This is a genomic window from Reyranella sp. GW821-FHT14A01 (assembly GCF_058803965.1).
In genome coordinates this window covers 299498-353904 of sequence record NZ_JBXAPM010000006.1, presented here as the reverse complement: position 1 = coordinate 353904, position 54407 = coordinate 299498, and the positions used below count along the sequence as shown (strand labels likewise).

The following is a 54407-nucleotide window of genomic DNA, read 5'->3' as shown; positions in this document are numbered from 1 at the left end:
CCATGCGCATCGGGCTGGGGACGGCCGACAACATCGTGAACTACACCGGCGACGGCACCAGCGGCCTGCATCTATGGGGCGCAGATCTGCAGGCCGGCGACGCTGCGGCCAGCCACATCCCGACGACGAGCGCGACCGTGGCGCGCGCTGCCGATGTCGCGCTGATCACGAATGCCAATGTCCTGACGGACCAGTGCTGGATCGTGAAGGGCCGCACGCCAAGGAAGATGTCGGGCGGTGCGGTCAATGTCGCCTTCCAGGCCGACGACGGCTCCGGGAACAATCGTCGCACCCTGCGCTACGGCACGGATGGCAGGCTGCACGCCATCGCGACCGTGGGCGGCGTCGACCAATGCGACCTCGATCTCGGCGCCGTGGCCAGCGACACGGACTTCGCCGCCGCAGTCCGCTGGGCCAACAACAACTTCGCCGCTTCGCTGAATGGCGGCGCGATCGTCACGGATCTTTCCGGCGAGAACCCGATCGGCCTCACGGCCGCCCGGGCCGGCCGCAGCTCCGCCGGCAACTACTGGAACTCAACCATCCGCACCATCGAGACGCGGCGCACGGCAAGCGATGCCGGGCTGCCGTTGCTCGCGGCCTAGAGGAGGGCACCATGTGGTCACCCGCGATCTACTGCCAGCATCCCGACGAGGAAACGGCCCGCGCCGCCGCCGCGGCCCTGGGTGTCGAGTTCCCACCCTCCGGTCGTATCCCGACCGGGAACCAGAACTACGCCATGCATGCGCCGATGCAGCCGCCCTGGGCGACACCGCCGGTCGTCGACGGCGACGGTGTCGAGGTGACGCCCGGGGTCCCGGAACCGGGCTACTGGTCGATGCTGCGCCTCAACATGGACTGGGCCGGTTACGAAGCGGCCATGGCCGCGATCGAGCTGGCCGGCGTGCGCCGCGAGCTCGACGATCCGCCGGTCGTCTGGGCCTGACGCCGCATGCCGACGAGCCCCGCCCCGTACAGCGTGCAGCCGATCGGGGCGGGGGACCCGTACCTGGCACCCGTCGCGGCGCCGCAGAACTGCCTCTTCCTGTCGTCGCGCACGATCGACCGGGCCACGGTGGTCGCGAGCACCGAAGTCAGCGGCCTCCGCGCTTCATTCCTGGCCGACATCCAGCCGGCGAAGAAGTGGCGGACGACCGGCAAGACCGGCCAGTACCTCAACATCACGATGGAGCAGGCCGAGTCCTGCGACACGGCCACCTTCATCGCGCCGAACTTCGGCCCTTCGACCGTCGTCCGGATCTATGCCGCCGAGACCGCCGACGCCCTGCTGGTGGCGCCGGCGCTCGATACCGGCTGGCAGAGCCCATGGCCGGGCGGGGAGAAGCCCGTCGTTCCCGACTGGCCGGTCTTCACCGGCCTGCTGCGGTGGAGCAACACGGCCGCCTATAAATACTGGCGGATCGAGTTCGCCGACCCCGGCGCGCTGCTGACGTATTACGACCTCGGCCGCTTGCTGCTGGGCCAGGCTTATCAGCCGCGCTTCAACGTCGACGTCAATCCGGCGATCGGCCTGCAGTCGCCGGACGTGCAGAGCCGAACGCCGTTCGCCCGCACCTATACCGATCCGCGCGGCCCGGCCTCGCGCCGCCTGACCCTGCCGCTCTCGGCGGTCAATCACGACGAGCTGGCCGGGTTGTTGTTCGAGCTGCAGCGCTATTGCGGTCTGGCGCGCGACTTCGTCTTCGCGCTCGATCCCGGTGCCCTGCGGAAGGACGCCCACCTCTACACGCTTCAGGCGCTGTTCGCCGACCAGGCGCAGTTCGAGGCGCAGCCCTGGTGGGACGGCGCCAACCAGACCTGGCGGACCTCGCTCACCCTCACCGAACCGATCTGACAGAGAGGCCGAAATGGCGCGTACCTTCGCTGAGGAAACCGTCGAGACCAGCAACACGACGGGGACCGGCTCTTACATGCTCGACGGAGCGGCAGGAGACTATCTGCCGTTCGCCGCGAGCTTTGGCTCGGGCGATAAGCCGGCCTATGTGGTGCGCAACAACAACAACACCAAGTGGGAGATGAATCTCGGCGGCGCCTTCACGCCGGGCTCGCCCGCCACCCTGGCGCGCGGGGTCTGGAAGTCGACGAACAGCAATGCCCCGGTCCCGTGGACGGTCGACGACCTGCCGCTGACCATCTATGTGCAGCCTTCGGCCGAGGTCCACGAAGGTGTCGTCACGGGCTGGCTGGCGGGCTCGCGTCACGCGCTGCTGCGCGCCGGCGCGCGCTGGTGGGACGACACGCTCGGTCTGGCGGTGGGCTGGTTCGACACGCTGGTCACCGGGCCCGCCGCGGACACGCGCATCGGCTACTACGACGCCGTCAAGGATGCCTACTTCCCGGATAGCCGGCGCCCGTCCGTCGCGGTCGGCGCGGCCAACAAGACGGTCGCCGCATCCGATATCGGCGTGTGCTTCTCCTACAACACGACGGCGGCCGCGCGCACCGTGACCCTGCCGGCCGGCAGCACGGTGAAGGACGGATTCACGACGTCCCACGTCGGCCTCGACATCGCCAACGGTCTCATCTTCACGCCTGATGCCGGCGACGGGATCGACGGCGGCGCCGATGGCGTCACGCTCACCGTGCCGGGCAAGGTGCCGGTGTCGATGCGCTGGGATGCGGCGCGCGAGACCTGGGCCAGTTCCTATGTGCCGGCGCAGGCGCCGAACTGGGCCGGTCGGCGCCAGACCGTGGCGGCCGGCCGGGTCGATTCCTCCGGTCTGCCCAACATCCTGCCGGCCTCGAGCGTGTCGCTCAATCTCACCACCGATCTCGGCGGTGTCACGCTGGCCGTTGCCGCCGCCAACGGCTGGCTAGCTGCGAACGGCCGGCCCAACGACCTGGTGGGCTACACCGCCAGCAACTTCACCTGGTCCGGCCTGACGGCCAGCCGCGCCGCCGCGACCCCGAACTTCATCTACGTCGTCGTCAACGCCGACGGCACGCTGACGCCGGGCAAGACCCTGTTGCCTCCGATCTATCAGTGGGGCGGGACGCCCGCCGTCACCGCCGGCCAGTTCACCTTCAACATCGCCGAGATGAAGGGCTATCTCGGCAACGGCGCCTCGGCGCCGCAGACGAATGCGGTGTTCATCGGCGAAGCCGCGACCGATGGCAGCACCGTGATCTCGACCGTCACCTATGCCTTCAACGGGCGGTTCGAATCGGCGTGGACCGCGACGCTCCCCAGTTCGGGCGTGCTCGTCACCGCCTCGCACAGCATCGGCTGCCAGCCGCGCGATGCCGATTACGTCATGGAATGCACGACGATCGACAAGGTCTGGCCGGTCGGCCGCCAGATTCGCGGGTCCAGCGTATTCGGCACCAATGGCTCGCAGAACACGGTCGGCACAACCAATCTTGTGGTTGAAATGATGAACGCCGGCTTCCTGGGCCAAACCTACAATTCGCCCTCCGCCAGCGCCTTCACGCTGGCGAGCTGGAAATACAAGTTCGTCGCCGATCGCGGGTGGTAGGACTCGACGCCTTCGTCGGGGCGAGACGGACCAAGAGAACAAGAACGGGAGGGCGTTGAATGATCGCGATCGCCGACTGGATACTCGAAAGGGTCGACACGCTGGTCCTTTGGCTGGTGCCGCCCTCGATGCTGGGGGCCTTCTTCGGCGATGCCTTCCGCAAGGACCTGCTGACGCCGCGGCAGCGCTTCGCCGCCTTCGCGCTGTCGGTCGCCATCAGCCCGCTGGCCGGCATGGCGGCGTCGAAGGAGTGGGGATGGCATCCCTACACCTGTGGCGTCCTCACCATCCTGGCGGCGGTGCTGGGCACCGACATGATCGCCCTCGTCGTGACCGTGGTGCGCGAGTTCCGTGGCGACCCCTGGGGAACGACCAACAAGACCGCCGATGCGATCAAGAAGATCGCCGACGCGCTGCTCTCCTTCATGCCGTGGCGGGCCAAATGAGCGCCGGCGAGCTCGTCGTCATCCTGCTCGTCGTCGCCTATCTGGCGTGGCGGGTACGCCGGATGAAATCCGGCGTGTGAGCGACAGGAGATCGGCGCGCCGATCTGCGAGAGCGACGTCCGGACGTCGCAACACACTTCAGGAGGACTCCATGCAAGTAACGGAACCACTGCTCCGGCAGATGATGCCGGCTGCTGGCTCGCGACTCGATCTGCACCTGCCGTTCATTGCGCCGGCGATGGCGAAAGGCGGCATCGACACGCCGGAGCGCATCGCCGCCTTCGTGGCGCAGCTGGCGCACGAATCCGGCGAATACCGCTGGATGCAGGAGCTGGCCGATGGCCACGCCTACGAAGGCCGCGCCGACCTCGGCAACGTCCAGCCCGGCGACGGGCCCAAGTACAAGGGCCATGGCCCGATCCAGATCACCGGCCGCGCCAACCATCGCGCCTGTGGCCAGTGGCTGGGCATCGATGCCGAGACGGATCCGCTGCTGCTCACCCAGCCGCGCTACGGCACCGCCGCCGCCGTGTGGTTCTGGACGGTCGGCAACGGCCGCATCGACCTCAACCTGCTGGCCGACCGCGGCTGGTTCGTCACCATGACGCGCGTCATCAACGGCGGCACGAATGGCCTCGAGGACCGGCTGGTCCGCTGGGCGCAGTGCCGCCAGGTGCTGGGCCTGGTGCCGCTCAACGCTGCCGAGGAGCCGCTGCAGATCATGCAGCTGCAGCAGCGCCACGGTCTCGCGGCCGACGGCGTCGCCGGGCCCAGGACCTTCGCCCTGCTGAAGGCGCTGTCGGTGCAGAGGAACCGGGCGTGATCCCGGCCATCGCCCTGGCGGCGGGCAAGTGGGCGATCGGCAACTGGAAGCTCGCCTTGCCGGCCGCCGCCTTCCTCGCTCTGGGCGCCTGGTCGCTCGACCGTTCCATCCGCGTCGTCAATCTCCGCGCCGAGATCGCGCGCGGCGAGGCCGATCGCGCCGCTTCCGTGCTGGCGCAGAAGGAGCGGGACCGCGCGCTGGCGGTCTCGATCGATGCCGAGCTCAGCGAGCAGAACGCGCGTACCGGCGCCGTCGTCACCACCCGAACCGAGGTCATCTATCGTGAGAAGCCTGTCATCCAGAGCCTCGATACTCCTGCTATGCGCGCTGCCGACGACGGGTTGCGCGAGCTCGGCTTTCGTCGCGCCCCGCGACCCGGCGCCGGCCAGCCTCAAGACGCTCCCTGAGCGGCCGCTCCTGGCGCCGGAGAAGCCGAACGATGTCGAGCTTGCCGGCGAGCGCCTGCGCCTGGGCGGCCACATCGTGAAGCTGGAGAACATCATCAAGGGCTGGATCAAATGGGACGAGGGGCGATGAGGATGCGCATGACGGGGTTGCTGCACCGGCTGGCGCTTCCGCTCCTGATGACAGGAGCTGTCGCTATGGGCGCTGCGCCAGGCGCAGCGCATGACCCCTACACCGGCTGGGTGCAGCCCCTGACCGGCAAGAGCTGCTGCAACCAGATGACGCCCGATCGCAGCGCCGGCGACTGCCGGCCGGTGCGAGCGTTCCTGGGCGGCGACGGCGTCTGGTGGGTGAAGCTCGACAGCGGCTGGCATCCGGTGCCGCGCGACCGGATCCTGCGGCAGGCGTCGCCCGACCTCAGCAGCCACGTCTGCGCCAGCCTGACGACCGAAGAGATTCACTGTTTCGTGCCGGGGCCTCAGGGCTCCTGACACGTCCGCCGTCGGGGTCTGGATACGTCCGGAGCCGACATGCCCGTCTTGGGCGTTTCCTCCCAAACTCGCCCGCTGCCCTTCACCGGGTGGCGGGCTTTTTCTCGTTCTGGGTCGCGGCCGGTTGTGCAATGCTCGCTCCAGCGGCGCGATAGACGCCGCCCCACGGAGGAAGCAATGGCCGATGACAAGTCGAAGACGGGAAAGCCAGATCGCGACCGGATCAACACCGGGGAGGCCTATGAGGTCCGCGACTGGGCCAAGAAATTCGGCACAACGCCAGAAAAACTGAAGGCAGCCGTTAAGGCGGTGGGGCCGATGGCCGACAAGGTGAAGGCTCACCTCAAGAAATCTTAGGCGCCCCTCAGCCGAGGTCCCATTTTCCTGCGGCGCGCGCGGGAGTATGATCAGTGCTCACGCATGGTAGCGCCCCGCACGGCCCAGGAGCCGGTCATGTAATCCGCAGCCAGCTTCTCATTGCAGCCAGCCCCGCCCGGTGACCCCGGCGTGGGGCTTTTTGCTGTTTCAGTTGGCGGTGGCGCGCAGCCTCGCAGCGGCATCAAGCAACGCCGTGCCCACTTTCTCCAACATCTGCGCATCGAACCGGAAGTTGAAGCCCGGCCCGGTGCTGCTGGCCGCGAGGCGGAGCGCCACGTGACCCGGATCGTCTGGAGAGGCGCCGATGCTGAAGCCTCCAACAATCATCACCAGCTGATCGTAGTCGGGTTCCTTGGCCATGTGTCCTCCTGTTCATTGCCCGTGAACCGTGAAGGGGAACGGGCCGGCCGGCAAGCCGTTGAGTCGGCCCATGCCCGCCCGCAAGAAACCGCCCCTCGGCCTTGCCCGCAGGCTCCGCAATGACGTCTACGCCATCGCGGGCGAGAATCCGGCGCTGCGGGTGCAGGTTCACGAGTTGGAACTGCGCCATCCACGCTTTCGGAGCGTCAATCTTCGCGCGGCCATAGCGCTGGCGATCGAAAAGGGCTGGATGACGGGCGAGGGCGATCCGGCGAGATCTGTCTGCCTTACGGACAACGGCCGGCGGCTCGGCACGGGGGCACGATGGGGACTCCGGCCAGCGCACGCAAGGTGACCCGTTGTTCAGCCCGGAGACGAACATGTAGTCCGCCTCGACACTCCTTGCAGCCAGCCCCGCCCGGTGACCCCGGGGCGGGCGCTTCTTCGTTTTCGGACGGGGCGCTATGCTCCGCGCGCCATGGCCAAGTCCAAGCCTACCGCAGCTGAGACCCTCGCGCTGCACATCATGCGCGCGCTCCATGCCGCGACCGAAGGCCGGCCGATGGAGTGGCGATCGCTGGCCGGGATCTCCGCTGTCGGCGACACGCAGGAGGCGGTGCAGCTCGCCGTCGATCGCGGCTGGCTGCTGGTCGAGGGCGGGCACAGCATCTGCCTCACCGATGAAGGTCGCCAGCGGGTAGGGTGACCGGTTCGCTGATGACGATGTGCGTGCCACGGCCCGGCGGCCGATGCCGCTCCGCCGGTTCCTCGTCCAGACTGACGGTGTTGCGGCCGCCCAGCCCGTGGCCGCCGCAGGTGTGGCTCAGCGTCATCGCCTTGCGGCAGGCCGGGCAGACGATGGCGCCGATCGGCTTGTCGAGCAGGCGGTCCCAGGGCGGCTCGTCGAAGGCGATCATCTTGATGGCGTAGCCGGCCGGGCAGCCGGTGTCGGACAGCCAGGCGATCTCACCGGCATGGACCAGGTCGCGGAAGGTCTGCGGGCGGCCCGCCGCCGCAACCGCGCCCGGATGTCGCTGCATCATGGCGCGCCAGTGGTCGGGCAGGTTCCAGTCCTCGCGGCCGCGCTTGCGGATCTGCACCACGTGACGCCCGGTGCATTGCTGGCCGCGAGACCACATCGGCAGGATGGTGGTGCAGCGGAAGGTGCTGCGGCCAATCGGTCGGTCGCGGAAGAAGTCGGAGGCGGCGTCGACCGTGCCCCGCCGGCCGCAGCGGCAGCTCACAACCGCCTCGAGGTCGAAGGCGGCGAGATCGCCGAAGGTGCGGAGAGGGTGCGTGTAGGCGGGCATCGTCATCTCCGGTTGGCCGCGTCCCTGTCGCCGCCGCCGGGATTTGTCGCCTGGATTCGTAGCGCGGTTAGCCGTCGGCGACGATGAATCGATTCGCATGACGCCATGATGGTCGCGCGATTCGTCCGCGGCTGGCGCTGCAGGCCATACAAGACCTAGCGAACACCGAGAGAACGTTTGCCCACCAATCTGCCCACCAGATAGCGAGGCTTTTCGTGGTTTATCGTGGGGAATGGTGGGCAAGCGACCAAGGCTGTCCACAACGTGCGCGATGCCAGAGACATCGATCAAACGCTAGCGGGCTTGCAACGAATGGAGGGGCGCGCTGGTGCTGCCGGACAGGATTGAACTGTCGACCTCCCCCTTACCAAGGGGGTGCTCTACCACTGAGCTACGGCAGCGCGCGGCGGGGGTATGCCACACGCTCGGGGGCGGTTCAACCGCTGCCGCCGGCCGAAACGCATGCCGTTCCGCGACTTGCCGGGCTTCGTGACCTCTGCCTACGCTTCGACAACGAAAATGGAGGAACGGATGGACTGGCGCCCGATTTCTGCAGATTCCCACATAACCGAGCCGCCCGGCTGCTACCGCGACCACATAGATCCTGCATATCGCGAGCGCGCGCCGCATGTCGTGCGTCACGACAGCATGGGCGACATCTATGTCGTCGACGGCATGAAGACGCCCGTGCCGATGGGCCTGATCGCGGCCGCCGGCGTCGCGCCCAAGGACATCCGGATCGGGGGCGCCCGGTTCGAGGACCTTCACCGCAGCGGCTGGGATCCCTCGACCCGCCTGCAGGACCAGGACAGGGACGGTATTGCCGCCGAGATCATCTATCCGACGGTGGGGATGCTGATCTGCAACCACCCCGACTTCGATTTCAAGAAGGCCTGTTTCGACGCCTACAATCGCTGGCTCCAGACTTACTGCGCCCACGCGCCCGACCGCCTCGTCGGCATGGGCCAGACGGCGATGCGCACGGTCGGGGAAGGCATTGCCGATTTGGAGCGCATCAAGTCGATGGGCTTTCGCGGCGTCATGATGCCGGGCAATCCCGGAGAGAAGGACTACGACGATCCGACCTACGACCCGTTCTGGGAGGCGGCGGTCGCGCTGGAGCTGCCTCTGTCGTGGCACATCCTCACGACCTCCGGCGACAACTCGTTGTCCAAGCCGCGCGGTCCCAAGATCAACGGCTTCCTGTCGATCATCCGCGGCTGCCAGGACATCATGGGCATGCTGGTTTTCAGCGGCGTGTTTGAACGGCACCCGAAGCTTCGGGTCGTCTGCGTCGAAGCCGATGCCGGTTGGGCGCCGCATTTCATGTACCGCATGGACCATGCCTACAAGCGTCATCGCTACTGGATGAAGGGCAAGGAACTGGCCCGGCTGCCCTCGGAATATTTCCGCGATCACATCACGCTGACGTTCCAGGACGACTGGACGGCCTTCCAGTTCGCCGATCGGTTGGGCCCTCAGCAACTCATGTGGGCCAACGACTTTCCCCACAGCGATTCGACGTGGCCGTGGAGCCAGGACGTGATCGCCGAGCACACCGCCCACCTGACGCCTGAACTCAGGAAACGAATCCTGCGCGACAACGTGGCCGAACTCTACAAGCTGGCCGCGTAGCCGCGCAGGGAAAGATCGGGTTAGCGCGTGTAGACCACCGTCCGATCGGCCGGGACCGGCTTCTCGACGACGCGTTCGCTCTGGATCGAGCAACCGGCCGCCAGGATGCAGGCGACCGCCATCAGGATGAGCTTCACCATCGGACGCTCCTTATCGCGTCGTGTAGACGGTGGTGGTCTGCGCGGGGACCGGCGCGGTGTTGTCATAGACAACGGTCCGCTCGGCCGTGCGGGCCGGAACAGGCTTCTCGACGACTCGCTCCGAGTAGGAGGCGCAGCCCGCAACAAACGCGCAGGCGGCGACGGCGATAATGGCGACTTGCTTCAAGGGGATGCTCCTCTGGTTGCCTTGCGGCACGACAACGACGCATTCGCTTTGTGGTTGCGAGAACATCCAGCCTCCGCCTGAGCCGAAGAAACATCAGTTGCTCTGCAATTCTTTTGCATTGCCCACGCAGTGGACGTTTTGCATATTGCGGACGGCTAAATGGCCATAGGGGAGAGGGGCTTATGCTCAGGAAGTTGTTTGTTCTACTTGCCGCTACGTTCATGATCAGCGCTTGCGACGAGCCCGCGCCGGCCACCGCGCCGCCGCCGCCGCCGCCGGCACCTCAGAGCTTCATGGTCTTCTTCGATTGGGACAGCGCCAAGCTGAACCCACAGGCCACGAACGTCATCGGCCAGGCCGCTGGCGCTTACAAGACGAAGGGTGCCGCTCGCATCACCGCGACCGGCCATACCGACACGTCGGGTACCCCGGCCTACAACATGGCCCTGTCGCTCCGCCGCGCCAACGCGGTCAAGGACGCGCTGGTCCAGCAGGGCGTGCCGGCAACGGCGATCGCCGTCGTCGGCCGTGGCGAGCAGGGTCTGCTGGTGCAGACCGGCCCGAACGTCCGCGAGCCGCAGAACCGCCGCGTCGAGATCGTCATCGCCGGGCAGACGGCCGCCGCTCCGATGGACGACGCCGCCTACTGCCGTGCGCTGGCCGCCGCCTGGCGTAGCTACGACCGCACGGATGCGTCCGGTCCGGCTCCGCAGGCGATCGCCAAGTGCGACGCCGGCGACTACGCGGCGGGCATCCCCGTCCTCGTGAAGATGCTGAACGACGCCAAGGTTCCGCTGCCGCCGCGCACCTAGGACCTGTAGCAATCCAATGAAAAGGCGGCCCTCGTGGCCGCCTTTTTTTGTCCTGTCAGCCCTTGCCGGGCCGGGCCGGCAGGCGCGCCCACTGCCGGGGCTGTAGTTCGTGATACTCGATCCAAGGTCCGGTTTCGGCAAAGCCGGTGTCGAGGGCGCCAACGTCGCTCACCCAGAAACCGAGCGAGCGGCGGTTGGGATCGAACCTCCAGGTGCCGACCACCACCTCGTCGGCGACATGGCCCGCAAGGCCCGGGCAGAACAGCAGGAGCGGGCCTTCATCTTTGGGCGCCGTCGCGATCGGCTGCCACGTCGATGCTCTCAGCGATTCGATTTCCGCTGCCGCCCGCCACCGCAGGTCGTCGGCAAGGGCGCCGGTGTTTTCGCCGGCGGGACCGTGGTGCTCCCGGCACTGGATGCGCAGTTCGTCGACAATGTCCTTCATCTCAACTCCAGCCGCTCGCATTTCTCCGCTGCCTTTTAGCGCAGCTCTCGTTTCCTTGATGTGTCATCCAATATGATGGATATTTTCTCCATCATGAGAGACAATCAAGTCGGGCCCAACATCAACGAGCGGATCGCCACCCGTGTCCGCGCGCTGAGAGCACAGGCCGGCCTCTCGCTGGAGGCGCTGGCGGAAACAAGCGGGGTCAGCCGCTCGATGATTTCCCTGGTCGAGCGCGGCGAAAGCAGTCCGACCGCCGTCATCCTCGAGAAGCTGGCGACGGGGCTCGGCGTGTCCCTGGCGACGCTGTTCGAGGCGTCGGCCGCGCTGCCCCTTCCCGTGTCCCGCCGGGCCAATCAGGTCGAGTGGCGCGATCCGGCGTCGGGATATGTGCGCCGCAACGTGTCGCCGGACGGATTTCCATCGCCCATCCAGATCGTCGAGGTGGCTTTTCCGGCAGGCGCCCGCGTGGCCTACGAGACGGCGGCCCGGCCCGGTGTCACCCACCAGCAGGTCTGGGTCCTGCAGGGCACGATCGAGGTCACCCTGGGCGACGACCGCCATGAGTTGAACGCCGGCGATTGCCTGGCGATGGTCCTCGACCGGCCGATCACCTATCGCAATCCGACGCCGAAGCCTGCGCGCTACTGCGTGGTCATCGTGGCGCCCCGGCCGGGCTGAGCGATGGATCTCACCGACGTCTTCGTGGCCCTGCTGAGCGCGGTGCTGCATGCGGGCTGGAACGCCGCCGTCAAGGCAAGCCGCAGTCCCGCGCAGGTGATGACGGCGCAGATGATCCTGGGCGCCGTGCTCGTGGTCCCGGCGCTCTTCTGGTCCGGCCTGCCTAGCCTGGCATCGTGCGGCTGGATCGCGGCGTCGACCCTGATGAACGTCCTCACCGTGCAGGCCCTGCTGCGTGCTTACGAGCTTGGCGGCTTCGGCCTCGTCTATCCCGTCGTCCGTTCGCTGGCGGTGCTGATGGTCGTGCCGCTGGCGGCCGTCATGACGGGCGAGCGTCTGGGGACGCCGGGGCTTCTCGGCATCCTGGTCATCTCGCTCGCGCTGGTCGTCCTCGCCTGGGATGCCGCGCGGGGGCGGGGGATCACGAGGGCGGCGATGGCGTGGACCCTGGCCGCGGGCGTCGGCACCGCGGCCTACGTGATGTGCGACGCGCAGGGCGTGCGGCTGTCGGGATCGCCCTGGGCCTATGGTTTCGTCGTGTCGATCACCAATGCGCTGGCCATGGCCTGGCGGCAGCGCCGCGCCGGACCGCCTTGGGCGCAGGTGACGGCACATTGGGCACTCGCCTTGCCGATCGCCGTCGCCGCCATGGGATCGTACCTGCTGATCCTCTGGGTCTGGAGCCATGCCCCGATCGCCCCGGCGGCGGCGCTCCGGGACACCAGCGCCATCTTCGCGGTGCTGATCGCCGTCTTCTGGCTCAAGGAGCCCTTCACGCGCACGCGTATCGCCGCCGTCCTGCTGGCCGCGGCGGCCGTGCCCCTGTTGCGATTCGGCTGATCGAGCGGGCTTGTGCGCAAGGCAGCCCGGTGACAGCATCGGCGTTGATCACAGCGTCCCCGTTGTCGACCGAGGAGACTCCCATGGAAGTCGATGGTCTTGTCACGGCGTTGGAGCGGATCGAACACGCCGCTCGTGGTTTCATGCATCCCGTCCACAAGGCCGATGCACCAACAGCGTTGCTGGACGTGCTCTCGGAGTGCGGACGTGCCCTCGGCCATTCCTATTCGATCGATCCCGGCCTGGACGATGCGCGCAACGAGGCCTCACGCCACTGTGCGGTCGTCCAGGAGAACCTGTCGGCCGTCCTGGAAGAGGTCCGCCAGCTCCACCTCACGGTGAGCGGCTTGCTGCCGTCCCTGGTGCGCATCGCCGACCGCGAATGACATGAAAAAAGCCGGGGACTTGCCCCGGCTTCGATCTCCGATCTCGGTCTTTCTCAGCCCCAGTCTCAACCCTCGTCGAGGAAGCTGCGCAGCATGCGCGAGCGGCTCGGGTGCTTCAGCTTGCGCAGCGCCTTGGCCTCGATCTGGCGGATGCGCTCGCGGGTGACCGAGAACTGCTGGCCGACTTCCTCCAGCGTGTGGTCGGTGTTCATGCCAATGCCGAAGCGCATGCGCAGCACGCGCTCCTCGCGCGGCGTGAGCGTCGCCAGGACTCGCGTCGTGCTTTCGCGCAGGTTGCCCTGGATCGCCGCCTCGAGCGGGATCACGGCGTTCTTGTCCTCGATGAAGTCGCCGAGGTGGCTATCCTCCTCGTCGCCGATCGGCGTCTCGAGCGAGATCGGCTCCTTGGCGATCTTCAGCACCTTGCGCACCTTCTCGAGCGGCATGCCGAGCTTCTCGGCCAGCTCCTCGGGCTGCGGCTCGCGGCCGATCTCGTGCAGCATCTGGCGGCTGGTGCGGACCAGCTTGTTGATGGTCTCGATCATGTGCACCGGGATGCGGATGGTGCGCGCCTGGTCGGCGATCGAGCGGGTGATGGCCTGGCGGATCCACCAAGTGGCGTAGGTCGAGAACTTGTAGCCGCGGCGGTACTCGAACTTGTCGACCGCCTTCATCAGGCCGATGTTGCCCTCCTGGATGAGGTCCAGGAACTGCAGGCCGCGGTTCGTGTACTTCTTGGCGATCGAGATCACGAGGCGCAGGTTGGCCTCGATCATCTCCTTCTTCGCCCGCATCATCTCGCGCTCGCCGTCCTGGACGGTCTTGCACATACGGCGGAACTCGAAGATCGGCGCGCCGCAATGATCGGAGATGTCCTTGATCTCGGACCGGATCTTCTCGATCTCGGGAGCGCGCTTCTTGGCGAAATCCTTCCAGCCGCGGCCCGACAGCTTGCCGACCTTCTCGAGCCAGTTGGGATCGATCTCGTGCGTGAAGTAGTTGTCGAGGAAGTCCTGCCGCGAGATGCGGAAGCTCTCCGCCGTGCGCAGCAGCTTGCCCTCGAGCATCATCAGCTTGCGGTTGAGGTCGTAGAGCGAGAGCTTCAGCTGCTCGATGCGGGCGGCGTTGATGTGCACCGTCCGCACCAGCTCGACGATCTTCTTGCGGTGCTTCTCGTAGCTCTTCTCGAACTCGGGGCTGGGCTTCTGGCCACGCGCGAGCGTCGAGAGGCGACGGTTCTGCACCTTCGACATCTCGATATAGACTTTGTAGATCTTGGTGAGGGTGCGCAGCACCTCGGGCTTGAGCTTCTCCTCGAGCGCCGACAGCGAGAGCGCGTTCTCGTCGTCCTCCTCACCGCCTTCCGCCGCCGGAGCCTCGGCGCCCGCTTCGCCGTTCACCGCCGGCGCGGCCGGGCGCACCAGCTTCGGCATCATGGCCGGACGCGGCATCGGCGGAGCAGCCGGCGCCGCCGCGGGAGCCGCGTTCGCGCCCTTGCCTTCGCCGGGGGCGCCGCCGCCCTGGGTCGCTTCGAGGTCGATCACGTCGCGCAGCAGGATGCGGCCCTCGTTGATCGCGTCGCGCCAGTGCAGCAGCGCCGTGATCGTCATCGGGCTCTCGCAGATGCCGCCGATCATCTTGTCCTGGCCGGCCTCGATGCGCTTGGCGATCTCGATCTCGCCCTCGCGGCTCAGCAGCTCGACGCTGCCCATCTCGCGCAGGTACATGCGGACGGGATCGTCCGTGCGGCCGAGCTCCTCGTCCTCGCCGGTCGCCTCGGCCGCAACCACGGCGGTCTTGGCGGGCTCGGCCGGATTGGCCGAAGCGGTATCTTCCTGTTCCTCGGCCTCGACGACATTGACGCCGGCCTCGGACAGCATCGCCATCGTGTCCTCGATCTGCTCGGAGGACACTTCGTCGGGCGGAAGGGCCGCGTTCAGCTCGTCATAGGTGACGTAGCCGCGCTCCTTGCCCTTCTGGACGAGCTTCTTCAGCTCGGCGCCAAGGGTGTCGAGCAGGGGGGCGTCGGGACCCTCCTCGCGGGCGTCGGTGGCTTCGGGTTGCGCTACGGTCGCGGTTTTGGTCGCCATTTACTCAAATCCTTGGGTGCGACAAACAGATAGAACGGCCAAAGGGCCGTTAATTTGGCTGCAAGAAGGGGAGGCGGGAAGGGCGGCCCCGCAAAACTACCCTTCTACTATATGGGGCTTCAGTGCAAGCAGCGATAGGGGCAAGCCTCTGATTCATGGCCGCCCCGCTTTATATGGCATTGGCTTCGAGACTTTCACGCCGCATCCGCTCCAAAATGGCCTGGAGTCGCTGCAAATTCTCCTCGGACATGTCCTCGGCCAGCGCTTCCTCGGCCCGTTTCAACTCCTCCGGGTCCCCCTGGAGATGGCTGAGATGGCGGGCGGCGCGGCGCCACTGGCCGACCCAGCCATCGGCATCGGTCGGATCGTCGCGGAAGGCCTCGCGGGCCTTGGCCTGGGCGGACGCCGCCAGCCGGCCCAAGCCGATTCTCTCCAGATGCTGTTCGATGAGCTGGGCTTCAAGGGAGGGGTCGCCGGCCGCCTCATCCGCGGCGGGATCCACCCCCGACGGGACCAGCGAGAGGGCGTCCAGTAGCCCGCTGCGCAGCCGCGCCAGTTCGGGATGGCCGATCGGCAGGGAGGCCAGGTCTTCGGCCAGGATATGGAGCAGGGCCGGCCGCTCGATCAGGGCCCCCAGCAGGACCCGCTCCTGGCGGGATCCGTCGAGATCGTCGCCGGCGCGTCGAGCCCCGGCTCCGGCCGGAAAGGGGGCGGGTTCGGGGTCGCCGGGGCGGCGGAACGGCTTGCGGGCCCCACCGGGCTGCCAGGCCGGCCCCTCGGGCCGGCGCATCCGGTTCAGCCGGCTGCGCATCTCGGTGCGGTAATAGTCGCGCACGATGGGATCGGCGATCTCGGCCACACGCTGCTCGACACTGCGTTGCAGGCTGGCTCGGCGCTCCGGCGTGTCCGTCGCCTTGCCCTCGGTCTCCAGGTCCCAGACCAGGTCCGACAGCGGCCGGGCGAGGTCGAGCACGCGGCGCATTGCCTCGGTTCCCTTCTTACGGACGAGGCTGTCGGGATCCTCGCCCGCCGGCAAGGTCAGGAACCGCAGGCTCTTGCCCGGGCGCAGCAGGGGCAGGGCGCGCTCGGCGGCCCGCGAGGCGGCGCGACGCCCGGCATTGTCGCCGTCGAAGCAGAGATAGGGCTCGTCGGCCAGCTTCCAGAGTTCGCCCAGCTGGCCCTCGGTAAGGGCGGTGCCGAGCGGCGCGACGGCACCGGTGAAGCCCGCACCGTGCAGGGCGATCACGTCCATATAGCCCTCGGCCACGATGACCGGCTGGTCCTTGGTCACGGCCTGGCGAGCCCGGTCGAGGCAGTAGAGGTTGGCGCCCTTGTGGAAGAGCGGCGTCTCCGGCGAATTCAGGTACTTGGGCTCGCCGGCGCCCATCACACGGCCACCGAAGGCGATGGCCCGGCCGCGGCGGTCGTTGATGACGAACATCACCCGGCCGCGGAAACGATCATAAGGCTCGCGCCGATCCTCGGGCTGGATGGCGAGCCCGGCCTCGACGATCTTCTCCATCGGCACGTTCTCGCGCTTCAGGGCGGCGATCACGCCATCGCGTGAATCCGGCGCGAAGCCTAGGCGGAAATCGTCGATGACGGCATCGGAAAGACCGCGCCCGCGCAGGTAGTCGAGGCCCTGGCGGCCCACGGGGAGGCGAAGCTGTTTCTGGAACCATTGGGCCGCCAGTTCGACGACCTGCTGCAGGGTGGAAGCCCGCTCGACGCGCTCGCGCTCCGCCGGCGTCGCGCGCGGCACCGGCAGGTTGACCTCACGGGCGAGCTTCTCGACCGATTCAGGGAAGGACAGGCCCTCGGTCTTCATGACGAAGCCCACGGCGTCGCCATGCTCGCCGCAGCCGAAGCAATGATAGAAGCCCTTCTTGTCGTTGACCGTGAAGGACGGCGACTTCTCGTTATGGAAGGGGCAGAGACCCGCATACTCGGCGCCCGACCGGCGCTTCAGCGACACCTTCCGGCCGACGATGTCGGACAGGCTGAGGCGCGCACGCAATTCGTCGAGGAAGCCGGGAGGGAACGCCATCCCCTAAGATGGCCCTCGCGTCCGGGCCACGCCATAGGGGATAGCGGGGAAGACTTAGCCGGCGAGGGCTTTCTTCACGGCCGCCGACGCCTTGGCGAAATCCATCTGTCCGGCGTACTTGCCCTTCAGGGCCGCCATGACGCCGCCCATGTCCTTGACCGAGGTGGCGCCGGCGGCGGCGATCGCCTCGCGCACGGCGGCCTCGACGGCGGCTTCGTCCATCTGCTGCGGCAGGAAGCGCTCGATGACGGCGATCTCGGCTTTTTCCTTCTCGGCCAGGTCGGCGCGATTGCCCTTCTCGTAGAGGGCGACCGATTCGTTCCGCTGCTTGATCATGCCCTGCATCATCGACAGGATCTTGTCGTCGGCCACGCCCTCGCGGCTGGTCTCGGTGCGGGCGGCGATATCCACGTCCTTGAGCTTGGCCAGGATGAGGCGAATCGTGCCGAGCGCGGCCTGATCCTTGGCGCGCATGGCGTCTTTCATCGCTTCCGTCAGCTTTTCGCGCAGCATGGCTTGGGTTCCAATGGTTCGCCAAAGGGCTAAGCGGCGGAAACTAATCGTCCTTATCGCTGTTGGCAAAGCAAATAAGTTATTGAAATAGCTTAGAAATTGGCTGCCTTCCCCGCCTTGACCCTATGCGGCGGCTTGGTTACAAACCGCGCGGCTCGCTGATCGCCTCGCCCATCCGGGTCGGGGACGAGGCCGGGCGAGCCCCAGGAACGGGCAATTTCATCATGACTTCACCTAAGACCGCCGGCGCCCATGACGCCGCGCCGCGTTGGGCCACGGCCGCCCTCGTGCTGGCCGACGGGACGGTCTTCTGGGGCAAGGGAGTGGGCGCCGCCGGTCATGCGGTCGGCGAGGTCTGCTTCAATACCTCGATGACCGGGTACCAGGAGATCATCACCGATCCCTCCTATGCCGGCCAGATCATCACCTTCACCTTTCCGCATATCGGCAACGTCGGCACCAATCTCGAGGACATCGAGACGATCACCCCGGCCGCCCGCGGCGTCGTCCTGCGTGGCGACATCACCGAGCCGGCCAACTGGCGATCGGTGAAGCCGCTGAACGACTGGCTGAAGAGCCACAATCTGCCGGGTATCTGCGACGTCGACACGCGCGCCATCACGCGCCGCATCCGCGACGGCGGCCCGCCCAACGGCGTCGTCGTCCATGCGCCCGACGGCAAGTTCGACATTCCGAAGATGCGCCAGATCGCCCAGGACTGGCCGGGTCTCGACGGCATGGACCTGGCCCTCGAGGTCACGACCAAGCAGACCTACAATTGGGACGAGACCAAGTGGGAACTGGGCAAGGGTTACGGCAAGCTCGCCAAGCCCAAGTACCATGTCGTCGCCGTCGACTACGGCGCCAAGCGCAACATCCTGCGCTGCCTCGCCAATACCGGCTGCAAGGTAACGGTCGTGCCGGCGACGGCCACCGCCGAGGACATCCTGCGCCACAAGCCCGACGGCGTGTTCCTGTCCAACGGCCCCGGCGATCCCGCAGCGACGGCGGTCTATGCCGCGCCCGCCATCCAGGGCGTGCTCGACAAGAAGGTGCCGCTGTTCGGCATCTGCCTCGGACATCAGATGCTGGCGCTGACGCTCGGCGGCAAGACCCGCAAGATGGCGCGCGGCCATCGCGGCGCCAACCAGCCGGTCAAGGACCTGACGACCGGCAAGGTCGAGATCACGTCGCAGAACCACGGCTTCTGCGTCATCCCCGAATCGCTGCCCGAGAACACCGAGGTGACGCACGTCTCCTTGTTCGACGGCATCAACGAAGGCCTGCGCTGCACCGACAAGCCGGCCTTCTCGGTCCAGTATCACCCCGAAGCCTCGCCCGGCCCGACCGACAGCCATTATCTCTTCGACCGGTTCGTCGAGATGATCGACAAGAGCAAGGGCAAGTAGAGAAATCATGCCCAAGCGCACAGACATTAAATCCATCCTCGTCATCGGCGCCGGCCCGATCGTCATCGGCCAGGCCTGCGAGTTCGACTATTCCGGCGTCCAGGCCTGCAAGGCGCTGAAGGACGAGGGCTATCGCGTCATCCTGATCAACTCGAACCCGGCCACGATCATGACCGATCCGGGCCTGGTCGACGCCACCTACATCGAGCCGATCACGCCCGACTTCGTGGCGCGCATCATCGAGAAGGAAAAGCCCGACGCCATCCTGCCGACCATGGGCGGCCAGACGGCGCTCAACACGGCGATGTCGCTGCATCGCGACGGCCGTCTCACCAAGTACGGCGTCGAGCTGATCGGCGCCAATGCCGAGGCCATCGACAAGGCCGAGGACCGGCTGCTGTTCCGCGACGCCATGACCAAGATCGGGCTGACGTGCCCGAAGAGCGAGGTCGTGCACAATCGCGAGGAGGCGACCAGCGCGCTCGACCGCGTCGGCCTGCCGGCGATCATCCGCCCGTCCTTCACCCTGGGCGGTACCGGCGGCGGCATCGCCTACAATCGCGACGAATATTTCGACATCGTGCAGGGCGGCGTCGACGCCTCGCCGGTCGGCGAGGTGCTGGTCGAGGAATCCGTGCTCGGCTGGAAAGAGTACGAGATGGAGGTCGTGCGCGACCGCAACGACAACTGCATCATCATCTGCTCGATCGAGAACGTCGATCCGATGGGCGTGCATACCGGCGATTCGGTGACCGTCGCGCCGGCGCTGACGCTCACCGACAAGGAATACCAGATCATGCGTGACGCCTCGATCGCGTGCCTGCGCGAGATCGGCGTCGATACCGGCGGCTCGAACGTGCAGTTCGCCGTCGATCCGGCGACCGGCCGCATGGTCGTGATCGAGATGAACCCGCGCGTCTCGCGCTCCTCGGCGCTGGCCTCGAAGGCCACGGGTTTCCCGATCGCCAAGGTCGCGGCGCGGCTTGCCGTCGGCTACACGCTCGACGAGCTGCTGAACGACATCACCGGCGAGACCCCGGCCTCGTTCGAGCCGACGATCGACTATGTCGTCACCAAGATGCCGCGCTTCGCCTTCGAGAAATTCCCGGGCGCCGAGGCCCTGCTCAACACCTCGATGAAGAGCGTCGGCGAGGCCATGTCGATCGGCCGCACCTTCCAGGAATCGCTGCAGAAGGCGCTGCGTTCGATGGAGACGGGCCTGACCGGCCTGAACGAGATCGAGATCAAGGGCGCGCCCGACAAGTCGGCCATCGCCGGCGCACTGGCGCTGCCGACGCCCGACCGCATCCTGACGATCGCCCAAGCCTTCCGCCATGGGCTGAACGTCGACGAGATCGCCCAGGCCTCGAAGTACGAGCCGTGGTTCCTGCGCCAGATCGAGCAGCTCGTCGCCATCGAGGCGGACGTGCGCAAGAACGGCCTGCCGACGGACGCCAAGGCATTCTTCGACCTGAAGAAGAAGGGCTTCTCCGACGAGCGGCTGGCCGAGCTCACGAAGCAGGGCGCCGCTGACGTCGCAAAGAGGCGCCGGGCGCTCGGCGTGCGGCCGGTCTTCAAGCGCATCGACACCTGCGCCGCCGAGTTCGAATCGCGCACGCCCTATCTCTATTCCTGCTACGAGGGCGACGGCGTTCGGCCGGCCGAGTGCGAGGCCCAGCCGACCAACCGGCGCAAGGTCATCATCCTGGGCGGCGGTCCCAACCGCATCGGCCAGGGCATCGAGTTCGATTATTGCTGCGTCCATGCCGTCTACGCCCTGCGCGATGCCGGCTACGAGACCATCATGGTCAACTGCAATCCCGAGACGGTGTCGACCGACTACGACACGGCCGACCGGCTCTACTTCGAGCCGCTGACCGCCGAGGACGTGATCGAGCTGGTCGAGGTCGAGCGCGCCAAGGGCGAGCTGCTGGGCCTGATCGTGCAGTTCGGCGGCCAGACGCCGCTCAAGCTCGCCAAGCCGCTCGAGGCCGCGGGCATCCCGATCCTGGGCACGTCGCCCGACGCGATCGACCTCGCCGAGGACCGCGAACGCTTCCAGAAGCTGATCCACGAGCTGAAGCTGCGCCAGCCCGACAACGGCACGGCGACGTCGCAGGAGAAGGCGATCGAGATCGCCGAGAAGATCGGCTACCCGGTGGTGATCCGCCCGTCCTACGTGCTGGGTGGGCGCGCCATGCAGATCGTCTACGACCGCGCGGCGATCGAGCGCTACATGCGCGACGCCGTGAAGGTCTCGGGCAGCAACCCGGTGCTGATCGACTCCTACCTGCGCGACGCCATCGAGGTCGATGTCGATGCCCTGGCCGACAAGGACCACAATGTCTTCGTCGCCGGCGTCATGGAGCATATCGAGGAAGCGGGAATCCATTCCGGCGACTCGGCCTGCTCGCTGCCGCCTTATTCGCTGTCGGCCAAGATCCTGGCCGAGATCGAGCGCCAGACCGAGGCGATGGCCAAGGCGCTGGGCGTGGTCGGCCTGATGAACGTGCAGTTCGCCGTGAAGGACGGCGACGTGTACGTCCTCGAGGTCAATCCGCGCGCCAGCCGCACCGTGCCGTTCGTCGCCAAGGCGACCGGCCAGCCGATCGCCAAGTTCGCCGCCCGCCTGATGGCCGGCGAGGGCATGAAGTCGCTCGGCATCAAGAAGTCGAAGGCCAAGCACATCGCGGTCAAGGAGGCGGTATTCCCCTTCGCCCGCTTCCCCGGCGTCGACATCATCCTGGGACCCGAGATGCGCTCGACGGGCGAGGTCATGGGCCTCGACGTCGATTTCGGCCGCGCCTTCGCCAAGTCCCAGCTCGGGGCCGGCAGCAAGGTGCCGGTCGAGGGCGCGGTGTTCGTCTCGGTCAAGGACCCGGACAAGCAGGCGATGGTGAAGCCGGTGAAGCGGCTGGTCGAACTCGGCTTCAAGGTCCTGGCGACCCGCGGTACCTCCGAATTCCTGCGCAAGCACGGGATCGAGGCGCAGCAGGTCAACAAGGTGCTGCAGGGCCGGCCGCACATCGTCGACCTGATGAAGGACGGCAAGGTGCACCTCGTCTTCAACACCGTCGATGGTGCGAGCGCGCTCACGGACAGCTTCACGCTCCGGCGCACCGCCCTGATGCACAAGATCGCCTATTACACGACGGTCGCCGGCGCCAAGGCGTCGGTCGAGGGCATCGCGGCGGTCAAGCAAGGCGGCCTAGACGTCGCGCCCCTGCAATCCTACTTCAAGACCGCTTTCTAGGCTTCCCACCTCCGCTCCTGCCCGCAATGCGCCGGTTTGCACCCGTTTCCGGTCGCGTTGGGCGTTGACGCCGTACGAGTGATCAAGGACGATTTGGCAATGGAACGTATTCCCATGACGGCCGAGGGGCTTCAGCGCCTCGAGGCGGAACTGAAAGTGCTGAAGAGCGTGGAGCGCCCGGCGATCATCAAGGCGATCGCGACGGCGCGCGAGCACGGCGATCTCTCGGAGAACGCCGAATATACATCCGCGCGCGAAAAGCAGAGTTTCATCGAGGGTCGCATTGCCGAGCTCGAGGACATCATCTCGCGCACCGAGGTGATCGACTTCTCGAGGCTCACCGGCAAGGTCATCAAGTTCGGCGCCACCGTGCGCCTGGCCGATGAGGACACCGACGAGAAGGTGAAATACCAGATCGTCGGCCCCTACGAGGCCGACCTCGCCAGGGGCCGGATCTCGATCACCTCGCCGATCGGCCGGGCCCTGATCGGCAAGACCGTCGGCGACACGGTCGAGGTCCAGACCCCGAGCGGCGGCAAGTCCTACGAAGTGGTGGGCGTGCAGTTCAACTAGAGCAGTGTACTCTAGGTTCGAGCGTATCCCGCTTTCCCGGCTGTTGCCGCCTTGCGCAGGCCGAGCCGAGGTTATCCAGGACATCCCAGGCACCGATCCTCGCAATGTCCAGGCCACCACAACCCCGGAATCGCTCCCGGCGCGGGGGAGGGCCTGTCCGTTTCGTTCGTTTCGTCTATTTCGTTTGTTTCGGTTGTGCCTCTTGGCGGTGTCGCCGGGGTGGAGGGTCGGAGAATCCCTTTCGATTCCTTTTCAAATCATGACGCTCCAGCCGCCATCATGGCGCGCGCCCGGCGGATGCCGGTCGACTTCATGATGGCGTACTGGAGGCCGAACAGGCCGATCTTGCTGCCGATCGCCCAGACCGACTTCACGGCGGCCCAGGTCGTGACGTCGAGCGTGAGCGCCAGCGCGATGTTGAGCGCGGCCGAGAAGAACATCAGCCCCGCCCAGACATAGCCGAAGGTGATGGCGAGGTCGGGCACGGTCGCCTGCGCGATCGGCGGCAGGTAGCGGGTCATCCAGCCGCGTTTCAGCATCACCACGCCGACGAGGACGTAGATGATGCTGGGCTTCAGCATGATGAAGAGCGGGTCGTCGGTCACGAATGTCGCGGCGCCCGAGCTGAAGATGATGACGAGGCTCAGCCATTGCAGCGCCTCGACAGGCTGCTTGTGGATGAGCTGCCAGCCGATCTGGGCGACGCCCAGCGCCATGCCGAGCCCGACCGCGAGGAAGAGATTGCCGGTGACGACGTAGACGGCAAGGAAGAGCAGCGTCGATGCCAGGTCGAGCAGCAGGACCTTCGACGCCTGGAAGAGGTTCTTCATGGCTGGCGACCCTCAGTCTTTGTGATAACGCCGTGTATCTAAACGACGCTATCAATACACGGCGTTTCCCGCAAGAGCTCAGACGACGACTTTTATGTACGTGTCCTTCATCACGATCAGCCCTCGGCGGAAGGTGTAGAGGTCGCAGCCCAGCCATTCCTGGCGCTCGCCGGTCTTCAAGGTCGCGGTCCGGTGCCATTCGGTCACCGCCCGGTCGCCGTGGATGAATTCGTTCGTATGGGTCCACTTCACGTCGCCGGCGCTGGCGAACAGGGGCTCGAAGTAGCTGCGGATCGCTGCCTTGCCCTTGAAGCTCTGGCCCCAGTAGTCGGGGCCCTTGGCGTTGCGGAACTCACCGTCCTCGGCGAAGGAGTTGACGATCCCATCGACGTCGCGCCGGGCAAAGGCGTCGGCGACGCGGTGCAGGATCTCGAAGGTGACGTCGGTCATCGGGCCTTGCTCCATTATTACCGCGCGGGCTCTCGCGGTTGGTTACAACCGCTGCCGCCCGCCCCGATTTCGACGGACGCTACGCCTCCGTCGAAATCGGTACTCCGGGAATCTCCTTCGCCGTGCGGAACACCATCATCGACTTCACATGGCTGACGTTAGGCGCCGAGGTGAGGCGGGTCGTCAGGAATTTCTGGTAGTCGTCCCAGGTCTCGGCCACGATCTTGAGCAGGAAGTCGGCCTCGCCGGCCAGCATGTGGCATTCGCGGACCTCGTCCCACTTGGCGATCAGCTCCTCGAACGCCTTGAGGTCGGCTTCGGCCTGGCTGTTCAGTCCCACCAGGGCGAACACCGACACGCTGTAGCCCAACGCCTCGGGGCTCAATTCCGCATGATAACCCTTGATGATGCCGGCCCGTTCCAGGGCGCGCACGCGGCGCAGGCAGGGTGGGGCTGAAATCCCGGCCCGTTCAGCCAGTTCCACGTTCGTCATGCGTCCATTGGACTGCAGGTCGCTAAGAATTCGCCGGTCAATTCGATCGAGCTTGGCCCGAGCCATCCGTATTCCTCTCCGTTGGCCGCGGTCTATGCCAGAACTGTGCCGAGCACGCAATAAAGTTGCGAGATTTCGTCGATTGGCTGTGAACAATTGCGTGTGAAATTCAACATCAACCCGTGCAACTCAGGTGAGGTTTGCATATATGTCGAAGATATGCGGTTGGCGGGATGCGGAGCGGACATGGCAGAAACTCATCGTAGTAAGGTAATGATCCTGGGCTCCGGACCGGCGGGTTACACGGCGGCCATCTACGCCGCGCGGGCCAGCCTGAAGCCCATGCTGGTGCAGGGCATCCAGCCCGGCGGGCAGCTCACGATCACGACCGACGTCGAGAACTATCCGGGTTTCGCGGACGTCATCCAGGGCCCCTGGCTGATGGAGCAGATGCAGAAGCAGGCCGAGCATGTCGGCACGAAGCTGTTCTTCGACACCATCGTCGATGTCGACCTCTCCAAGCGGCCGTTCGTCTGCCTGGGCGATTCCGGTGACCGTTACGAGGCCGATGCTCTCGTCATCGCCACCGGCGCCACGGCGAAATGGCTGGGCCTGCCGACGGAAGAAACCTTCCGCGGCGGCGGCGTGTCGGCCTGTGCGACCTGCGACGGGTTCTTCTTCCGCAACAAGGACGTGGTGGTGGTCGGCGGCGGCAACACGGCGGTCGAGGAGGCACTCTATCTCACGCACCACGCCTCGAAGGTGACGCTGGTCCATCGCCGCGACAGTTTCCGCGCCGAGAAGATCCTGCAGGATCGCCTGTTCAAGAACCCGAAGGTCACGGTCGTGTGGGATCACGTCGTCGACGAGGTCCTCGGCGAGAAGACGCCGGCGCCGATCGTCACGGGCGCGCGCCTGCGCAACGTGAAGACGGGTGCCGTGCACGACATCAAGACCGACGGTTTCTTCGTGGCGATCGGCCACTCGCCCAACACCGAATTGTTCAAGGGCAAGCTCGAGATGGACGGCGAGGGCTACCTGATCACCAGACCGGATTCGACGGCGACCAACATCGAGGGCGTCTACGCGGCCGGCGACGTGCAGGACAAGGTTTTCCGGCAGGCCGTGACGGCCGCGGGCACCGGCTGCATGGCCGCGCTCGAGGCCGAGAAGTGGTTGGCGGCACAGGAGGCACGCCACGCCCAAGCCGCCGACTAGGTGGCAAGCGTGGACAGGGGAGGCAATGAAATGGACTGGGACAAGCTGCGGATTTTCCAGGCCGTGGCGGACGCCGGCAGCTTCACTCATGCGGGCGAATCGCTGAAGCTCAGCCAGTCGGCGATCTCGCGCCAGATCGGCGCGCTCGAGGAACAGCTCGGCGTCATGCTGTTCCATCGCCATGCGCGCGGTCTCATCCTGACGGAGCAGGGGGAACTGCTCTACCGCACGGCGCGCGACATGGCCGCCAAGGTCAACACCGCCGAGGCGCTGCTGCGCGCCAACCAGGACAAGCCGGCGGGGCGGCTCAAGATCCACGCCACGGTGGGCTTCGGTTCGACCTGGCTCACGACCCAGATGCACGAGTTCATCGCGCTCTATCCCGAGATCGACGTGAGCCTCGTCCTGTCCGACAACGAGCTCGATCTCGGCATGCGCGAGGCCGACGTCGCCATCCGCATGGTGATGCCGCGCCAGCCCGGGCTGGTGCAGCGTCACCTGCTGACGGTTCGCAGCCACGTCTATGCCTCGCACGGCTACGTCCAGAAGTACGGCAAGCCCAACACGATCGACGAACTCGACCAGCACCGGCTGATCATCTTCGGCGAGGATGCACGGGCGCCCGTCCAGGACGTGAACTGGCTGCTGCGCGAGGGCAATGCCGACCAGAATCCGCGTCTGGTGGTGCTGCGGGTCAACAACACCTACGGCATCTTCCGCGCCGTCGAATCCGGCCTCGGCATCGCCTCGCTGCCGGACTATCTGGCACGCGAATCGACCAAGCTCGAAATGCTGCTGCCGGATCTCAACGTCCGCACGACCGATGTCTATTTCACATACCCAGAGGAACTGCGGCACTCCAAGCGCATCGCCGTGTTCCGGGATTTCTTGCTGCGGAAGGTCGCGGAGACTCGTTTCTGATCCGTGAGACTTGCAGGATTGCATAGTTAGTGAAAGGCATGCGCATGTCGCATGCCAGTGTCCAAAACTTCACCACTACCAATCCTGCTCGCGAAGCATAGGTTGAGTGCAGGTATTCGACACGAACGGTTTCGGCTGATCGCGTTCGAAACTCGGGATCCTCATGATCCCACGTCTCCCAGACGTGAAGCCTCCCTGTTTGACTCGCCGGGCCCTTGGGCCCGGCGTTTTTTTGTCCAGGCGGAGCATCGCGGGTTAGCCCGCGATGTGCATGTGGGTCGATGTGCCGCTGATCCGCATGTTTTCAGGCGATTGCCTATCAATTGATATGGAGCCGGCCAGCGACCATATGTAGTTTCTGAGTACCCTGGCCCATGTTTTCTGAAATCAGACAAGGAATCCTCCCCCTCGCACTGCGCAACATCAAGCGCTTGGGCGATCTGGAGCGTGCCGGTCTTCTGATCGAATCGCTGTCCAAGCACTGGCGGGACAGCAAGCCTTTCGAGCTGCTGATCATTGCCCCCAATCGCGACGCGAATCTGTTGCGCTCCAACCTGCCGCGCTTCCCCAACATCGAAGTGACGGTGCGCCGGGAGCGCGATTTCTTCCCGGCCTTCAGCCCTTTTTATCTGATGACCGGTTGGTACCGGCAGCAGATCGTGAAGTTGCACGTGCCGGCAATATTGGGATTCGGCGGCTATTTCACCCTGGATTCGGATGTCTGCTGCGTCGGCGACTTCGATTCCCGCAGCTTCGTGCAATATGACCGGGCGCTCTCGCGCTGGGAGCCCAAGCAGCATCACGACTGGTGGCAGAGCGCGTCCGAGGTGATCGGCATACCCTACGATGCCAGGTCGCACGGGCTCTCGGTCACGCCGAACATCCTGCACGGCGACCTGGCCCGGCAGACCCTCGAACAGCTGCGCGGCCCGCGGCTCAGCGCGATGGCGTCGTTGCTGATGTGGAAGGCGCGCAAGCCACTGCAGGTGCCGTGGACGGAATATTCCCTCTACACCAGCGCGGCCGAGATCAACGGCACGCTCTACGATTATCACGCCGAGTGGGACACCTGTTACACGTCGGACGTCCAGCTGTTCTCGGAACAGTCCTGCGTCTGGGGCGCCGACGATTTCGAGCGCCTGGTCCGGCTGCCCAACGGGACCGACCCCGGCGGCAAGTTCATCATCGTGCAAAGCCATGCGCGCATCCCGCTCCAGCAGGTGCGCGACTACTGCCTGAGCTTTGCCGGCTAGGCTTTCCCGCTCAGATCTTTCCGTTGTGCTCGCCGATCTTCGGCGCCTTTTCGTCACCGCCCGCCCGCTTGCCGTCGATGCTGAGCGGAAGGCCGTGGAAGAGGGCGTTCGAGCCGGCATAGGGCTGCATGAACATCGCCAGCGCCGCGACTTGGGCCAGCTCCATCACCTGCGGCACGGAATTGAGCGGCCCGTTGGGCACGCCCAGCGCATCGAGCTTCGCTGCCCAATGGGCGCGCGGATGTTCCTTCATGATGTCGGCGATCATGCCCAGCAGCAGGTCGCGCCGCTCGGCGCGCTGGACGTTGGTCCGGAAGCGCTCCTCGTCGGGCCATTCGGGATGGCCCAGCGCCTCGGCGAATTTGCGCCACAGCCGGTCGTTGCCCGGGCAGATCATCAGCGGCCCGTCGCTGCATTCGAACGCCTGGTAGGGCGTCAGCGACGGATGGCCCGTGCCCTGGCGCGGCGGCATCTTGCCGGTGACCGACCAGCCCGCGACATGGTTGGACGCCCACATCAGCCCGCTCTCGAACAGCGAGGTGTTCACCAGGCTGCCCTGGCCGGTGGCCGTGCGTTTGGCCAGCGCCGCCAGCACGCCGATCGCCGTCCACATGCCGGTCGACAGATCGATGATCGACACGCCGATGCGCGCCTCGGGTCCCGTCGGATCGCCGTTCAATGAGATGAGGCCGGCGACGGCCTGGATGATCGGCTCGTAGCCCGGCCGGTCCTTCCACGGCCCGGCATGGCCGAAGGCGCCGAGATCGGCATAGATCAGGCGCGGGAAGCGCCTGGTGAGCGTCGCCCCGTCGAAGCCGAACATGGCCGGCACGTCGGCGCGCAGATTGTGCACGAAGATGTCGGCCGTCCCGATGCGCTCGATCAGCGCTTCGCGTTGCGCGGCATCGGCGAGATCGCAGGTGATCGACTTCTTGCCGCGGTTCAGGGCGATGAAGCCGGTCGCATCGCCCTCGACGAAGGGAGGGCCCCATTTGCGGGCATCGTCGCCCTCGGGACGCTCGACCTTGATCACCTCGGCGCCGAGGAAAGCCAGGATCTGCCCGCAATAGGGACCGGCCAGGTTCTGCCCGAACTCGATGACCTTGATGCCCGCCAGAGGTCCGGCAGCGGTACTCATCGCAGGTTGCTCCCCAGGATCTCGCGCGCGATCACCATGCGCTGGACCTCGCTGGGGCCTTCGCCGACCCGGCGGATGCGCATCTCGCGATACCAGCGCTCCAGCGGCAGGTCCTTGGTCATGCCCATGCCGCCGTGGATCTGCATGGCGCGGTCGACCACTCGGCCGCCGCCTTCCGACGCGGTCAGCTTGGCGATCGAGGCCTCGATCTTGAAGGGCAGGCCGCGCCGCGCTTTCTCGGCGGCTTCCAGGGTGAAATGGCGCGCGGTGCGGATGTCGATCTCGTTGTCGACCAGCATCCATTGCACGGCCTGGCGATGCGACAGCTTCTCGCCGAAGGTCGAGCGCATCTTGGCCCATTCGATCGCCATCTCGTGCGCGGCGATGGCGACGCCGATGCAGCCCGCGGCATAGGGGATGCGCTGGCGCGTGAGGCGATCGTTGGCGACGGCAAAGCCCTTGTTCACCTCGCCCAGCACCTGGTGATCGGAGACCCAGCAATCCTTGAATTCGAGCTCGGTCGCATAGTGCGAGGAGCGTAGCGTGTGGACGACACGGCGCACATGGAAGCCCGGCGTGTCGCTGTCGATGATGAAGCAGGTGATGCCGGCGCGGCCCTTCGACGAATCGGTGCGGGCGAAGACGATGCCGTACTGCGCGCGGTCGGCATTGGAGATGAAGATCTTGGCGCCGTTCAGCACCCAGCCATTGTCCTTGCGCTCGGCCTTCGTCTGGATGGCGCGCGCCGGATCGCTGCCGCCCGACGGTTCGGTGAGGCCGAAGAACGCCTTCTTCTCGCCGCGCAGGGTCGGATAGAGGTAGCGCTCCTTCTGGTCGTCGTTGGCCTCGAAGATCTGCGCCAGGCCCGCGCCGCCGAAGGTGCCGTAGCAGGGCACGTAAAGACCGGCGCGATGCTGGGCCATCTCGATGGCCAGCAGGACGCGCGTCACGATGTCGATGTCGGGCCCGCCATATTCCTTCGGGATGTCGATGCCGAACAGGCCCATCGCCTTGGTCTTCTCGACCAGCCGCGCATGATCGGCGGGATCGAGTTCGGACGCATCGGGATCGAGCTTGGCTTCGAGCGGGATGATCTCCTCGCGCACAAACCGGCGGACTTGGTCGATCAGCAGTTGCTGTTCTTCGCTGGGCTCGAAATCCATCTCGATCCTCTTAATTCGGGCTCAAACGTCCCAGCGGGGGCGGGTTCTTTTCGTTGTCGGGGGGCAGGGCGCCGTGGTCGGCCTTGTGCACCATCAGCAGTTCGAACCAGCGCGTGCGGTACTGCTGGTTCACTTCGACGCGGAACTGGCAGCCGTCGCCGCGCTCCTTGTGCTCGCGCTGCAGTTCGGAGCGCAGCCCGAACGGCGAGCGGGCGCCGGCCTGGCCGATGAACAGCACGATGCCCTTGGCATCGGCCACCTGATAGACGCCGAGCTGGCCCGGCAGGCGCTGCGCGGTCTCCGCGGTCAGCGGCTGCCAGGGTTTGTCGAGACGCAGCCGCAGGGACATGGCTATTTCCCTTGGAACTTGGCGGTGCGCTTTTCCAGCCGCGCCTTCATGCCTTCCTGCGCGTCCTGGCTCTTCATCGCCGCCTGCACCAGCGCATCGACATCGTCGTGCTTGATGCCGTCGCGGAACTCGAGCTGCTTCACCGTCAGCGCCTTCATGGCCTTGAGCGAGAGCGGCGCGTTGGCGGCCAGTCGGTCGACGACCTTCGACGCCTCGGCCTCGAGCTGGTCGGCCGGCACGCAACGCGCGATCAGGCCCAGCGCATGCAGCTTCGTCGACGGCAAAGGGTCTCCCAGCAGCAACATCTCACGCGTGGTCACCGGTCCCAGCACTTCCATCAGCTTCTTGCCCAGGAACCAGTTGGGCGCGAGGCCAACCTGGGCGAGCGACATGCCGAAGCGCGCCTTCTGGCTCGCCACGACGAGATCGCAATGGAGCGCCAGCTCGTTGCCGCCGGCGATGGCGTCGCCATGGACGACCGCGACCACCGGGAGCGGGCAGAGCTCGACCGCGCGCAGCATCACCTCGATGCCGCTGGCGCTTCCGCCGCCGACCGTGCCGCGTCGCTCGGCCATGTCGAGGCCGGCGCAGAACACGTCGCCCTTGCCGCGGATCACGACCACGCGATCCTCGGCCGCGACCGGTGCCTGCAGCGCCTCGATCATCTCGCGCATCAGCTCGCTGTCGAGTGCGTTGCGCTTCTCCGGCCGGTTCATCCAGATGGTTTTGACCGGGCCGTCCTTCTCGATGATGACCTTGCTCATGGCGCCCCTCACTCCGGCTCGATGCCGGCGGCCTTGATCTCCTTGGTCCACCAGGCCGTCTCGGCCTTCACGTAGGCGGCGAATTCGTCGAGCGGAAGCGGGGCGATCTCCATGCGGCCCTGGGTCATCGCCTTGGCAGTCGCCGGATCCTTCAGCGCTTCGGCGATGGCGTCGGCCAGGACCTTCTGCACGTCCTTGGGCGTTCCGGCCGGCGCGAACACGGCCAGCCAGTAGACCAGCGAATAACCCGGCACCGCTTCGGCGATCGCCGGCAGGTTGGGCGTGACCGTCGTGCGCTTCGGACCGGTGGTCGCGAGGCCGCGCACGCGGCCGGCCTCGATCTGGGTCAGCGCCTGCGGCAGGTCGGGGAACATCACCTGGACCTGGCCCGAAGCCACGTCGCCCAGCGCCTGCGGGCTCGCCTTGTAGGGCACCCGCTCCATCTTCACGCCGGCCAGCTGGTTGAACATCTCGCCCGAGAGGCGCTGCGAGGCGCTGGCCTCGGCGTAGTTCAGCTTGCCGGGATTCTTCCTGGCGTACTCGACCAGCTCGGCGGTGGTCTTGATCGGCAGGTCGTTGTTCACGACCAGCGCATTGACGCCCATCACGCAGCGCATGATCGGCGCGAAATCCTTGTCGATGTCGTAGCTCAGCTTCTTGAACAGGGCGCCGTTGGCTGAATTCGTCGTGTTGGTGCCCATCATCAGCGTGTAGCCGTCGGCCGGCGCGGTCGCGACGGCGGAGGCACCGAGCTGGCCGCTGGCGCCGGGCTTGTTCTCGATGACGATCGGCTGCTTCAGGATGTCCTGCAGCTTGGCGCCGAGGCCGCGCGCCGTCAGGTCCGTCGCGCTGCCGGCCGCGAAGGGCACGACGATCTTGATCGGCTTGTTGGGATAGGCCTGCGCGAAGGCGGCCTTGGACAGCGAGCCTGCGGCCATGGCGGCGGCGCCGGCCAGGGTCGTACGACGGTTGAGTTTCACGTTTCCTCCCAAAGCCTTTCCGGCCGGGTTCCGTTTTAGCGGCCCGGCGCGGCGAGGCAAAGGAGGGCGGGCTACATGAAGAGCTTTTCCGCCTTGCGGTCAGCGTAGAGGCCGGCCACGAACTCGGCATAACCGTTGTAGAGCAGGGTCGGGATGCGCTGCTCGCTGCCCAGCGGCTTCTCGGTGGCCTGGCTCCAGCGCGGATGGGCGACCTGCGGGTTCACGTTGGCCCAGAAGCCGTACTCGCTGGATTGCAGCCCCTCCCAGAAGGTCTTGGGCTTCGTGTCGGTGAACTCGACGCTGACGATCGACTTCACGTTCTTGAACCCGTACTTCCACGGCGCCACGAGGCGCAGCGGGGCGCCGTTCTGCTTGTGGATCGGCTTGCCGTAGAGGCCGGTCGCGATGAAGGCGAGGTCGTTCATCGCCTCGTCCATCGCCAGACCCTCGGTGTAGGGCCACGGGTAGAGCAGGTCGCGCTGCTCGCGCATCACCGAGGGCTTGGACAGGGTCTTCATGACGATGAATTTGGCGCTGCTCAATGGCTTGCAGACCTCGACCAGCGAGCGCACCGGGAAGCCGCTCCACGGCACGATCATCGACCAGGTCTCGACGCAGCGATGGCGGTAGACGCGCTCCTCGAGCTGCACCTTGGCCAGGAGATCGTCGATACCGATCTCGAACGGCTTCTCGACCAGGCCGCTCACCTTGATGGTCCAAGGCCGCACCTCGAGCTTCTGGGCGTCGCGCCAGATGCTCTTGTCGGTGCCGAACTCGTAGAAGTTGTTGTAGGTCGTGGCGAGCTTCTCCGCCGTCATCGGCGTCGGCACGCCGTACTTGTCGTTGCGCTGCGCGGGATAGAGTTTGGCGGAGGGATCGGCCGACTTGTCCTGCGCCATCGCCATGCCGGGCAGGGCAAGCGAGGCCGCACCCAACCCCATGGCACGCAGCATTGAGCGCCGGTTGAGATAGTGGCTCTCCGAAGTCGCCTTCGACTCAGGCAGCTCCCAGCCTTTCGTGCGCTTGATCAGCATCGTCCAACTCCTGTTACGCCGTGACCACAGATGGCCCCGACGCCGGGCGGCCGCAAATCAACCCTGCTCACCGCAGCGTGACGTAGCGTCAGCCTTACGGCTGCGAATTGGTCACGTCGAGCAGGGTCGGCCACATGACGTCGCGCCAGGCATTGTTGCCGACGGCGGTGAAGGTGATCTGTCCACCCTGAATGAGGAAGAAGCGTGGCGTCTCGGCGCCCTGTTCCACACCGACCTGGCTCATCAGGAAGGCGTCGAGCACCCAGCGCAGGTCCGACGGCCAGCTCGCGGGCTTCAGCAGCAGCGCCGGCGTCTTGGTGAACACGATGCGGTAATCGAGCTTCTGGAAAACCGGGGCCTGCTTGAAGAGCGGCTCCCACTGCGTGCGCCAGATCTTGCAGGCTTCCGACGTCTCGTCGCCGGCGAAGATCAGGATGGGCTTGGCATTACCCTGGGCGGCGGCGGCGCGCGCCAATACCGGCGCGGCAGCCAGCGACATGCCGGCCGCGATCACGCTACGTCTCTTCAACATCGAACTACGTCTCCCCCTCGTGGAAGCTCCCACGAGGGTACTATGGAGCAACCCTGGCCGGCCGGAAACCAGGCCTAGGCGGCCTGGCGCCTCTTCGTCTCCTCGACGATGCGCTCGGCCGTCCGCCCGGCCAGCTCCTGCAGATGGTCGAACTCGGTGCGGAAGCTGCCGATGCCCTGGGTGACCGAGCGGATCTCCACGATCATGTCGGCGATCTCGGCCTCCGGCATCAGCGCAGAGACCTCGTCCCAGCCCGACCAGTCAGGCCGCGCGTCGTAGCCCAGGAGCTGGCCGCGCCGGCCGGAGATCAGCCGCTGCAGCCTGGGTGTCGAATCGCTCGGCCCGGCCACCGTGACCCGCAGGATGGGTTCCAGCAGGACCGGCTTGCACTTGGGCATGGCCTCGCTCATGGCGATGCGCGCGGCCATCTTGAACGACATCTCCGAACTGTCGACGGCATGATACTGGCCGTCGAACAGCGTCACTTCGAGATCGACCACGGGCTGGCCGAGCGGGCCTTCCTTCAGGTAGTCGCGCAGGCCTTCCTCGACAGCGGGAATGAAGTTGCGCGGTACGACGCCGCCCACGACCTTGTCGACGAAGCGGAAGCCCGAGCCGCGCGGCAGCGGCTTGATCTCGACCTTGATGTCGGCGAACTGGCCGTGGCCGCCAGTCTGCCGCTTGTAGCGCGCATGCTGCTGCGTGCCGGCCTGGATGGTCTCGCGATAGGCGACGCGCGGTGTCGTCGTTTCGACCGCGACGTTGTAGCGGCCGGCGAGCTTGTCGACGGCGACCTTGAGGTGCATCTCGCCCTGGCCCTTGAGCAGCAGCTCGTGCGTCTCGGCCCGCGCCTCGAAGGAAAGCGATGGGTCTTCCTCGACGATCTTTTGCAGGGCACCCGAGAGCTTCACCTCGTCGTTCCTGTTCTTGGCAGAAAGGGCCAGTCCGAAGACGGGCGGGTCGGCGGCGGGGAAATCCGACGAGGCGGCGATGCCCGCGGAACTGAGCGTCTGTCCCGACGACAATGCGTCGACCTTGGCCAGGGCCACGATCTCGCCGGCCCGGGCCTCGGCGGTCTTGTCGAGCCTCTGTCCAAAGGGCTTCAGGATCGTGCCCACCCTATGGCCGCCGACGGACTGACCTTCGCTCAGCGTGCCGGACCAGACGCGGCAGAGCGAGAGCTTGCCGGTGTGGCTCTGGTGCAGGACCTTGAAGCACTCGGCCATGGACGCGCCATTCGACGCGAGGTCCCGCCGCTTCGCCGTCGCCTCGACGAAGGGCGTGTCGTGGCGCAGCGCCTTCAGGAGGCGGCGCACGCCGTTCTCGCGGTCGCCGGCGCCCAGCAGGACCGGGGCGATCTGGTTGGAGCCGAACTCGTCGTGCAGGTCGCGGTAGATCAGCGACTTCTCCGGCGCGATGTCCTCGATGAGCTGCTCGAGCAGCGTGTCGTCGAACTCCGAAAGCGTCTCCAGCAGGTCGCGCCGCGCCTCGGCCTCGCGCGGCAACACCTCGGCCGGCATCTCGATCAGGTCGGACGCACCGCTGCTCCTGTAGCGGTAGGCGCGCTCGCTCACGAGATCGACATAGCCCACCGTCTCCTCAGCTCCGTCGGTGGCGGCGCGGCGGATCGGCACCTGGCGCAGCACCAGCTTGCGCCGCGACACCGACTGCAGCGCCGACAGCAGGTCGCGCACGCGGACCTCGGCGGAATCGATCTTGTTGACGAAGATGATGAACGGGATGTGCCGGTCCTCGATGAACTTGAGGAGCGGCGTCAGCGCCATCACGCGCTCGGGCGAGGGCTCGCAGACGAGGACGGCGGCATCGCATACCGCGAGCGCCGAGACGGCGTCGTGCTGGAATTCGATCGAGCCCGGCACGTCGAGGAAGGTCCACTGGTCGCCGAGATAGTCGACCGAGGCGACGTTGATTTCGGTGCCCATGCCGCGCTTGCGCGACTCAGGCGCACCGTCGCCGATCGTGGTGCCCGCGCGTGTCGAGCCGCGACGGCCGATGGCGCCCGTGGCGTAGAGAATGCTTTCGAGCAGGCTGGTCTTGCCCGACAGATACGGCCCGCACAGCGCCACGACGCGATGCGCGCCGCTGCCTGGTCTGCCGCCGGTGATGGTCTCCGTCTTGAACTCGGCCATGACAACGTCCTCCTTCTTCGCAAAAGCGTAGAAGCCCCGGACGAAAGTCGCGGAATAGACGTAACGCTTCCGAACGTTCAGCCGGAGCGAAGCCTGTTTGTCATGAAAATGCTTTCACTCCCGCCCAAGCGAGTCAAACGATCGGGCGGGGATGAAATAGGTCAGCAGTGCTTACGAAAGCGCCGCGCAAGCCCGCTGGATGCGGCGGCCGGCTTCTTCCAGCAACTCCGTCGCCGTGGCGTAGGAGATGCGGAAGGCCGGGCCCTGGCCGAACGCCGAACCCTGGACCACCGAGAGGCCCTCGGCCTCGAGCAGGTAGTTCACGAAATCGGTGTCGTCCTTGATCACCTTGCCGTCCGGCGTCTTCTTGCCGATCAGGCCGGCGCACGACGGATAGACGTAGAAGGCGCCCTCGGGACGCGGGCACTTGATGCCGGTGGTCTGGTTCAGCATCGACACGATCAGGTCGCGGCGCTGCTTGAAGATCGCGACGTTCTTCGGAATGAAGTCGGTCGGGCCGTTGAGGCCGGCGACCGCGGCCGCCTGGCTGATCGAGCTGGCGTTCGACGTGCTCTGCGACTGCACCGTGATCATGGCGTCGATCAGCTTCTGCGGGCCGGCCGCATAGCCGATGCGCCAGCCGGTCATGCTGTAGGCCTTCGAGACGCCGTTCATGGTCAGCGTGCGGTCGTACAGTCTCGGCTCGACCTGGGCCGGCGTGAAGAACTCGAAGTCGTCGTAGACGAGCTTCTCGTACATGTCATCGGTCAGGATGTGCACCTGCGGATGCTTCAGCAGCACGTCGCACAGCCCTCGCAGGTCGGCCTTGGTGTAGGCGGCGCCCGTCGGGTTGCTGGGCGAATTCAGGATGATCCACTTGGTCTTCGGCGTGATGGCGCGGTCGAGATCTTCCGGCGACAGTTTGAAGCCGTTCTCTTCCTTGCACTGCACGATGACCGGCGTGCCGTCGCCGAACAGCACCATCTCGGGATACGAAACCCAGTACGGCGCGGGCACGATGACCTCGTCGCCCGGGTTCAGGGTGGCGAGCATCGCGTTGAAGATGATCTGCTTGCCGCCCGAGGTGACGACGGTCTGGCTCGGCTTGTAGTCGAGGCCATGGTCGCGCTTCATCTTGGCGACGATCGCCTGGCGCAGCACCGGCGTGCCCGGCACCGCGGTGTACTTCGTGTCGTTGTTGCGGATCGCCTGGATCGCCGCTTCCTTGATGTGGTCGGGCGTCGGCATGTCCGGCTCGCCGGCCGCCAGGCCGATCACGTCTTTGCCCGCCGCTTTCATCTCCAGGAACTTGCCCTGCGCGGCATTGGTCGGAGACGGCTTGATGCGGCTGAGACGATCGGCGATGAAAGCCATGACGAATATGCCTCCTTCAGGCATTTTGAGAGCGGCGCGAAGCTAGTCGCCACGTGGGGTTTTCGCAAGGCGACGGCGTGTATTTCTCGTCGGGCGGGCCGTATCCCTTCTAGGGCAAGAGGTCGAGATGAGGTTCCTGTTCGCTCCGTTCCAGTTCGTGATATCGCCGGTGTTCATTGCCTTTGTGAACGTGCTGATCCTGTCGCCGATGGTGCTGACGATCATCGACGTCTTGAAGAGCGTGAACCGGCATGTCGACACCCACGAGCCGGTCACGATTGCCTCGACGATCGCCCTGATCATGATCGGCTGGGGGGTTGCCCTCGAGGAACGCGCGGTGATCCGCAAGCGGCTGGGCGTCACCGGCCGGGCGGACGAGGCCTGGCAGGTCCATATCGACGATATGTGCCACGAATACGGGGTCGCCCAGCTCGTCCTCGGCCTGTTCGCCGAAATCGCGGTGGCGATGATCAGCCTGCCCGACCGCATCGTGAACACGGTGGGCTACGAGTACACGCTGCTGTCGATCTCCGTCGTGCTGATCGCCCTGGGGACCCTGATCCAGATCCGGCATGTCTTCGTGCTGGTCGCCACCCTGTGGCGCCGCAAGAACTTCGAGCAGAAACCCGCCTAATCGACGAGGCGAACCGACGCCTCGACGGTCATCTTGGCATCGCCGAAACCGATGCGGCGGCCGCTGACCGGAGCCGCATCGCGGTAGTCGAGCCCGACGGCGACGCGCAGGCTGTCGCCGCGCGGGCTGATGCCGTTGGCGGGATCGAAGCCCACCCATTCGAGGCCCGGCACCCAGGCCTCCGCCCAGGAATGGCTGGTGCGGCCGACATGCAGCTCCGGGTCGTCGTTGCGCAGGTAGCCGCTGACATAGCGCGCCGGGACACCGAGGCGACGGCAGCAGGCGATGAAGATATGGGCCTCGTCCTGCGCCACGCCGGCGCCGCGGGTCAGGGCTTCGATGGCCGTGGTGTCCACGGTCGAGGCCCCGGTCTTGTAGGCCACGCGCTCGGCAATGCGCGCCATCAGTTCGTGCAGGACGGCGACCCGCAGCTTCGCATCGGCGGCACGTTCTGCAAGGCCCGCAATCAGCGGATCGAAGCTCTCATCGTGCCGTGCCAGCCCCGAATTGCGCAGCCAGAACGGGGCCGGCAGGGTCGGCTCCTCGGCATAGCGCAGCCACTGGTCGGCGCCACTGTATTCGTAGAGGCCCTGCACCACGATCTCGACGCTGTCGTGCTGCTGGGCGACCGAGAAGGTCGTGACCTGGTTGCCGTGGCCGTCCTTCCACTCCGACTTCTTGCCGGGCCCGTCGATGCGCCACGACACGATGCGCTGCGCCGCCGCGGGCTTGGGCGTGAGCCGGACGTCGTGGATCGAATGGCCCGACGGCTGGTCGAACTGGAAGCGCGTGGCGTGATGGACGGAGAAGCGCATGATCCTGCTCAATCCAGGAGGAACTGGCGGCCGATTTCGTTCGACAGGGTGCCGATGTCGCCGCGCAATTCACCCAGGAACTTCGCAAGGCCGATGTCGAACACCTGGTCGATGCGCGCATAGCGCAGGCGCGCATGCAGCTCGCCGGCCAGCCGGTCGGCCTCGCCGCGCGTGCCGTAGGCTTCCGCGAGTTCACGCATGTTGAGGTCGACCATCCAGAGGCAGTGATGGACGGAGCGCGGCACGTCGCGCCGCAGCATCATGAGCTCCGCGACCTTCATCGGATGCAGCGAGCTGCGATAGATGCGCCGGTAGGTGCGCACGGCGCCGATGCAGGCCAGCAGCTCGGACCAGGCGAAATAGTCCAGGCCTTCGGCACTGGGATTGCCGTCGGGCCGCAGCAGATGGAACTTCACGTCGAGGATGCGGCCGGTATTGTCGGCACGTTCGAGGAAGGCGCCGAGCTGCAGGAAGTTGTTGGCCTCGTCGCGCAGCAAAGTCACCTGTGCTGCACCGAAGATCATCACTGCCTGCTTCTTCACCGACTCGATCAGGGCGCCGCGATCCAGCGTCTTGCGATTGCCGCGCAGGCGCGCGGTCAGTTCGAGCCACAGCGCGTTCAGGCTTTCCCAGACGTCGACCGTGATGTTGTTGCGCTCCTCGCGGGCGTTGCGCCGCGCCGCGTCGATCGAATTGACGATCGAGGAGGGGTTGTCCTCGTCGAGGACCAGGAAGTCGATCAGGCTGGCGAGCCGATGGCCCTGGGCCTGGGCCTGGGCCTGGCTCTGGCGGAACTCGTCCTCCATGCCGAAGATCGCCGCGGCGCCCGCGGCTTCCTCGCCACGCGACTGAAGGGCCATGCGCTGCGTCGCCTCGATCAGCCGCGCCGTCGACTTGGCGCGCTGCAGGTAGCGACCCATCCAGTAGAGATTCTTGGCGGTGCTGCTCAGCATCGGTGCGCTACCTGCCGTCCGCTTCGTCGGGCGCCAGTACCCAGGTGTCCTTGGTGCCGCCGCCCTGGCTCGAATTGACGACCAGCGATCCCTCCTTGAGGGCGACGCGGGTGAGGCCGCCCGGCACGATGGTGATCTTCTTGCCCGAGAGCACGAACGGCCGCAGGTCGACATGCCGGGGCGCCACGCCCTGGTTCACGAAGGTCGGGCAGGTCGACAGCGCCAAGGTCGGCTGGGCGATGTAGTTGTCCGGCCGCGCCTTCAGCAGCGCCGTGAATTCCTCGATCTCGGCCTTGCTCGAGGTCGGGCCGACCAGCATGCCCTTGCCGCCCGAGCCGTGGACTTCCTTGACCACGATATCGGAGAGATGTTCGAGCACGTACTTGTAGTCGTCGGCCCGGTCGCAGCGCCAGGTCGGCACGTTCTGCAGGATCGGCTCCTCGCCGAGATAGAAGCGCACCATCTCCGGCACGTAGGTATAGGTCGACTTGTCGTCGGCCACGCCGTTGCCCAGGGCGTTGACGATGTTCACGCGGCCGGCGCGCAGGGCGCCCAGGAGGCCCGCGACGCCGAGGAACGAATCGGGCCGCATCGCCAGCGGATCGAGGAAGGCGTCGTCGACCCTGCGGTAGATAACGTCGACCCGCTGCGGCCCGCGCGGCGTGCGCATGAAGACGCGGCTTTCGTCGACGAATAGGTCCGAGCCCTTCACCAGCTCGATGCCCATCTCGTCGGCCAGGAAGGCATGCTCGAAATAGGCGCTGTTGTAGTGGCCGGGCGTCAGCAGCACGACGTTGGGCTCGTGGCCGTCGCTGAAGGAAACGGAGCGCAAGGTCGCCAGCAGCTCTTCCGAATAGTCCGCCACCGGCAGCACGCTCATGGCGGCGAACAGTTCCGGCGCCAGCCGCATCATGACTTCGCGGTTCTCCAGGACATAGGAAACGCCCGACGGCGTGCGCACATTGTCCTCGAGGACGTAGAAATCCTTCTCGCCGACGCGCACGAGATCGATGCCCGCGATATGGGCATGGACGCCGCCCGGCAGCTGCAGTCCCTGCGCCATGGCGACGAACTCGCCGTTCATCAGGATCTGTTCCTCGGGGATGATGCCGGCGCGGCAGATCTCGCGCTGGCCGTAGGCGTCGCTCAGGAAGGCGTTGAGGGCGCGCACACGCTGCGACAGGCCCTTGTGCAGAAACTGCCATTCGTCATAGGCGATGACGCGCGGGATGATGTCGAAGGGGATCGTCGTCTCGGACCCTTCGGCCGCGCCATAGGCGCCGAAGGTGATGCCGTGCCGGCGATAGAAGAGGTCGACCTCGTTCCGCGTCGCCTCCACTTTTTCCGGCGAGGTGCGGGCGAGCCAGTCGGCGACGCCGCGATAGGGCACACGGACCGACCCGTCCGTGCCCGAATTCATCTCATCGAATGCCTTGACCGCCATCCGGCATTTCACCCCCTGTCAAATAACCATATAAGCAATCGACGGGCCAACAAAGTGCCCGCTTTCATCGGGCGGAGGCGCAGCATGAAGCAGGTGCTGATCGATCGGTACGGGAGGCCGTGGGACGTGGCGCGCTGCGCCGAGGTTCCCGACGTGGGCGAGCCGGCGGCCGACGAGGTCGTGTTCGACGTGCTGGCCTTCCCGATCAATCCCGCCGACATGTGGTTCTGCAAGGGAAGCTACCGGCTGAAGCCGCCGCTGCCCGCGACCCCCGGCGCGGAATGCGTCGGCCGGGTCACCGCGGTCGGCTCGGCCGTGAAGCATGTGAAAGCGGGCCACCTGGTCATCAACCTGCAGCGCGAAAACTGGACGCAGAAGCGGCGCGTGAAGGGCGACGACGCCATCCCGCTGCCAGCCGGCATCGACCTGCGCCAGGCCGCGATGGTGCGCATCAACCCGCCGACCGCGCGGCTGATGCTGTCGGACTTCGTCGATCTGCAGGCCGGGGAATGGGTCATCCAGAACGTCGCCAACTCGGCGGTGGGGCGGCTGCTGATCGTGCAGGCCCATCAGCGCGGCCTGCGCACCGTCAATGTCGTGCGCCGGGCCGAACTCGCGGACGAGCTGAAGGCGCTGGGCGCCGATGTCGTGCTGGTCGACGGCGACGATCTCGCGGACCGAGTCGCCGGGGAGACCGGCAAGGCGGCGATCCGGCTCGGTATCGAGGCGATCGGCGGGGCCGCGACCGGACGCATCGTCGACTGCGTCGCGACCGAGGGCACGGTCGTTCATTACGGTTCGATGAGCGGCGAGGATCCCAGGGTGGGCCGCAGCAACTTCATTTATCGCGGCGTCAAGCTGACCGGCTTCATGCTGGGCCGCGGCCTCGCCAAGCGCGACGCCGCCAAGATCCGCGAAATCTATGCCGGGCTTGCAGACCAGGTGATGGCGGGTACGCTGCACGCGCCGGTGGACACGGTCTATCCGATCGAGAAGATCAAGGACGCGCTGGCGCATGCCGACAAAGGCGGGCGCAACGGCAAGATTCTGGTGGCGCCCAACGGCGCGATTTGAACGAGGGAGATGAAGAGATGAGTTCCGACGTCGCGGCAATCGAGAAGGTGCTTCAGGTCTATTTCGACGGGCTCTACGAGGGCGACACGAAGAAGCTGGGCGAGGCGTTCCATCCTGCCTCGCACCTCTACAGTGCCGCTGCCGATGGCAAGGCCGCGGACATGCCGCGCGCCGACTGGTTCAAGATGGTGGAGAGCCGCAAGTCGGCCAAGGAGAGCGGTAGCGAGCGCCGCGATCGTATCGTGTCGATCGACTTCTCGGGCCCGGCGACGGCCTTCGCCAAGGTCGAGTGCCAGATCCCGCCGCGCTACTTCACGGACTATCTGACGCTTCTAAAAGTAGAAGGCCGTTGGCAGGTCATTGCCAAGGCCTTCCACACCGTTACCAAGTAACAAGCAGCGCAGGACGCGAGGAGCTCAGTTCTTCGCGTCGGCTGCGACCTGGACCTTGATCATCTTGTCCGGCGGCGCCGAGACGGCACCCGAACCCGGGGCGCCCTTCTTGATCTTGTCCACGAACTCCATGCCGGACGTGACCTTGCCCCAGACGGTGTACTGGCCGTCGAGGAAGTTCGAGTCCTTGAAGACGATGAAGAACTGGCTGCGGGCGCTGTTCGGGTCGTTGGTGCGGGCCATCGAGACCGCGCCGCGGGTATGCGGCTCCTTGGAGAACTCGGCCTTGAGCGTCTCGCCCATGCCGCCGGTGCCGGTGCCTGTCGGGTCGCCGGTCTGCGCCATGAAGCCGTCGATCACGCGGTGGAAGACCACGCCGTCATACTTGCCCTCGCGCGCCAGCTTCTTGATCTGGGCGACGTGGGTGGGGGCGAGGTCGGGGCGCATCTCGATGACGACGCGGCCGTCCTTCAGGTCGATATAGAGGGTATTTTCCTTATCCATGGCGGAGGCTGCTCCTGCAAACATGAGAATGACGGCAAGGACGGGCGTCAGAATGGCAAGCCGCATGACGGTTTCCTTAGGCGATTCCGCGGTCCTGCCGCGGCCGGCGGGACCTTAAAGGCCGGTCCTCGAAAGACAAGCGGCAACTTCGGGGCGCCCACCGGACCTTTGCTGCACCTGCGCTGTCGTCCACCGAAGGTGCGCGGCTGCGACTGGCCGCCACATACCGAGCGGGGTCGAAAACCCGTTACCACCCACGGCTATATCTGGTACTTACCCGTTTGAAATGCGGGGGATTTTGCGGGTCGGAAAACCCGTCAGGATCTAACCGGCGAGGGGACGGATGCATGGTCTTTAAGCGCGTATTGGGCATTCTCGGACTGGTAGCGGCGATGGTCGGATTCGGCCTCGCAGGCCCGGCTCAGGCGCAGAAGGTCATAGGCGTGCCGCACGATTGGCAGCTGAACTTTCCGCCGCCCTTCACGCCGGTCATGGAGCGGGTGGAATCGCTCCACGACCTGCTGGTCGTGATCATCTTCCTGATCTCGATCTTCGTGCTGGTGCTGCTGATCTACGCAATGTGGCGCTTCCACGCCTCGCGTAACCCGACGCCGACCACGGTAACGCACAATACGCTCCTGGAGATCGCCTGGACGATCATCCCGATCCTGATCCTGGTCGTGATCGCCATCCCGTCGTTCCGCCTGCTCTATTACAGCGACAAGGCGACCGACGCGGCGATGACCATCAAGGTCACCGGCCACCAGTGGTACTGGTCCTATAACTACCCCGACCAGGGCGATTTCACGGTCGAGAGCCGTATCCTGAGCGAGGCCGATCGCGCCAAGCTGAAGCCGCAGGTGCCGCGCCTGCTGGCCGTCGACGAGGAGATGGTGATCCCGGTGAACACCGTGGTCCGCGTCATCGGCACCGCCGAGGGCGGCAGCATGCACGGCTGGACGGTTCCGGGCTTCGGCATCAAGAAGACGGTGATCCCCGGCCGCCTCAACGAGGGCTGGATCAGCGTCAAGGAAGAGGGCCTCTATTTCGGCCAGTGCTCGCAGATCTGCGGCCAGAACCACAGCTTCATGCCGATCGGCATCAAGGTGGTCTCCAAGGCCGACTTCGACAAATGGGTGGCGGACAAGAAGAAGGCCGCCGGGCTTGCGCCCGCGACCGACGTCGCTTCCGTCGCTACTCCCGCTAACCGCTAAGCGCTTCTCCGCAGGAGATTACAATGGCCACCGCGCACGGCGCCGCCCACGACCACTCCGCCCACGGGCATGACGACCATCACACGCCGACCGGCATCCGGCGGTGGCTGTACAGCACGAACCATAAGGACATCGGCACGATGTACCTTATCTTCTCGATCATGGCGGCGCTGATCGGGGCGGGCTTCTCGGTCTACATGCGCCTCGAGCTGATGCAGCCGGGCGTGCAGTACTTCAACGGTGCGGACGGCACCCCCGACGGCCACTTCTGGAACACGATCGTGACGGCGCACGGCCTGATCATGGTGTTCTTCGTGGTCATGCCGGGCCTGATCGGCGGCTTCGGCAACTGGTTCGTGCCTCTGATGATCGGAGCGCCCGACATGGCGTTCCCGCGCATGAACAACATCAGCTTCTGGCTGCTGCCGCCGGCCTTCATCCTGCTGCTGCTGTCCGCCCTGATCGGCGGCGGCGTGGGCACCGGCTGGACGATCTATCCGCCGCTGACGCTCAACCAGGGCGCCGGCATGGATCTGGCGATCTTCTCGCTGCACATCGCGGGCGCCTCGTCGATCCTGGGTGCGATCAACTTCATCACCACCATCCTGAACATGCGCGCGCCGGGCATGACCCTGCACCGCATGCCGCTGTTCGCCTGGTCGATCCTGGTCACCGCGTTCCTGCTGCTGCTGGCGCTGCCGGTCCTCGCGGGCGCCATCACGATGCTGCTGACCGACCGCAACTTCGGCACCTCGTTCTTCAAGGCCGAGGGCGGCGGCGATCCGACGCTGTTCCTGAACCTGTTCTGGTTCTTCGGTCACCCCGAAGTCTACATCATGATCCTGCCGGCCTTCGGCATCGTCAGCCACATCATCTCGACCTTCGCCAAGAAGCCGATCTTCGGCTACCTCGGCATGGCCTATGCGATGGTGGCGATCGGCGTCGTTGGCTTCGTCGTGTGGGCTCACCACATGTACACGGTTGGCATGGACGTCGACACGCGCGCCTACTTCGTGGCCGCCACGATGGTGATCGCCGTCCCGACCGGCGTGAAGATCTTCTCCTGGATCGCCACCATGTGGGGTGGCTCGATCCGCCTCACCATCCCGATGATGTGGGCGATCGGCTTCATCTTCCTGTTCACCGTCGGCGGCGTCACCGGCGTGGTGCTGGCCAATGCCGGCGTCGACTACTCGCTGCACAACACCTACTACGTGATCGCGCACTTCCATTACGTGCTGTCGCTCGGTGCGGTGTTCGGCATGTTCGCCGGCTTCTACTACTGGATCGGCAAGATGTCGGGCCGGCAGTATCCGGAATGGGCCGCCCAGATCCACTTCTGGGTCACCTTCATCGCCGTCAACCTGACGTTCTTCCCGATGCACTTCTCGGGTCTGGCCGGCATGCCGCGCCACTACGTCGACTATCCCGACGCGATGTCGCACTGGAACTACCTGTCCTCGATCGGCGCGTTCCTGTCGTTCGGCGCGACGATCTTCTGGCTGATCTTCGTGGTCTTCGGCACGCTGATGTACGGCCGCAAGGTCGGCGCCAACTACTGGGGCGAGGGCGCCACGACGCTGGAATGGACGGTCGACTCGCCGCCGCCGTTCCACACGTTCGAGGAACTGCCGCACATCTCGCCGACGGCACACCACTAGGAACGGAGCGGAGGCGCCCCAAAAAGGCGCCTTCGCCTTGAAAGGCACATGAGCGACACCGCGCACACTTTCACCGGCAGCATCGAGAGCGTCGCCGCGCCCGCGCGCGTGCGCGACTATATCGACCTGCTGAAGCCGCGCGTGATGTCGCTGGTGGTCTTCACCGGCTGGATCGGCCTGGTGATCGCGCCGGTGCATGTCCACCCGTTCAAGGCGGCGCTTGCCGTGCTGGCGATCGCGCTCGGTTCGGGCGCGGCCGGTGCCATCAACATGTGGTACGAGCGCGACCTCGACGCCCTGATGGCGCGCACGCGCAACCGTCCGCTGCCGGCCGGCCGGGTCGCCCCGGACGATGCGCTGGGCCTCGGCATCCTGCTGTCGATCTTCTCGGTGCTGCTGATGGCGGTGTCGACGAACCTGGTGGCGGCCGCGCTGCTCACGGCGGCGATCCTGTTCTACGTCTTCATCTACACGATCTGGCTGAAGCGCCGCACGCCGCAGAACATCGTGATCGGCGGCGCCGCCGGCGCCTTTCCGCCGATGATCGGCTGGGCCGCCGCGACCGGCGACATCTCCGCCGTCGGCATTGCGCTCTTCCTGCTGGTCTTCCTGTGGACGCCGCCGCACTTCTGGGCGCTCGCGCTTTATCGCAGCGACGACTATCGCCGCGCCGGCGTGCCGATGATGCCGGTGGTCGCGGGTCCGCGCGAGACCAAGCGCCAGATGGTGATCTACACGCTGCTGCTCCTCCCCGTGGCCCTGGCGCCGACCCTGCTCGGCGCCGTCGGCTGGGTCTACGGCTCGGTGGCGCTGGCGCTCAGCCTGGGCTTCATCGGCCACGCGGTCGCCGTCTGGCGTACCGCCGACGACGAAACGTCCTTCGGCGCGGCGCGCAAGATGTTCCGCTACTCGCTGATCTACCTGGCGGCCCTGTTCGCCGCGCTGCCGGTCGATCTGGTCGTGAGCCGGATCGCGGGATGAGCGCGGCCATGGCCCAGGACCGTCGCCCCGGCGATACCGACATGCACCGCCGCCAGCGCGGCAAGAACCTGTTCATCGCAGGCTTCCTCGTGCTGCTGGTGGCGATCTTCTTCGGACTGACGATCGTGCGCATGGGCGGTTACGGATGAGCCCGTCCACACCCGACACCGCGGCCAAGAACAAGAAGCTGGCGCGCCGCCTGTTCCTCACGACGGCCGGTATGGGCGGCTTCGCCTATGCCTCGGCGCCGCTCTACGACCTGTTCTGCCGCACCACCGGCTTCGGCGGCACGCCTATCGTGGCGCAGTCCGGCGACCGGCCGATCCTTGATCGCACGGTCAAGGTGCGCTTCGATTCCAACGTCGATACGTCGTTGCCCTGGAAGTTCCAGCCGCTGCAGCGCGAGGTCACGGTGCGGCTGGGCGAGGAACACCTCGCCTACTACCGCGTGACCAACCTCTCGCAGCGCCCGGCCGTCGGCACCTCGACCTACAACGTCACCCCCGAGACAGCCGGCGGGTGGTTCAACAAGCTCCAGTGCTTCTGCTTCACCGAGCAGTTGCTGCTGCCCGGGCAGTCCGTGGACATGCCCGTGGTCTTCTTCGTCGATCCCGACTTGGACAAGGATCGGCGCTACGACAACATCCGGACCATCACGCTCTCGTACACATTCTTCGAGGCGAAGACGGAACGGGCCAGGACCTTGCTCGGCAGCGTGGCCGGCAACGATATCGGAAAGGGTGGATGAACATGGCCGGCGGTACTCCCAAGCATCCCTATCATCTCGTCGATCCCAGCCCGTGGCCGGCGCTGGGTTCGCTGGCCGCCCTGATCCTGGCGTTCGGCTTCGCGCTCGCGCTGCATCCGAACCTGTTCGGCTCCGGCGTCGAGAGCGTCATGAAGTCGGTGCACTGGTGGGCGCTCGCTCCCGGCCTGCTGCTGGTTCTGGGCGTCATGTACTGGTGGTGGTCCGACGTCATCGCCGAGTCGCGCGTCTACCACACCTCGGTGGTCCAGCTCGGCCTGCGCTACGGCATGATCCTGTTCATCGCCTCGGAAGTGCTGTTCTTCGCGGCCTTCTTCTGGGCGTTCTTCGATGCCGCGCTCTATCCCGGCGCGCCGAACATGCCGGTCCGGGCCGAGGCCACCGGCGGCATCTGGCCGCCCAAGGGCATCAGCATCATCGCGCCGTTCGACCTGCCGCTGATGAACACGCTGATCTTGCTCCTGTCGGGCACCACGGCGACCTGGGCGCATCATTCGATCGTCGAGGGCAACCAGAAGGATGCCGTCCGCGGCCTGCTGTGCACCGTCCTCCTCGGCATGGTGTTCACCTGCATCCAGGCCTACGAATACCTGCACGCGCCCTTCACGTTCAGCCAGGACATCTATACGTCGACCTTCTTCATGGCGACGGGCTTCCACGGCTTCCACGTGCTGGTCGGCACGATCTTCCTGATCGTCTGCCTGATCCGGGCGGCGAAGGGCCAGTTCAAGCCCAGGCAGCATTTCGGCTTCGAGGCCGCCGCCTGGTACTGGCACTTCGTCGACGTGGTCTGGCTGTTCCTGTTCTTCTGCATCTACTGGTGGGGTGCCGGAAAGGCGCCGATCGCCCTGCACTGAGGCCGGGACAGGCACTATCTTTGAACCGCCGGGTGCTCCCCGGCGGTTCGTCTTTGGGAGACAGGCATGTCCGACTGGCCGCGCCAATCGCCGTTCGACGTTGCCCTGCGCGGGGCCTGCCCGCGTTGCGGCAAGGGCCGGCTGTTCTCCGGCCTGCTGAACGTCGTGGATCGTTGCGCGACCTGCGACCTCGACCTGCGCGGCAACGATGCCGGCGACGGCCCGGCCGTCTTCGTCATCCTGGGACTGGGCGCCATCGTCATGATGCTCGTCTTCTGGGTGGAGTTCCGCTACGAGCCGCCGTGGTGGCTGCATGTGGTGATCTGGCTGCCGCTCACCTTTGCATTGGCCGTGTGCATGCTGCGCTTCCTGAAGGCGCTGCTGGTCGCCCAGCAGTTCATCCATCGCACGACTGAACTCGACGAGTAGGAGAGATAGATGATCCGGCTGAGGCCCGCTTTCTGGCCCACGCTCGTCTCGCTGCCGATCCTGGTGCTCTCGCTGGGGCTCGGCCTGTGGCAGATGGAGCGCCGCGAGTGGAAGCTCGACATCCTCCAGCGCATCGTCACCAATCAGGCCGCGCCGCCGATGACGCTCGACGAGCTGCTGAGCGGCACGCCGCTACGCCATGAATACGGGAGGGTGAAGGTCGCCGGCACTTTCGAGCACGGCCATGAGTTCTTCCTGGCCGCGCGCAGCCTGAAGAACAAGGTCGGCCTGCAGGTCATCGTGCCGCTCAAGACCGACGATGGCCGCATCGTCCTGTTCGATCGCGGCTGGGTGCCCGACCGCAATGCCGCGACCCAGGCCGCCGTGCAGCCGTCGGGCAAGGTCGAGCTGACTGGCATCGTGCGCCGCTCGCAGATCCGGGCCCGCTTCGCGCCGGAGAACGTCCCGGAGAAGAACGTCTGGTTCCAGGCCGACGTGCCGCTGATGCGCAAGATGGCGGGCGCGGCGCCGGATCCCAAGCTCGACACCTTCTTCCTCGAGGCCGACGCCACGCCCAATCCCGGCGGCGTGCCGGTCGGCGGCCAGACGCGGCTCGAGATTCCCAACGATCACCTTCAGTACGCCATCACCTGGTTCCTGATCGCGCTGGCGCTGGTCGGCGTCTATCTCGCCTATCACTGGGAGAACGGGCGGCTGGAGATCAACGGACGCCGGAAGGTCGCATGATCGCCAACGATCCCTATGCCGAGCTGGAGCGCCGCTTCGCGCGGCTGAGCGCCGTGGGTCGCGCCTCGGCGATCCTGAACTGGGACCGCTCGACCATGATGCCGGACGGCGCCAGCGAGGATCGCGCTGACCAGCTTGCGACCCTGGGCGTCATCGCCCACGAGATCATCGCCGCCCCCGAGATGCCCGATCTTCTCGCGCGCGCGGAGGAGGGCAGGGCCTCCCTCGATCCCTGGCAGGCCGCCAACCTGCGCGAGATGCGCCGGTCCTGGGTGCACGAGAGCGCGCTGCCGTCCGACCTCGTCGAGGCGCGCACGCGCGCCTGCTCGGCCTGCGAGCTGGCCTGGCGCTCGGCCAAGAAGAATGCCGACTTCAAGTCGCTGCTGCCCACGCTCACCGAAGTCCTGACCATCATGCGCCGCGTCGGCGAGGCCAAGGCCGCCGCTCTCGGCACCTCGCTCTACGACGCGCTGCTCGACGAGTTCGAGCCGGGCGGACGCTCGGCGCGCATCGACATGCTGTTCGACGAGCTGCGCGGCTTCCTGCCCGACCTGCTGGGCCGCGTGCTCGAACGCCAGAGGCGCCAGCCCGATCCGCTGCCGCTCGAAGGGCCGTTCCCGATCGAGGCGCAGCGCCGGCTGGGCGAGGAGCTGATCCGCCGCATCGGCTTCGACTTCCATCACGGCCGCCTCGACGTGTCGGCGCATCCCTTCACCGGCGGCACGTCCGACGATGTGCGCATCACCACGCGCTACGACGAGGCCGACTTCGCCCGCGCCCTGATGGGCGTGCTGCACGAGACCGGCCACGGTCTCTACGAGGCCGGGCTGCCGAAGGAATGGCGCCGCCAGCCGGTCGGCAATGCGTGCGGCATGACCCTGCACGAGAGCCAGTCGCTGCTGATGGAGATGCAGGCCTGCCGCAGCGACGCCTTCGTGGCCTTCGCCGCCCCGCGCATGCGCGCCGCCTTCGGCAAGGACGGGCCGGCCTGGAGCGAGGACAATATTCACCGGCTCTACACGCGTGTGGCGCCGGGCTTCATCCGCGTCGACGCCGACGAGGTCACCTATCCGCTGCACATCATGCTGCGCTACCGGCTGGAGCGGGCGATGCTGGCGGGCGACCTCGCGCTGGCCGATCTGCCGGGCGCCTGGAACGACGGCACGCGGGAATTGCTGGGCATCGTGCCGCCGAACGACTCCCTGGGCTGCCTGCAGGACATCCATTGGCCCGACGGCGGCTGGGGTTATTTCCCGACCTACACCTTGGGCGCGCTGGCCGCGGCCCAGCTCTTTGCCGCCGCCCGCCGCGCCAATCCCGGCCTGATGGAGGCCATCGGGCAGGGCGATTTCGCGCCCCTGCTGGGCTGGTTGCGGGCGAACGTGCACGGCAAGGGCTCGAGCGCAACGACCGACGAGATCCTGACCGGGGCCACCGGGGCGCCGCTGGGCGCCGCCGCCTTCAAAGCGCATCTGGAAAGCCGCTACCTCTAGGCGTAAGAGGGACCCATGCTCGATCTCCGCCCGAACTGCGAGTGCTGCGACAAGGACCTGCCCAACGGTGCGTCCGACGCCCTGATCTGCACCTTCGAGTGCACGTTCTGCGCGGACTGCGCACACACTCGCCTGGGCGGACACTGCCCGAACTGCGGCGGCGATCTGGTCAAGCGTCCGACCCGCCCCGCGAAGGCGTTGGCCAAGTTCCCGGCCTCCACCAAGCGGGTCCGCAAGGACCACGAGGCCTGTCGGCAGGTCGCCTAGCCGGAGGAATCCTTGCGTTATATCAGTACCCGCCACGGCTCGCAGGGAACGCCTGCGCCGCTCGGCTTCGAAGACATCATGCTTGCGGGCCTCGCCCGCGACGGCGGCCTCTATTTGCCGGCCGAATGGCCGCAGTTCAGCAAGGCAGAAATCGCCGCGCTGAAGGGTCTCGGCTACGCCGAGCTCGCCTTCCGCGTCATGAAGCCGTTCGTCGGTGACGCTTTCGACGAGGCCACGTTTCGCCGCCTGATCGGCGAGGCCTATGCCTCGTTCGAGACGCCGGAAGTCGCGCCATTGAAGCCGCTGGGCGATTCTGGCCTGCACCTGCTCGAACTGTTCCACGGCCCGACGCTCGCCTTCAAGGACGTGGCGCTGCAGCTCCTCGGCCGCATGCTCGACCAGACGCTGACGGCGCGCGGCCAGCACGCGACCATCGTCGGCGCCACCTCGGGCGATACCGGCTCGGCCGCCATCGAGGCGGTGCGCGACCGCAAGACCATCGACATCTTCATGCTGTTTCCGCATGGCCGGGTGAGCGAGGTCCAGCGCCGGCAGATGACGACGGTGCTGGCGCCCAACGTCCACAACATCGCGGTGCAGGGCACGTTCGACGACTGCCAGGATCTCGCCAAGGCCTGCTTCAACGATCTCGCGTTCCGTGACCGCCATGCGCTGACGGCCGTGAACTCGATCAACTTCGCCCGCGTGATGGCGCAGATCGTCTATTACTTCTGGGCGGCGCTGAAGCTCGGCGCACCCGAGCACCCCGTGGCGTTCAGCGTGCCCAGCGGCAATTTCGGCAACGTCTATGCGGGCTATGCCGCCAAGCAGATGGGCCTGCCGATCTCGCATTTCGTGGTCGGCGCCAACAGCAACGACATCCTGGCGCGCTTCTTCGAGAGCGGCACGATGACGACCTCCGAGGTCGTGCCGACCCTGAGCCCCAGCATGGACATCCAGATCTCGAGCAACTTCGAGCGCCTGCTGTTCGACCTCTACGACCGCAACGGCGCCACCCTGGCCGATGCCATGACCGCCTTCCGCGCCACCGGCACGCTGAAGGTCGGCGGCAACGTGCTGGCGGGCGTCCGTGAGCTCTTCGACGCCGGCCGGCTCGACGATGCCGGGACCTTGGCCGCGATGGAGGATTGCCTGAAGCGCTTCGGCGAGACGATCGATCCGCACACCGCGGTCGGCTATGCGCTGGCCCAGCAGCACCGCCGCGACACCGCGATCCCGATGGTCGTGCTGGCGACGGCGCATCCCGCCAAGTTCCCCGACGCCGTCGAGAAGGCGACCGGCACGCGGCCGCGCCTGCCGGCCCGTCTCGCCGACCTGCTGGAGCGCGCCGAGCGTGCCGACGGCATGCCGAACGACGTCGCGGCCCTGAAATCCATGATCGAAGAACGCCGGGAGATGGCCGCCGCGCCCGCAACAAGAAGCAAGGTGCGCACGTGAGTGATGTAAAGGTTACGACGCTGGGCAATGGCCTGCGCGTCGCGGTCGATGCGATGCCCGAGGTCGAATCGGCGTCGCTCGGCATCTGGGTCGCCTGTGGCACGCGCCACGAGAGCGCCGAGCTGAACGGCATGGCGCACATGCTGGAGCACATGGCCTTCAAGGGCACGCGCACCCGCAGCGCCCGTGCCATCGCCGAAGAGATCGAGAATGTCGGCGGCAGCCTCAACGCCTATACCGGCCGCGAGATCACCGCCTATCACGCCTCCGTCCTGAAGGAAGACGTGGCGCTGGGCATCGAGATGGTCTCCGACATCCTGCGCAACTCGGTGTTCGATCCCGACGAGCTGCAGCGCGAGCGCGGCGTCATCCTGCAGGAGATCGGCCAGGCGCTCGACACGCCCGACGACATCATCTTCGACCAGTTCCAGGAAACCGCGCTGCCCGGCCAGCCGCTCGGCCGGCCGGTGCTGGGCACCGCGACGACGGTCGAGGCGATCGGCCGCGACGATCTCTTCGCTTACCTTGCGCGCCACTACACGGCTGGCAATATGGTCCTGTCGGCGGCGGGCCGGGTCGAATACGACCAGATCGTCGATCTCGCCGAGAAGCATTTCGGCTCGGTGCCGCGCACGCCGGCCAATGCCGAACTGCCGGTGCCGCTCGCCTATGTCGGCGGCGACGGTCGCGAGCAGAGGGTGCTGGAGCAGGCGCATATCGTGCTGGGCTGCGAGGGCATCGGCTATCGCGATCCCGACTATTTCGCGCTGGCGATCTACTCGACCCTGTTCGGCGGCGGCATGTCCTCGCGCCTGTTCCAACGCATCCGCGAGGATCGCGGTCTGGTCTACGGCATCCACTGCTTCAACACGGCTTACGCCGATGGCGGCCTGTTCGGCATCTATGCCGGCACCGGCGAGGACGATCTCGCCGAGCTGGTGCCCGCGGTGTGCGAGGAATTCGTGACCGTGGCCGATACGCTGAACGAGCAGGAGCTGGTGCGCGCCCGCAACCAGATCAAGGCCGGTACGCTGATGGCGCTCGAATCGAGCGGCGCGCGCTGCGAGCAGGCGGCGCGCCACCTGATCGTGCACGGCCGCACGATCCCCTATGCCGAGATCGTCTCGCGCATCGAGGCGGTCGACCAGGACGCCGTCCGCCGCGTCGCCCGCCGCCTCCTGCAGGGCGAACTCACGCTCGCCGCCCTCGGCCCGATCGACGGCCTGGAATCCCTCGACAAGATCGCTGCTCGGCTCGCAGCCTGATCTGCATCATTGGAGCGCGCCACTCCAGTTGCGCTCCGGATCGAACGGCTCCTTGGTCGAGCGGTCCTCGACCAGCTCGACCG

At 66.4% G+C, this 54407-nt stretch carries 60 protein-coding genes and 1 tRNA gene (1 of these 61 cut by a window edge); 37 read left to right on the top strand and 24 right to left on the bottom strand.

The genetic code is table 11. From position 1 onward, the window contains the following. The 9 genes from AC1ROX_RS13000 to AC1ROX_RS12960 all read left to right on the top strand — a co-directional run. Window positions 1-605: the 3' end of a phage head spike fiber domain-containing protein gene (locus tag AC1ROX_RS13000; RefSeq protein ID WP_493126111.1), read on the top strand. The gene continues 745 nt to the left of window position 1, outside the view; 605 of the gene's 1350 nt are visible here — the last part of the coding sequence; its start codon lies beyond the left edge, outside the window; its stop codon occupies window positions 603-605. 11 nt (window positions 606-616) lie between these two features. Then, on the top strand, window positions 617-946 hold the full coding sequence (locus AC1ROX_RS12995) for a hypothetical protein (RefSeq protein WP_493126109.1): 330 nt from the start codon (window positions 617-619) through the stop codon (window positions 944-946). Window positions 947-952: 6 nt separating this feature from the next. After that, the gene (locus AC1ROX_RS12990; RefSeq protein WP_493126107.1) at window positions 953-1855 is read left to right on the top strand and encodes a hypothetical protein; all 903 of its coding nucleotides are present in this window, start codon (window positions 953-955) and stop codon (window positions 1853-1855) included. Window positions 1856-1868: 13 nt separating this feature from the next. After that, on the top strand, window positions 1869-3497 hold the full coding sequence (locus tag AC1ROX_RS12985; protein WP_493126105.1) for a hypothetical protein: 1629 nt from the start codon (window positions 1869-1871) through the stop codon (window positions 3495-3497). Window positions 3498-3556: 59 nt separating this feature from the next. After that, window positions 3557-3943, top strand: coding sequence for a hypothetical protein (locus tag AC1ROX_RS12980; RefSeq protein ID WP_493126103.1), 387 nt, complete (start codon window positions 3557-3559; stop codon window positions 3941-3943). A 151-nt stretch (window positions 3944-4094) separates the two neighbouring features. Further along, complete coding sequence (locus AC1ROX_RS12975) at window positions 4095-4766, top strand: glycoside hydrolase family 19 protein (RefSeq protein ID WP_493126101.1); 672 nt, start codon at window positions 4095-4097, stop codon at window positions 4764-4766. Next, on the top strand, window positions 4763-5173 hold the full coding sequence (locus tag AC1ROX_RS12970; protein WP_493126099.1) for a hypothetical protein: 411 nt from the start codon (window positions 4763-4765) through the stop codon (window positions 5171-5173). Before AC1ROX_RS12975 ends, AC1ROX_RS12970 begins: the two co-directional genes overlap by 4 nt. A 138-nt stretch (window positions 5174-5311) precedes the next feature. Next, a complete protein-coding gene (locus AC1ROX_RS12965) occupies window positions 5312-5662 on the top strand; it encodes a hypothetical protein (protein WP_493126097.1) in 351 nt (116 codons plus the stop codon). 177 nt (window positions 5663-5839) lie between these two features. Next, the gene (locus tag AC1ROX_RS12960) at window positions 5840-6019 is read left to right on the top strand and encodes a DUF3606 domain-containing protein (protein ID WP_493126095.1); all 180 of its coding nucleotides are present in this window, start codon (window positions 5840-5842) and stop codon (window positions 6017-6019) included. 168 nt (window positions 6020-6187) lie between these two features. Here the strand turns inward: AC1ROX_RS12960 and AC1ROX_RS12955 are convergent, their stop codons facing one another. Further along, entirely contained in the window at window positions 6188-6400 is a 213-nt protein-coding gene (locus AC1ROX_RS12955; protein ID WP_493126093.1) for a hypothetical protein, read from the bottom strand. 70 nt (window positions 6401-6470) lie between these two features. On the opposite strand from AC1ROX_RS12955, the gene AC1ROX_RS12950 reads away from it, so the two are divergent. Then, window positions 6471-6755: a hypothetical protein gene (locus AC1ROX_RS12950; protein ID WP_493126091.1), complete on the top strand. Its 285-nt coding sequence runs from the start codon at window positions 6471-6473 to the stop codon at window positions 6753-6755. A gap of 123 nt (window positions 6756-6878) precedes the next feature. Beyond that, on the top strand, window positions 6879-7106 hold the full coding sequence (locus AC1ROX_RS12945; protein ID WP_493126089.1) for a hypothetical protein: 228 nt from the start codon (window positions 6879-6881) through the stop codon (window positions 7104-7106). Here the strand turns inward: AC1ROX_RS12945 and AC1ROX_RS12940 are convergent. Continuing rightward, window positions 7075-7710 carry a hypothetical protein gene (locus AC1ROX_RS12940; RefSeq protein ID WP_493126087.1) on the bottom strand — a complete coding sequence of 212 codons (636 nt, stop codon included), beginning with the start codon at window positions 7708-7710 and terminating at the stop codon, window positions 7075-7077. The genes AC1ROX_RS12945 and AC1ROX_RS12940 overlap by 32 nt on opposite strands. Before the next feature lie 326 nt (window positions 7711-8036). Continuing rightward, a tRNA-Thr gene (locus AC1ROX_RS12935) sits at window positions 8037-8111 on the bottom strand. A 130-nt stretch (window positions 8112-8241) separates the two neighbouring features. Here AC1ROX_RS12935 and AC1ROX_RS12930 point away from each other — a divergent pair. After that, on the top strand, window positions 8242-9345 hold the full coding sequence (locus AC1ROX_RS12930) for an amidohydrolase family protein (RefSeq protein WP_493126085.1): 1104 nt from the start codon (window positions 8242-8244) through the stop codon (window positions 9343-9345). A 150-nt stretch (window positions 9346-9495) separates the two neighbouring features. Here AC1ROX_RS12930 and AC1ROX_RS12925 read toward each other — a convergent pair whose 3' ends face one another. Beyond that, window positions 9496-9672 carry a hypothetical protein gene (locus tag AC1ROX_RS12925; protein ID WP_493126083.1) on the bottom strand — a complete coding sequence of 59 codons (177 nt, stop codon included), beginning with the start codon at window positions 9670-9672 and terminating at the stop codon, window positions 9496-9498. Window positions 9673-9893: 221 nt separating this feature from the next. On the opposite strand from AC1ROX_RS12925, the gene AC1ROX_RS12920 reads away from it, so the two are divergent. Further along, a complete protein-coding gene (locus tag AC1ROX_RS12920) occupies window positions 9894-10484 on the top strand; it encodes an OmpA family protein (RefSeq protein WP_493126081.1) in 591 nt (196 codons plus the stop codon). Window positions 10485-10539: 55 nt separating this feature from the next. Here AC1ROX_RS12920 and AC1ROX_RS12915 read toward each other — a convergent pair whose 3' ends face one another. Next, window positions 10540-10929 carry a hypothetical protein gene (locus tag AC1ROX_RS12915; RefSeq protein ID WP_493126079.1) on the bottom strand — a complete coding sequence of 130 codons (390 nt, stop codon included), beginning with the start codon at window positions 10927-10929 and terminating at the stop codon, window positions 10540-10542. A 93-nt stretch (window positions 10930-11022) separates the two neighbouring features. On the opposite strand from AC1ROX_RS12915, the gene AC1ROX_RS12910 reads away from it, so the two are divergent. From AC1ROX_RS12910 to AC1ROX_RS12900, 3 genes are all read left to right on the top strand, one after another. Next, complete coding sequence (locus tag AC1ROX_RS12910; protein ID WP_493126077.1) at window positions 11023-11610, top strand: helix-turn-helix domain-containing protein; 588 nt, start codon at window positions 11023-11025, stop codon at window positions 11608-11610. Window positions 11611-11613: 3 nt separating this feature from the next. Further along, a complete protein-coding gene (locus AC1ROX_RS12905; protein ID WP_493126075.1) occupies window positions 11614-12450 on the top strand; it encodes an EamA family transporter in 837 nt (278 codons plus the stop codon). Window positions 12451-12533: 83 nt separating this feature from the next. After that, a complete protein-coding gene (locus AC1ROX_RS12900) occupies window positions 12534-12836 on the top strand; it encodes a hypothetical protein (RefSeq protein WP_493126073.1) in 303 nt (100 codons plus the stop codon). A gap of 65 nt (window positions 12837-12901) precedes the next feature. Here AC1ROX_RS12900 and rpoD read toward each other — a convergent pair whose 3' ends face one another. From rpoD to AC1ROX_RS12885, 3 genes are all read right to left on the bottom strand, one after another. Further along, complete coding sequence (gene rpoD / locus AC1ROX_RS12895) at window positions 12902-14926, bottom strand: RNA polymerase sigma factor RpoD (RefSeq protein ID WP_493126069.1); 2025 nt, start codon at window positions 14924-14926, stop codon at window positions 12902-12904. A 169-nt stretch (window positions 14927-15095) separates the two neighbouring features. Continuing rightward, complete coding sequence (gene dnaG / locus AC1ROX_RS12890; protein ID WP_493126067.1) at window positions 15096-16973, bottom strand: DNA primase; 1878 nt, start codon at window positions 16971-16973, stop codon at window positions 15096-15098. Window positions 16974-17027: 54 nt separating this feature from the next. After that, a complete protein-coding gene (locus AC1ROX_RS12885) occupies window positions 17028-17486 on the bottom strand; it encodes a GatB/YqeY domain-containing protein (protein WP_493126065.1) in 459 nt (152 codons plus the stop codon). 224 nt (window positions 17487-17710) lie between these two features. Between AC1ROX_RS12885 and carA the strand changes: the two genes are divergently transcribed. The 3 genes from carA (at window position 17711) to greA (ending at window position 22721) form a co-directional block, all read left to right on the top strand. Further along, window positions 17711-18895, top strand: a complete 1185-nt coding sequence (gene carA, locus AC1ROX_RS12880; RefSeq protein ID WP_493126063.1) for a glutamine-hydrolyzing carbamoyl-phosphate synthase small subunit — start codon at window positions 17711-17713, stop codon at window positions 18893-18895. A 7-nt stretch (window positions 18896-18902) separates the two neighbouring features. Then, window positions 18903-22148 carry a carbamoyl-phosphate synthase large subunit gene (gene carB / locus AC1ROX_RS12875; protein ID WP_493126061.1) on the top strand — a complete coding sequence of 1082 codons (3246 nt, stop codon included), beginning with the start codon at window positions 18903-18905 and terminating at the stop codon, window positions 22146-22148. A 99-nt stretch (window positions 22149-22247) separates the two neighbouring features. Next, on the top strand, window positions 22248-22721 hold the full coding sequence (gene greA / locus AC1ROX_RS12870) for a transcription elongation factor GreA (RefSeq protein ID WP_493126059.1): 474 nt from the start codon (window positions 22248-22250) through the stop codon (window positions 22719-22721). A gap of 257 nt (window positions 22722-22978) precedes the next feature. On the opposite strand, the gene AC1ROX_RS12865 is transcribed toward greA, so the two are convergent. From AC1ROX_RS12865 to AC1ROX_RS12855, 3 genes are all read right to left on the bottom strand, one after another. Next, a complete protein-coding gene (locus AC1ROX_RS12865) occupies window positions 22979-23551 on the bottom strand; it encodes an inner membrane-spanning protein YciB (RefSeq protein ID WP_493126057.1) in 573 nt (190 codons plus the stop codon). Window positions 23552-23629: 78 nt separating this feature from the next. Beyond that, the gene (locus AC1ROX_RS12860; protein ID WP_493126055.1) at window positions 23630-24001 is read right to left on the bottom strand and encodes a nuclear transport factor 2 family protein; all 372 of its coding nucleotides are present in this window, start codon (window positions 23999-24001) and stop codon (window positions 23630-23632) included. Window positions 24002-24080: 79 nt separating this feature from the next. Continuing rightward, window positions 24081-24560, bottom strand: a complete 480-nt coding sequence (locus AC1ROX_RS12855) for an Lrp/AsnC family transcriptional regulator (RefSeq protein ID WP_493126053.1) — start codon at window positions 24558-24560, stop codon at window positions 24081-24083. 180 nt (window positions 24561-24740) lie between these two features. Between AC1ROX_RS12855 and trxB the strand changes: the two genes are divergently transcribed. The 3 genes from trxB (at window position 24741) to AC1ROX_RS12840 (ending at window position 27886) form a co-directional block, all read left to right on the top strand. After that, window positions 24741-25712: a thioredoxin-disulfide reductase gene (gene trxB, locus AC1ROX_RS12850; protein WP_493126051.1), complete on the top strand. Its 972-nt coding sequence runs from the start codon at window positions 24741-24743 to the stop codon at window positions 25710-25712. Window positions 25713-25742: 30 nt separating this feature from the next. Next, window positions 25743-26633: a LysR family transcriptional regulator gene (locus AC1ROX_RS12845; protein WP_493126049.1), complete on the top strand. Its 891-nt coding sequence runs from the start codon at window positions 25743-25745 to the stop codon at window positions 26631-26633. Window positions 26634-27007: 374 nt separating this feature from the next. Next, window positions 27008-27886 carry a DUF6492 family protein gene (locus tag AC1ROX_RS12840; protein WP_493126048.1) on the top strand — a complete coding sequence of 293 codons (879 nt, stop codon included), beginning with the start codon at window positions 27008-27010 and terminating at the stop codon, window positions 27884-27886. 10 nt (window positions 27887-27896) lie between these two features. Here AC1ROX_RS12840 and AC1ROX_RS12835 read toward each other — a convergent pair whose 3' ends face one another. From AC1ROX_RS12835 to AC1ROX_RS12795, 9 genes are all read right to left on the bottom strand, one after another. Continuing rightward, window positions 27897-29024: a CaiB/BaiF CoA transferase family protein gene (locus AC1ROX_RS12835; protein WP_493126046.1), complete on the bottom strand. Its 1128-nt coding sequence runs from the start codon at window positions 29022-29024 to the stop codon at window positions 27897-27899. Continuing rightward, the gene (locus AC1ROX_RS12830) at window positions 29021-30187 is read right to left on the bottom strand and encodes an acyl-CoA dehydrogenase family protein (RefSeq protein ID WP_493112539.1); all 1167 of its coding nucleotides are present in this window, start codon (window positions 30185-30187) and stop codon (window positions 29021-29023) included. Before AC1ROX_RS12830 ends, AC1ROX_RS12835 begins: the two co-directional genes overlap by 4 nt. A 10-nt stretch (window positions 30188-30197) precedes the next feature. Then, complete coding sequence (locus AC1ROX_RS12825; protein ID WP_493126044.1) at window positions 30198-30536, bottom strand: DUF7508 domain-containing protein; 339 nt, start codon at window positions 30534-30536, stop codon at window positions 30198-30200. Between the two features lie 2 nt (window positions 30537-30538). After that, a complete protein-coding gene (locus AC1ROX_RS12820; protein WP_493126042.1) occupies window positions 30539-31300 on the bottom strand; it encodes an enoyl-CoA hydratase/isomerase family protein in 762 nt (253 codons plus the stop codon). 8 nt (window positions 31301-31308) lie between these two features. Beyond that, window positions 31309-32280 (bottom strand): Bug family tripartite tricarboxylate transporter substrate binding protein, encoded by a 972-nt coding sequence (locus tag AC1ROX_RS12815; RefSeq protein WP_493126040.1) that lies wholly within the window; start codon window positions 32278-32280, stop codon window positions 31309-31311. 71 nt (window positions 32281-32351) lie between these two features. Beyond that, complete coding sequence (msrP, locus tag AC1ROX_RS12810; protein ID WP_493126038.1) at window positions 32352-33314, bottom strand: protein-methionine-sulfoxide reductase catalytic subunit MsrP; 963 nt, start codon at window positions 33312-33314, stop codon at window positions 32352-32354. Window positions 33315-33408: 94 nt separating this feature from the next. Continuing rightward, complete coding sequence (locus AC1ROX_RS12805) at window positions 33409-33846, bottom strand: hypothetical protein (RefSeq protein WP_493126036.1); 438 nt, start codon at window positions 33844-33846, stop codon at window positions 33409-33411. Between the two features lie 74 nt (window positions 33847-33920). Continuing rightward, complete coding sequence (locus AC1ROX_RS12800; RefSeq protein WP_493126034.1) at window positions 33921-35996, bottom strand: elongation factor G; 2076 nt, start codon at window positions 35994-35996, stop codon at window positions 33921-33923. A 171-nt stretch (window positions 35997-36167) separates the two neighbouring features. Continuing rightward, window positions 36168-37370, bottom strand: a complete 1203-nt coding sequence (locus AC1ROX_RS12795; protein WP_493126032.1) for a pyridoxal phosphate-dependent aminotransferase — start codon at window positions 37368-37370, stop codon at window positions 36168-36170. Between the two features lie 127 nt (window positions 37371-37497). On the opposite strand from AC1ROX_RS12795, the gene AC1ROX_RS12790 reads away from it, so the two are divergent. Continuing rightward, complete coding sequence (locus AC1ROX_RS12790; RefSeq protein WP_493126030.1) at window positions 37498-38004, top strand: hypothetical protein; 507 nt, start codon at window positions 37498-37500, stop codon at window positions 38002-38004. Here AC1ROX_RS12790 and AC1ROX_RS12785 read toward each other — a convergent pair. The 3 genes from AC1ROX_RS12785 to AC1ROX_RS12775 are packed head-to-tail and all read right to left on the bottom strand — an operon-like array spanning window position 38001 to window position 41216. Then, window positions 38001-38819 (bottom strand): transglutaminase family protein, encoded by an 819-nt coding sequence (locus AC1ROX_RS12785; protein WP_493126028.1) that lies wholly within the window; start codon window positions 38817-38819, stop codon window positions 38001-38003. The genes AC1ROX_RS12790 and AC1ROX_RS12785 overlap by 4 nt on opposite strands. 8 nt (window positions 38820-38827) lie before the next feature. Beyond that, window positions 38828-39772 carry an alpha-E domain-containing protein gene (locus AC1ROX_RS12780; protein ID WP_493126026.1) on the bottom strand — a complete coding sequence of 315 codons (945 nt, stop codon included), beginning with the start codon at window positions 39770-39772 and terminating at the stop codon, window positions 38828-38830. 7 nt (window positions 39773-39779) lie between these two features. Then, window positions 39780-41216 carry a circularly permuted type 2 ATP-grasp protein gene (locus AC1ROX_RS12775; RefSeq protein ID WP_493126024.1) on the bottom strand — a complete coding sequence of 479 codons (1437 nt, stop codon included), beginning with the start codon at window positions 41214-41216 and terminating at the stop codon, window positions 39780-39782. A gap of 84 nt (window positions 41217-41300) precedes the next feature. Here AC1ROX_RS12775 and AC1ROX_RS12770 point away from each other — a divergent pair, with 84 nt between their 5' ends. Together AC1ROX_RS12770 and AC1ROX_RS12765 are read left to right on the top strand one after the other, a co-directional pair. Further along, window positions 41301-42290: a zinc-dependent alcohol dehydrogenase family protein gene (locus AC1ROX_RS12770; protein ID WP_493126022.1), complete on the top strand. Its 990-nt coding sequence runs from the start codon at window positions 41301-41303 to the stop codon at window positions 42288-42290. 17 nt (window positions 42291-42307) lie between these two features. Then, complete coding sequence (locus AC1ROX_RS12765) at window positions 42308-42682, top strand: nuclear transport factor 2 family protein (protein WP_493126020.1); 375 nt, start codon at window positions 42308-42310, stop codon at window positions 42680-42682. A 24-nt stretch (window positions 42683-42706) separates the two neighbouring features. On the opposite strand, the gene AC1ROX_RS12760 is transcribed toward AC1ROX_RS12765, so the two are convergent. Beyond that, window positions 42707-43186 carry a peptidylprolyl isomerase gene (locus tag AC1ROX_RS12760; protein ID WP_493126018.1) on the bottom strand — a complete coding sequence of 160 codons (480 nt, stop codon included), beginning with the start codon at window positions 43184-43186 and terminating at the stop codon, window positions 42707-42709. A 347-nt stretch (window positions 43187-43533) separates the two neighbouring features. Between AC1ROX_RS12760 and coxB the strand changes: the two genes are divergently transcribed. From coxB to AC1ROX_RS12700, 12 genes are all read left to right on the top strand, one after another. Next, window positions 43534-44400: a cytochrome c oxidase subunit II gene (coxB, locus tag AC1ROX_RS12755; RefSeq protein ID WP_493126016.1), complete on the top strand. Its 867-nt coding sequence runs from the start codon at window positions 43534-43536 to the stop codon at window positions 44398-44400. 23 nt (window positions 44401-44423) lie between these two features. Further along, window positions 44424-46061, top strand: a complete 1638-nt coding sequence (ctaD, locus tag AC1ROX_RS12750; protein WP_493126014.1) for a cytochrome c oxidase subunit I — start codon at window positions 44424-44426, stop codon at window positions 46059-46061. Window positions 46062-46109: 48 nt separating this feature from the next. Continuing rightward, the gene (cyoE, locus tag AC1ROX_RS12745; RefSeq protein WP_493126012.1) at window positions 46110-47042 is read left to right on the top strand and encodes a heme o synthase; all 933 of its coding nucleotides are present in this window, start codon (window positions 46110-46112) and stop codon (window positions 47040-47042) included. After that, a complete protein-coding gene (locus AC1ROX_RS12740) occupies window positions 47039-47191 on the top strand; it encodes a cytochrome c oxidase system small membrane protein (RefSeq protein ID WP_493126010.1) in 153 nt (50 codons plus the stop codon). Before cyoE ends, AC1ROX_RS12740 begins: the two co-directional genes overlap by 4 nt. Next, the gene (locus tag AC1ROX_RS12735; protein WP_493126008.1) at window positions 47188-47790 is read left to right on the top strand and encodes a cytochrome c oxidase assembly protein; all 603 of its coding nucleotides are present in this window, start codon (window positions 47188-47190) and stop codon (window positions 47788-47790) included. The genes AC1ROX_RS12740 and AC1ROX_RS12735 overlap by 4 nt, the downstream gene beginning before the upstream one ends. Before the next feature lie 2 nt (window positions 47791-47792). Continuing rightward, window positions 47793-48665, top strand: a complete 873-nt coding sequence (locus AC1ROX_RS12730; RefSeq protein WP_493126005.1) for a cytochrome c oxidase subunit 3 — start codon at window positions 47793-47795, stop codon at window positions 48663-48665. A gap of 66 nt (window positions 48666-48731) precedes the next feature. Beyond that, a complete protein-coding gene (locus AC1ROX_RS12725) occupies window positions 48732-49094 on the top strand; it encodes a DUF983 domain-containing protein (protein WP_493126003.1) in 363 nt (120 codons plus the stop codon). Window positions 49095-49103: 9 nt separating this feature from the next. Continuing rightward, window positions 49104-49841, top strand: a complete 738-nt coding sequence (locus AC1ROX_RS12720) for an SURF1 family protein (protein ID WP_493126001.1) — start codon at window positions 49104-49106, stop codon at window positions 49839-49841. After that, on the top strand, window positions 49838-51334 hold the full coding sequence (locus AC1ROX_RS12715) for a carboxypeptidase M32 (RefSeq protein WP_493125999.1): 1497 nt from the start codon (window positions 49838-49840) through the stop codon (window positions 51332-51334). Before AC1ROX_RS12720 ends, AC1ROX_RS12715 begins: the two co-directional genes overlap by 4 nt. 15 nt (window positions 51335-51349) lie before the next feature. Then, window positions 51350-51601 carry a DUF1272 domain-containing protein gene (locus AC1ROX_RS12710; protein WP_493125997.1) on the top strand — a complete coding sequence of 84 codons (252 nt, stop codon included), beginning with the start codon at window positions 51350-51352 and terminating at the stop codon, window positions 51599-51601. Window positions 51602-51613: 12 nt separating this feature from the next. Beyond that, window positions 51614-53059 (top strand): threonine synthase, encoded by a 1446-nt coding sequence (gene thrC / locus AC1ROX_RS12705; RefSeq protein WP_493125995.1) that lies wholly within the window; start codon window positions 51614-51616, stop codon window positions 53057-53059. Further along, entirely contained in the window at window positions 53056-54324 is a 1269-nt protein-coding gene (locus AC1ROX_RS12700; RefSeq protein WP_493125993.1) for a M16 family metallopeptidase, read from the top strand. Before thrC ends, AC1ROX_RS12700 begins: the two co-directional genes overlap by 4 nt. Window positions 54325-54407: the final 83 nt, after the last annotated feature.

Coding starts and splice junctions, on each gene's coding strand:
- AC1ROX_RS12760 (WP_493126018.1), bottom strand. CDS start 43,186: ATGGATAAGGAAAATACCCTCTATATCGACCTGAAGGACGGCCGCGTC.
- dnaG (WP_493126067.1), bottom strand. CDS start 16,973: ATGGCGTTCCCTCCCGGCTTCCTCGACGAATTGCGTGCGCGCCTCAGC.
- AC1ROX_RS12995 (WP_493126109.1), top strand. CDS start 617: ATGTGGTCACCCGCGATCTACTGCCAGCATCCCGACGAGGAAACGGCC.
- AC1ROX_RS12830 (WP_493112539.1), bottom strand. CDS start 30,187: ATGGATTTCGAGCCCAGCGAAGAACAGCAACTGCTGATCGACCAAGTC.
- carB (WP_493126061.1), top strand. CDS start 18,903: ATGCCCAAGCGCACAGACATTAAATCCATCCTCGTCATCGGCGCCGGC.
- AC1ROX_RS12905 (WP_493126075.1), top strand. CDS start 11,614: ATGGATCTCACCGACGTCTTCGTGGCCCTGCTGAGCGCGGTGCTGCAT.
- AC1ROX_RS12770 (WP_493126022.1), top strand. CDS start 41,301: ATGAAGCAGGTGCTGATCGATCGGTACGGGAGGCCGTGGGACGTGGCG.
- AC1ROX_RS12950 (WP_493126091.1), top strand. CDS start 6,471: ATGCCCGCCCGCAAGAAACCGCCCCTCGGCCTTGCCCGCAGGCTCCGC.
- AC1ROX_RS12775 (WP_493126024.1), bottom strand. CDS start 41,216: ATGGCGGTCAAGGCATTCGATGAGATGAATTCGGGCACGGACGGGTCG.
- rpoD (WP_493126069.1), bottom strand. CDS start 14,926: ATGGCGACCAAAACCGCGACCGTAGCGCAACCCGAAGCCACCGACGCC.
- AC1ROX_RS12820 (WP_493126042.1), bottom strand. CDS start 31,300: ATGAGCAAGGTCATCATCGAGAAGGACGGCCCGGTCAAAACCATCTGG.
- AC1ROX_RS12785 (WP_493126028.1), bottom strand. CDS start 38,819: ATGCGCTTCTCCGTCCATCACGCCACGCGCTTCCAGTTCGACCAGCCG.
- msrP (WP_493126038.1), bottom strand. CDS start 33,314: ATGCTGATCAAGCGCACGAAAGGCTGGGAGCTGCCTGAGTCGAAGGCG.
- AC1ROX_RS12765 (WP_493126020.1), top strand. CDS start 42,308: ATGAGTTCCGACGTCGCGGCAATCGAGAAGGTGCTTCAGGTCTATTTC.
- AC1ROX_RS12845 (WP_493126049.1), top strand. CDS start 25,743: ATGGACTGGGACAAGCTGCGGATTTTCCAGGCCGTGGCGGACGCCGGC.
- AC1ROX_RS12795 (WP_493126032.1), bottom strand. CDS start 37,370: ATGGCTTTCATCGCCGATCGTCTCAGCCGCATCAAGCCGTCTCCGACC.
- ctaD (WP_493126014.1), top strand. CDS start 44,424: ATGGCCACCGCGCACGGCGCCGCCCACGACCACTCCGCCCACGGGCAT.
- AC1ROX_RS12790 (WP_493126030.1), top strand. CDS start 37,498: ATGAGGTTCCTGTTCGCTCCGTTCCAGTTCGTGATATCGCCGGTGTTC.
- AC1ROX_RS12900 (WP_493126073.1), top strand. CDS start 12,534: ATGGAAGTCGATGGTCTTGTCACGGCGTTGGAGCGGATCGAACACGCC.
- AC1ROX_RS12730 (WP_493126005.1), top strand. CDS start 47,793: ATGGCCGGCGGTACTCCCAAGCATCCCTATCATCTCGTCGATCCCAGC.
- AC1ROX_RS12965 (WP_493126097.1), top strand. CDS start 5,312: ATGACGGGGTTGCTGCACCGGCTGGCGCTTCCGCTCCTGATGACAGGA.
- greA (WP_493126059.1), top strand. CDS start 22,248: ATGGAACGTATTCCCATGACGGCCGAGGGGCTTCAGCGCCTCGAGGCG.
- AC1ROX_RS12885 (WP_493126065.1), bottom strand. CDS start 17,486: ATGCTGCGCGAAAAGCTGACGGAAGCGATGAAAGACGCCATGCGCGCC.
- AC1ROX_RS12725 (WP_493126003.1), top strand. CDS start 48,732: ATGTCCGACTGGCCGCGCCAATCGCCGTTCGACGTTGCCCTGCGCGGG.
- AC1ROX_RS12735 (WP_493126008.1), top strand. CDS start 47,188: ATGAGCCCGTCCACACCCGACACCGCGGCCAAGAACAAGAAGCTGGCG.
- AC1ROX_RS12945 (WP_493126089.1), top strand. CDS start 6,879: ATGGCCAAGTCCAAGCCTACCGCAGCTGAGACCCTCGCGCTGCACATC.
- AC1ROX_RS12780 (WP_493126026.1), bottom strand. CDS start 39,772: ATGCTGAGCAGCACCGCCAAGAATCTCTACTGGATGGGTCGCTACCTG.
- AC1ROX_RS12740 (WP_493126010.1), top strand. CDS start 47,039: ATGAGCGCGGCCATGGCCCAGGACCGTCGCCCCGGCGATACCGACATG.
- AC1ROX_RS12990 (WP_493126107.1), top strand. CDS start 953: ATGCCGACGAGCCCCGCCCCGTACAGCGTGCAGCCGATCGGGGCGGGG.
- AC1ROX_RS12800 (WP_493126034.1), bottom strand. CDS start 35,996: ATGGCCGAGTTCAAGACGGAGACCATCACCGGCGGCAGACCAGGCAGC.
- AC1ROX_RS12835 (WP_493126046.1), bottom strand. CDS start 29,024: ATGAGTACCGCTGCCGGACCTCTGGCGGGCATCAAGGTCATCGAGTTC.
- AC1ROX_RS12720 (WP_493126001.1), top strand. CDS start 49,104: ATGATCCGGCTGAGGCCCGCTTTCTGGCCCACGCTCGTCTCGCTGCCG.
- AC1ROX_RS12960 (WP_493126095.1), top strand. CDS start 5,840: ATGGCCGATGACAAGTCGAAGACGGGAAAGCCAGATCGCGACCGGATC.
- AC1ROX_RS12915 (WP_493126079.1), bottom strand. CDS start 10,929: ATGAAGGACATTGTCGACGAACTGCGCATCCAGTGCCGGGAGCACCAC.
- AC1ROX_RS12865 (WP_493126057.1), bottom strand. CDS start 23,551: ATGAAGAACCTCTTCCAGGCGTCGAAGGTCCTGCTGCTCGACCTGGCA.
- AC1ROX_RS12940 (WP_493126087.1), bottom strand. CDS start 7,710: ATGCCCGCCTACACGCACCCTCTCCGCACCTTCGGCGATCTCGCCGCC.
- AC1ROX_RS12920 (WP_493126081.1), top strand. CDS start 9,894: ATGATCAGCGCTTGCGACGAGCCCGCGCCGGCCACCGCGCCGCCGCCG.
- AC1ROX_RS12855 (WP_493126053.1), bottom strand. CDS start 24,560: ATGGCTCGGGCCAAGCTCGATCGAATTGACCGGCGAATTCTTAGCGAC.
- AC1ROX_RS12975 (WP_493126101.1), top strand. CDS start 4,095: ATGCAAGTAACGGAACCACTGCTCCGGCAGATGATGCCGGCTGCTGGC.
- AC1ROX_RS12805 (WP_493126036.1), bottom strand. CDS start 33,846: ATGTTGAAGAGACGTAGCGTGATCGCGGCCGGCATGTCGCTGGCTGCC.
- coxB (WP_493126016.1), top strand. CDS start 43,534: ATGGTCTTTAAGCGCGTATTGGGCATTCTCGGACTGGTAGCGGCGATG.
- trxB (WP_493126051.1), top strand. CDS start 24,741: ATGGCAGAAACTCATCGTAGTAAGGTAATGATCCTGGGCTCCGGACCG.
- AC1ROX_RS12910 (WP_493126077.1), top strand. CDS start 11,023: ATGAGAGACAATCAAGTCGGGCCCAACATCAACGAGCGGATCGCCACC.
- AC1ROX_RS12985 (WP_493126105.1), top strand. CDS start 1,869: ATGGCGCGTACCTTCGCTGAGGAAACCGTCGAGACCAGCAACACGACG.
- AC1ROX_RS12715 (WP_493125999.1), top strand. CDS start 49,838: ATGATCGCCAACGATCCCTATGCCGAGCTGGAGCGCCGCTTCGCGCGG.
- AC1ROX_RS12840 (WP_493126048.1), top strand. CDS start 27,008: ATGTTTTCTGAAATCAGACAAGGAATCCTCCCCCTCGCACTGCGCAAC.
- AC1ROX_RS12860 (WP_493126055.1), bottom strand. CDS start 24,001: ATGACCGACGTCACCTTCGAGATCCTGCACCGCGTCGCCGACGCCTTT.
- AC1ROX_RS12710 (WP_493125997.1), top strand. CDS start 51,350: ATGCTCGATCTCCGCCCGAACTGCGAGTGCTGCGACAAGGACCTGCCC.
- cyoE (WP_493126012.1), top strand. CDS start 46,110: ATGAGCGACACCGCGCACACTTTCACCGGCAGCATCGAGAGCGTCGCC.
- AC1ROX_RS12980 (WP_493126103.1), top strand. CDS start 3,557: ATGATCGCGATCGCCGACTGGATACTCGAAAGGGTCGACACGCTGGTC.
- AC1ROX_RS12930 (WP_493126085.1), top strand. CDS start 8,242: ATGGACTGGCGCCCGATTTCTGCAGATTCCCACATAACCGAGCCGCCC.
- AC1ROX_RS12825 (WP_493126044.1), bottom strand. CDS start 30,536: ATGTCCCTGCGGCTGCGTCTCGACAAACCCTGGCAGCCGCTGACCGCG.
- AC1ROX_RS12955 (WP_493126093.1), bottom strand. CDS start 6,400: ATGGCCAAGGAACCCGACTACGATCAGCTGGTGATGATTGTTGGAGGC.
- carA (WP_493126063.1), top strand. CDS start 17,711: ATGACTTCACCTAAGACCGCCGGCGCCCATGACGCCGCGCCGCGTTGG.